The sequence below is a fragment of the Arenibacter sp. F26102 genome, from assembly GCF_023015865.1.
In the GTDB taxonomy this organism is placed as follows: Bacteria; Bacteroidota; Bacteroidia; order Flavobacteriales; family Flavobacteriaceae; genus Arenibacter.
Genome location: NZ_JALKBC010000022.1, coordinates 1 through 43,094 on the forward strand (window position 1 = coordinate 1; position 43,094 = coordinate 43,094).

Consider the following 43,094-nt stretch of genomic DNA (forward strand, 5'->3'; position numbering starts at 1 on the left):
TCATAGTACACCGATTCATTGTAATTGTGGGTACATTCGTTGCCTTTCCAGAATTGGAAACCCTGTCTCCTCTGGCCAGGGGCCACATTCTGTAACCGTCCATGTCCGTCCAAATGCCATTTGCCTATGTAGCCAGTATCATATCCTTCCTTGTTGAACACCTTGGCAATAGTCACCGCATTGGTGTCCAGCTGTACATCGTTCATAAAGACCCCATGTGTCAATGGGCGTTGCCCGGTCAAGAGCGATGCCCTAAACGGAGAACATACGGGCATCCCGGAAACGGCATTTTTAAAATTGACGCTTTTTGCCGCCAAACTATCCAAATTAGGGGTGCTTACGTTGGGATTACCAGCATAGCCAGTTGCTTGGGCACGCCACTGGTCCGTTAAAAGAATCAAAACATTGGGCGGCACTTCTTTTACAGCTACCGTAACTCTTTCCTTTTTAGAATTACAGGCTAGAGCAAGTATCAACAATTGGATTAATACGAACAATTTTTTATATCTCATTGTATCTTATTCTTTGGTTTGTCTTGTTTTAATCTCCAAGGGATCATCTGCCAAATCGCCAGTTTCAACTCTCCATTTTTCTAAGGCTTTTTTAAGCTTCCTCTTCACTTCAGAGTATTGTTTTTTGCCAGCCAAGTTGACCAATTGTCCAGGATCATTTTCGATATCATAAAGCTCTTCGAATGGCCGACCAGATTCTAACTGTTTTAAAAGTTTGTATTGTGTAGAATGTGACTCTTTGGCGTCTAAAGTGGCCTGATAGCTACCATTACCCCAACCATCTTCCACCATTAAATCGGCTGGTAATTCATAAGTCTTATCGTGCATCAAGTTTTGAATGTAATAAAAACGGCCATCAAAAATTACTCGACTTGGGTAATGCTCGGCACGGTTAGGACCATGTGAATTATGTTCTCCGAAAACATAATTCCTGTTAGAAACCTTATCAGTGGTCCCTGAAAAAATCGGTATTAAGGAGTTGCCTTGTACCGTTTCAGGAATATCAATATTCAAATAATCTAAAACGGTTGGCATAATATCAATATGGGATATCAAAGCATTTGAAACTTTGTTTTTTTCAACTCCAGGACCACTTGCGATATAGGGAACATGTAAACCCGCATAATAAGGTGAAGCCTTTGCTCTTTGATAAGGTTCTCCCTGATCACTGGTGAATATAATCAAGGTATTTTCCAATAATCCTTTTTCTCTTAGAATTTCAATGATACTTCCAGTACAGGCATCCGCCAATTGTACGGATCCATAGTATTTTGCCAGATCTTCACGCATAGCGGCTGTGTCTGGTAAATATTCGGGAACTACAATACTATCTTTATTTGGAAGGAATTCAGGAAACTCTTCCATATGCGTATCTAAGTTACGATGCGGTGGAGCAATATTGGCCTGGAAAAAGAAAGGTTGGTCACCTGCTTCATCAATAAAGCTAGAAATTACATTTTTAAATTCTTTTGGATTATTTTGGATTGCATTTCGAGAGCTATACGGAAACTTCCATGGCGGACTCATATGAAACTTTTGAGTAATTGCGGTGAAATAACCATTTTCATGGAGCAATTCGGGTAGTGTTTGAATGTATTCATGTACACCAACCTTATCGATAGTTGAAGATTCACGTGTAAATTCTTTGTCCCCTTCCGAAAGCTTCGGTGTAAAAGTATTCCGCCAATGGCCGTTGGCATGAGGGTACATACCGGTCATTATGGACCCTCTACTTGGAGAGCAGGATGGCACTACCGCAAATGCATTGGTGAACATTACACCGTTTTTAGCTAATGAGTCGGCATTTGGTGTGTTAATTCCCTTGGTGCCCAAAGCTGATAGATGACCACCTTGGTCGTCAGTCAAAACAAGCACTACATTTAGCGGTTTCTTGACATCTGTGTTTTTAACTACCTTTTCTTTACATGAAAAGGAAACAAAAACAAAAAGTATCATGAGCATTTTTAAAAATCTATGTATCATTTTTCAAGGCAAGTAAAAAACATTTATTAAGTCTACCGAAACTGGGCTTTCATCTGCATTTGTTTCCATTAAGGGAGCCATATGTGCCCACCACTTTTTACAAATTTTCGTTTCAGAAATAGCATTCCATTTTTCTTCGGATTCTATTTCTACATAGCCGAATAAAGAATGAGTTTCGCTATCTAAAAAAATGCTGTAATTGTGAACCCCATGACCTTTTAACACTTCTTCAAGTTCTGGCCAAATGGCATTATGTTTCTGGGTATATTCATCAATTTTCTGGTGATATACCTTCATTTTAAATGCTTTTCTAATCATAGTATTCATTTTCTATTCTGTAACAACATCCCAAACCTTAGACCTAATGGATTTCCCTTCCGAGCCTTCTATGGTTAAAACCACTGTCCATTCTCCAGCTTTTTGATAATTATGCGAAGGATTTCTTTCTTTAGAGGTATTCCCATCTCCAAAATCCCAATGCCAGCTTTTTACCGTTCCTGTGGACTCATCTTTAAACTGTATCCATCTCGTTGCCCTATCCATTTCTACAAAAGACCAATTGGCGTCAATCGGTTTTGTATGTTCTTTTTCTAATGGCATTAATCGAAAAGTGTTTAAATAAGAAGCATCATAAATCATTTTAGTATCATGTGCTAAGTTCATGAAACCTTCAAATTTTGGACTCTTATCGTAATCAATAATACACCATGATAAGCCTATAACATTATTTTCCTTTAATTGAGTTACTGTTGACCTATCAATTCCTTCTACAGCAGCATGGTCAAATGGAGTAATCCAAAATTCCATTATTAACTTACCTGCTTCGCCATGTTCAAAATCAAAATCGTAAGCGGCGTTGTAATACGGAAATTCTTTAATCCAAGGAGTGTTTCCCCAAACCATTACTTCATCTTTATTTTGAACAGGGGTGAAAATATGATAGTTCTGCGCATGCGCGCCATGACCTTTAAAATGAAGCTTCTCATACGGAAATCGTTTAACATTCCCGTTGTGTTTTTTAATGAATGGACCACCTGATAAATCACCATCCACTACCAATTCAAATATATCTTGGCTTAATGCTTTATCATTAAAACTCCAATAATCATCATCAGCCTCTAGGTAAAAATACAGTCGATTTAAATCTTTTACCCAGCCGACCTTCACCTCAATGTTATAGTCCTTGGGGTCTAAATTTGTGCCTAAACCACGCTCCGTGTCCATTAATTGGTCAAGACCTATGGAGTACGTTTCAGAGACCATATTCCAATCATCAAATGCACCATCAATGCGGGGAATTTGGTCTTTCGGGAATTGATAAATCTTATATTCTTTGTCAGGTATTGAGGTAGCATATATACAACTGGCAAAACAATGGATTAAACCAAATAATATAAAAGTTTTTAGATTCGTTATCTTCATTTAAATTCAGTTCTTTTCTAATTAAGACCTTGATGGCCTACTTGTTCTTAATTATACTATATGGCAACCATACATTTTTCATGAAATAAGTTGATAGCAATTAGATACTAGAAAAATTTTCATTTGATAATTCCTGTTTCCTTACTAATTCTATCTCTTAAAACCTCCAAATCTCCTTCCATAAGATATACTTTGCCCCTCACGTGATATCTTTTGTGCAATTCAAAATTGACTGGAGTTAGCGATACACCAATTTCTTTTCCGTCACCCGAAACACCATTTGAATTATTCCAGACCATGCAAAGAAATTTACCGCCATCATCAGATTCTACTGCAATTACACCCAAACTATCCTTGTCGATTAGTTTTGAAGCATTAAGTCTCTGCCAACCTTTAGAAGTTAAGACCCAAGTTCGTTCTTTACTTAAATCTTCAAATGTAGTACCACTTAAGTCAATGAAAAATGTTGGGGAACGATGTTGTAATTTCTTTTCATTATTTTGCCACCAATATTCCAAATCTAAATCTTCCTGATTAGGACTTATACGACCACCACGGGTCCAGCCGTTTTCTTCTGACTCAAACCATAAAGAATTTCCTTCACTAGATTTCCAATCTACTTTCTCTACCAATTCAGATTTAAGGGTATCTGCTTTTGGAAAGTTAAGGGATAGAACACCCTTATTTTCACGAGAATTTCCAAAAGTTATAGGAGCAAGTGATTTATCAATTCCTGGCTTCAAATCATCAACATTCAACACAATTTTGTCCGCTTCTAAAACGGGTTCCCCCACAGTCACCTTCAAAATTTGATCATTTTCATCTGATGCAATTAAGAAAACCGCGCCAAAAGTACCTTGTGCTTCGCTAAAAACTTGATACCCATCATGTGCTGTGTTTCTTGAATGTGATAGTAAATGCCATTTATCTTTTTCTTTTTTCCAGATTCTTGGGTATTTCCAATCTGTAAGACCGGTGATAATAACTGGGAGCAGGTCTTTCCCGCCTTTTATGGTAAACTCAGCCTTGTTGTCTATTGCTTTTATTTTTACAGGTAAATCTGATTCTACAATACCTGTTTTACATGATACTACTTTGGGCCCATTGACTCCATAAAATAGGGTTTCATTTTGCGATGTTTTGGCATTGTCACGCTCACCATAAGGTAGCCAGTATCCATCAATCTCAAAAACATCTCCGGGCTTCAACTTCAGTTGGTCTACATCAGGCACTAGTAATAGTCGTGTATCCTCATTTTTATCTCCCTTAAATCTATTTTTATACGCACCTATTTGAAGGGTGACTGCTGGGCCTATATTCTGGGGACCTTTAAATTCGCGTAGCACAACAGCATTTGAACCTCTATTTCTAGTCGAGTCACCATATTCTGCCATGTACGAATTTTTAGAAGGTATTTTATGACCCTTTATAGGAAAAGGAAATTTTGAAAAATCTATTTTGGAAGCATCCAAACCACTTGCTGCAAAATTCTGGAATCGAAGTTCTTGAATAACTGAAGTAATACCAAGAAGCCGAAAATTAGCCTGTGCATCGGCTATATTCAAGGGTTTCAAAACTTCATATTTAAGCTTAAAGAAGCTTCGTAACTCGTCAGCTTGAGGGGTCTCCCAAATATCTGCCGTGATTTTGATACTACCGTCCGCACTGATATAGTTCAATTGAACATCATACCAATTAGGGCCGGTACTACGATAAACAGTACTCTCATATTTAGCATGCTGCCATTTTTCTCCATCATAAAAACTAAGAAAACTATGCCCAGCGAGATTATCATGTTGCGGTTGGCCTATCCAAAAAGTCTCTTGGCTCATAGCTCGAAAATCTGCTATTGAAACACCACCTAGACCAGCGTATTTAAAAGGAACATAACATGTTGTTTCAGTAACCCCTGTAGACGAATGAAAATAATCCATCCAAGCCCCTAGTGAAGACCAATGCTTGGTCATATGCCTGCCCCAGTTTTGGTACAAGTGTAAGGATGTCAAGGTCATTTCTTCTTCTGGTTCCAAATAGAGTGGAAAAAAAGTTTCACTAAATGGCGTGTCTTCAGGGTTATAGAATTCTTCTTCTTTTTCACCTGGAAAATTTTTAGACACTTGAATCACAATGGGCATATTGTGACCATCCTTATCCAAAAGTGCACCACCTTCAACAATGGCACCACCAACCACAGATTCGTGACATACATATATTTTCCTAGCGATAGAATCATTCTTAAAACTGAAAGTCGCTGTTTCGTATCGATTAGGAATTTCGTAGAATTGCTCTTGAAAGCTATCAGTGGTCTCTGTCCCTATAGAATAATAACCCTTGGTAGCATTGTAACGGACGGGAACTTTCCCTTCTAACAAAGTAAAAGCATTGTCAGGTAAGGAAGCCTTTTCCCCAAATAAAGGAAAAGCGTACGACTGCTTTGATTCTTTCTCAAAGACAGCAAGTTCGAAATCTTTTGGAGAAGTCCCTTTAATATTTAAAGTTTTTGCTTTAAAATCATCCGTGGCATGCCACGTAATTTCGGCAAGAATCTTTTCAGGATAACAATAAAGTGCCAAATCCCCTTTAAGCGGTGCAACAATACCATCTTCTGAAACAAGCTGAATATCGAACCAATGAATTTCATTAAAATATGGACCCCTTCGATATAGGTTGATGCGCGACGGTTCTTCCGAAAATTGGGTAGAGAAAATATTCCCATCATTATCGGCCATTTCCATCCATAACCAATCTTGATTATTACTATCCTTAAGCAAATGCGGTTTTTCTAACTGCCCAATCAATTTGTAATCTTGAGCCATTATTTCAAACGCCGTTCGGGTAGAATCAATAAAACTTACTTCAAGAGCTGGTCTTTCTGTTGTTGGTTGGTATTTAAAATCTTCAAGCCATTGTGAATTTGGCTTGTCTTTGCAAGAAACAATAAAAAACAGAAGTAATGTGGTTACTATGTATTTAAAAATACTAATTTTCATACAACTGAATTTTATTGTTTTTTATTGAATATCACTTGTCAAAGCATGGCTTGGTTTTATTGTAACGAAAGCCATTTTCCACTACTCTTTTTATCTAATTTGAACATAATCTGTTTGGCATCAATACTATATTTGATTCGCCTTCCATTTTCATCTTCTAGTTTTAATTTACTTGTGTTTGAAAAATTATTCAATGGAATTGAAACGCTACCATCACCTTCAACAAAAATCATTAGTTTATTTTTATCTAAAGACGGTGCAAAAGCAATCTTTTTTAAAGAATTATCCGAAAACCGATGTTCTATTCCATCAATGGTAACGGCCTTACAGTTTTGACCATCAAAGGCGATAAGTTCTTTATCTTTATTAAGCCTGAAGGCCATTGTCAATCTTCCTTTATAATTGACACTATGACCATTGACCTTAAAATCGGTTAGTTCAATTTCATCCGTCGGTAAAGGATTTGCCTCTAATGCCTTCGCATCTTCTACAGCGTTGCGTGAAAATCCGCCCACCCATGTTTCTCTATGATTCTTATAATGACGAACAATTGCTGTAGCTCCATTAGGAAATCGGGTAGCCAAGTAATCAGTTGTTCTTGAAATATGCTCTGTATTGTCATTTACGTTCGCAAAAGAACCCGTAGCTTCATAGGCACCCAACCCGTCTAAGATTTCAAATAATGTTCGTGTTTCATAACCCAAACTAGCCGATTGATCATCACGTGGACGAAAACCAAAGTAAAAAGCGTTGTCATTTCCAGTTCCAGTCAACAATGTATTGTCACAATAAGCCAATTTTGAAGTTCCTTCTTTAGCTTTGACAGGATAAATACGGTCAACCAAAAAGTCGGTTAAAATGTATTGGGGGCTAATATTTTCTAATTGATTGGCAAAGTCGATACGTTTACCAACTGCTAGCTGTCCCTGCATCTTTTCAGAAGTATATTCGACCCCAAAAATAGTCTCCCATTGTTCCAAGCAAGAATTTCCATCTCCATCCAAAATTGGTGGTGGGCCGAACCAGAATACTTTTCCACCTTTATTTTTAAGATCATTCATTAAACCAAGAACTCCCGTCTGCGGTAATGGCTCAAACAAAGTAACTAATGTGGTGTATTCCTTGTTTTTAATTTGCAATTTACCATTGGCATTAATCTTACCGAGTTCCAACAGTTTTTCAGAAGTAATGAAATTGGCATAACCGTACTGCGTCATCCAGCTTCCAAAACGCTCTTCTGCTGCGACAAGGTTCATAGGATACAAAATCAAGACATCTACATCGCGGTGTACTTTTTCAGTTATTAAATCCATTGCCTTCGACCTGGTCATTCCTCCAAAGGCATCGTTAATAGCACCTTTACGTTCTTTGACCTTATCTGGCATGCCCCAAAATGCAGGATAAGCAGCTGGAATTCGATTTAAAACCCCTAAAGAAGTTGACATAGCGGCTCCATAATAATTTCGGTCGTTCCACCCCAATTCGGCAAAGTCATTGCGTGTAGGTTCTAAATATTCGCCCCATTTAAAATAATCATAGCAGGCTGCCGCCGCTTGCTGTACCGTATTACCCCAGATAAAGTTAGAGGTGTATTCATATTTGTAGGCGTGGCGCTCTAAGTCTTCTGTATTCCAGAGATCAACAGTAGGGCTTTCAGCCCAAGAAGAATGACCACTGGTGCCAAAATCTTCTACGCCAAACAAACTGCTTGCATAATTTTTAGCGTCTTTGAATAAATCTACTACGTGGGTATTGAGTAATTTATAATATCTGTCTCTGAACAATAAAGTGCGTTGAATATCTTCATCTGATTCACCAAATACGTACTGTACATTTTGTGATGCTGTTGCGTTATTACTCTCAATATCGGGGCCATATGCAAAGAAGAGTATATCCTTTTCTTCAAAGGGAACACCATGCTTTTTCTCATATAAATCGCCCATAGTAGGGGCGTAATAACGTACCGCTAATTGTCCGTTATCATGATGAGAAAAGTACTTCCAGTCTCCTTGAATGTGCATCTCATCAGAATAGAAGTGTTGAATATGGATACCTTTGTCGTCATATTTCTTGAGCAATTCCTTTAAAAAAGGCAATGCTTCTGGGCTAAAATATTCCATTTCAGGAACTTCGTATTCCAACAACACTAAAACTCGGTCATATCCCTTAAGTTCATCAGTTTCATCAGAATACACACTTACTCTTCTGGCACGGTCGGGATCAGGGGTAGACGAGTTACTCCAAAGATCCGTATCCATATCTCTATCATTATCGTCATCTAAATCTTGGCGCTCCCAAACATCTAATTTTGTGTTTTTTAGAGGTAGTATATCATCCCGATTAACCATTTTGTATGGGCTATCAGACAACTGCTTTTCCTTAAAAGCATAGGCCTTATGCGCTTTTAACTTAATAGCGAAATTACCCTTATTGTTAGACCAAATCGTTTGTTGCCATAACGACACATTGAATTTACCAGATTGAGGATCTCGTAAACCCACTTTATAGTGTAGCCATGTACCCGTATCGCCTGTCTTATTTTTAAATGCAGGTCCGAGTTCTAATGGACTCAATAGACTTAGTCCCATACCTAGACCGTATTTTGCTGCAAAATCGGAGATTATCTTGATTTTGTCTATATATTCATCCATATCAGGAGTAAGTTTACGCTCTGTAGCTTCCTGATTTCGGTATTGTCTGAAAAATTCATCAAAAGCAATGGTCAAAGTATGGCTTCCATTCTTTTTTGCTTCTTCGCAAATATCTCGTAAACTAGCAAACCGCTTGGTAAAACCAGTAGATATATCTATTTTTTTGTCTGGATCTGTAAGGTCGGTCAATTGTTGGTCGCTGGTCAAAATAATAGTTTTGGCAAGCATATTATCATTGCCCAGTATAAAAGCAATGAGTAGTAAGAGTATTATTTTTAAATTGTTTTTTGTTTTTTTCATTTGGATGATTTTATTTATTTAGATGGTTTTATATACTTAATAACTTGGATATTTATCAATAGGAAATTCGTGCGTCTTGCCCAATTTAGAAGGAACTTTGGGATCATAAACAGGATTCTTTATAGGTAAAAGACCTCCAATTTCGGAAACATGGTCTTCCAACATTTTGGAGAGTTTCGCAACCAATTCAGAATGTTCTGAACTGATATCAGTAGTCTCCCCAATATCGTTCTTCAAATCAAATAATTTCAAGGCATCCGAGCGATTTTCACCTTCGCCGTACTCTTTTATCAATTTGTAATCATTATACCAAACAGCAGTTGACGGCACGTTATGGGTCACTGGCATATAATGGGGGAAATGGCTAAATATCGCTTCGCGCTCTAACGGTTTGTTATTTTTAAGTGTTTCCACGAGACTAACACCATCTAACAATTGATTAGGGTTTGCCTCAGTTTGAGTAACTTCTAAAAATGTTGGATAAAAGTCAATACTTTGAATCATTTCATCAGAAACGCTATTGGCTTCGATTTCGTCATTCCAAACTACGATACAAGGCACTCGAATTCCCCCTTCATGAATGTTTCCTTTTCCATAACTCAAAGGGTAATTATTGGTCGGAAATTCACCATTGACCACATCGTACATATTTCCTCCATTATCTGAGAAAAAAACAATGATGGTATTTTCCATAAGTTTAAGTTCTTCCAATTTATCAAGCATTCTACCCAAGCTTTGATCCATGCTTTCAATCATTCCACCCATGATTGCATTATCTTGTTTACCTCTAGGGTCTGACTTTGCTTCATATTTAGCAATCAAATCTAATGGGGCCTGATAAGGCGCATGAACTGCAAATTGCCAAAAATTCAAAAAGAAAGACTCATTTTGATGGTTCTCTAAAAACGCTAAGGCTTCATCAGTAATTCGGTCAGTTATGTATTCCTTATCTTTTTTATCGGGAAGGGTACTGATATCGTACGGCGAAAAGAAATTCGGTGGCCCAGGATGATGCCCACCACCTATATTGATATCAAATCCTTGTTTTTCAGGCCAATACTCCTCGTGGCCTAAATGCCACTTGCCGATGTGCGTCGTAGTGTATCCATTTGTTTTTAGGGCTTCTGCAATAGTAAATTCTTCAAGAGGCATAAATGTCCGCGAACCAGGACAGGCCATTTTCATCCATGGCGCTCCTTTTTTAGCTGCCAACGAAACATTTGGATTAGGAGGTAAATGCCCCGCAGGGGTAGTCAACGAAAATCGACCTGGATGTTTCCCAGAAAGTATACTCGCACGAGTAGGAGAGCATAGGGCATTTGCGGCATAGGCACGTGTGAACCGTTTTCCCATTTTTGCCAACCTATTAATGTTTGGGGTTTCATAATACGTACTACCGTAAATCTCAGAATCTACCCAACCCATATCATCAACCATGAAGAAAATGATATTGGGCTTTTTAAATTCTGTTACCGTCACCTTTTCCTTACAAGATTGAATTAGAAAAAGTCCTGAAACAACGAAAACAAATATGCTTTTTTTTAGTAATGATTTCATTTTTTACTTGATTATAATTAATCCCTCAGGTGAATCAAACTCTGTATTTATGGTGCCATCCTCATTCTTGGTATGACTCACACGTAATACTCCGTATTTGGTAGGAAAACTTCCTCTTGCCCATTCGAGGTCACCTAGATTTGGTGCAATTTTTACCGCGTTTCCTGCATCCATTATATGAATACCCAACACATGCTGACTTAACCAAGAAGTAGGTCCACTGGCCCAACCATGACACAGACTATGACGATAACCGACATAGCAGTATTCCCCAAAGTCACCATGAATATCAAAATTGGTAGTTGGTATCAATTCGTCTATGCGACCACTATTGGCCACATCGAGCACATCAAAATCTTCCCAAAAAGTGGTAGCACCTAAATCTAACATGCCGCCCCAATAATCACGAATCACTCTTAATGCGCCATCATAGTCTTTTGCTTTAGCCATTGCCTCTAAAATGTAGTAACCATAAAAAGTTGACATGCGCTCAACACCATCCTTAGTCAAAACCTCTTTATTGGTTTTTTCGGCGTCTAGCAGGTTGGCTAACACCATTAATGCTGCCGCTTGTTTTGTAGTATTTCCTTTAGGTTGATGCTTTTTAAGTCGCTGAGCTACGCTGGTATATTTGGCACTAAGGTCATTTCGCTTCATTGTTTTCATCATATCTGCACCTGCTTCAAAACTCATAATCATCATAGCTTGAAGACCAGAATGGACCGCATTAGGTTTTTCACTGGTCGGCCAGTCCAAAAACCTTGTCCCATCCAATACCTCTTTATTATCTTTATCAATAAAGGTGCTTAGCTGATCCAGAAGATTAATCATATAAATTTCTTGTTCTTTTAAATAGGTTAGATCTCCATGGTAATCATATATATTCTTATGTATGAGCAACCACCACATAGAATACGAGCTGATTCCGTTCATCCATTCCGGCAAAGGGTGCTGATCACGAGCCAAATCCAAACTTTTACGAACGATATCATGATTACCAAATACAGTATTAATTGTCATTACTTCGGGGTGCATATCACCCACCCATACTAAACGATCACGTTTTATACCATCCCAAAGAAAATTTTGCATGTTCAGATGTACCGTGTAAGCCCCAACAGCCCAAATCTCATTTAAACGCTTGTCATTACTTTCAAATGAACCCAGATAAGGAATATCGCGATAGATAAAAGCGGCATCAATCGATTTTATGGGAGCATCTTCGTCTGCCTCAACCACATCGATACGTAGAAAACGAAAACCTGTCTCACCAACTTCAATACTACCTAACCAGGGCACTTCAATAATAAAATCACGCAAGGAATGTTCATTGGTCGCGTTTTGCGTACCCCCAATATCAGACATTGCCTCGCCGACCGATTCTCCAAAACGCAGCCTTAATTTTAATGGAGTTTTGCTTTCGCGAATGCCCATTGAAATTTTAACGCCACCATGTATCTCTTTACCATAGTCTAATAAGATGCTAGGTTTTATATCTGCTGTGCTTTTAAAACGGAAAAGGTTTTTATCATTTACCGCTACTTGACCATTTCCCTTTTTCAATAAGGCTTCGATATTTTGTATGGATTCCCCGGAATCATCGGATTGCCAAACTATCCTTTGGGGGGTCAAATAGGTTTTCACCATATCAGAATGCTGCACTTTACCCATATATGCTTCACCAAATACAGGCGGTAACTGGCCATATATAGATTGGACAATAAATAATAGTACAATAGGAATAACTTTTTTCATGATTAAAGTAATTAGGTTTACTCCTTATTGGGGTATTTCGATAAAAATAGAATATGAGTTATGTAAATCCATCCTGTACTATACTGGTAAATATAAATTTAAGGGGAAATACTATTTATGTATAATTGAATTAATTTATGTAGGGCTTTGAATTATATGTAAAATATAAGGAAAGCATAGAAGAGTTTGATCTCCTAAAACCGTATTTAAAAATAGCTGTTTTAATCAAAGCCTCCGTTATAATTGGTGCTATATATGACGTTGACTATCCATACTTACCTAACCTGGACCCCCAACTATTCTCGCAAGAAAGTTTAATCCAATAGGTATAAAAACCCGAATGCCCAAAGCGGCATCATTAACTAAAGCAATCTAATGTTCGTCAACCTTTAATTATAACCACACCAAAAACCACCTTCTAAAAGCTTTACTTCTGGACTTATTAATGGGGTCGGGGTTGGCGAATAGTACTTCGCCAAAAAATGTATAAATTCTAAATTATTGATATGAGAAACACTCAGACAGTTCTTAATCTGACGAAATATTATCACCACTTACAAATGATAACGAACAAGAAAGTTCATTATTCATATGTGCTAAAATTGTCAAGACAATGCTTTTGTTTGAATAATAACTATTACCTCCTTCAAATACATCTAACATCTGCTTTTTTGAAATCGTTTATTCATATCTCAACCAAAAATAAACTCAGATAGAATTGGCGAATTCAACACCATACTTAAAACCAAATGGTTAAATAAATGAAATGTGATTTATAATATTTTTTCGAAGTAGAATGTCCAATTCACGATTTCTTCATAAAGTAGGATGTTTATGTGCTAACAGTCCACAATTCACCAATATATTGGCACCTACAACACACAATTTACGCAGCAATTTATCGATTCCTAATTTTTTAGGTGTAACCTTAAAGAAGTAAAAATATCACACTAACTCTATATTTTTACAGAACTCGCAAGGATAGCGTTATATAACTTGTTTATACGAAAAAGAAACATCTTTTAGCTTAATCTCAAACCGATCATTGGTCTATTGGTACCTGATTTCATTATCACAGAAAAATGAAAGTAATAAATCTGATGTTTTAGACAGATTAAAATTTCTTTAACAAAAAGTATGTCATACCTTTTTATTCAAGTAAGCTTATTAAAACAAGCAGATTTAAAGCTTCTCAACTCATTCTTGAAAATGGAAAATTGTGTTTTTTTCAATGCATTAGACACCTATTTATCAAGAAACCTCAGCTCCTTTAACTAATCGCATATAAAGATACTGGCCACCAGCTGGGAATCACTATAATTCTCTAGGATAATGAATACATATGTTCGTATGATACGATAGTACCGTTTTTTCTTAATCTCATTCTATGAGACTTAATCATTTCCCTTATTTTACAGGATAAAAATTATCAAAAAGTAGGTTTTATTGACTCTGTTTCTATAGGCCAGTTATCTGTTCTAAATGATGAAGCAGGCAAACCCTCGATATTGAATAAATTAGGCTCATCGGTATTGTAAAAAGCATACCTCACGGCTGCCGGTTTCTTTACTTTATCAGAAGTAACTGACACTGTTTCACCTTGAATAACAGCATTGGCTTTGTAGAAAACCTTGTCTTCACCAGCCATTTCAAAATGTGTAAGTTCGCCACCTTTTGACATTAATCCACTACCTGTATGGGAAAAGGAGATTATAGCTCTTTTACCTTTCAATTCTATCGATTTGAATAAAGGACCAGAATATGTTATATCTTTCTTACCGTAGTCTTTAGCCAAAGCCCACAGAGCCAAGCGTTTCCCTACATCTTTTTTATTTCTTGGGTGGATATCATACGGATTGCCAATGTCCATTGTTACTGCCATTCCGGTATTTTTCACATACAATGATTTTCTTTGCGCATCACGAACCATCGCTCCTACTCTACTGACTCCCCATTGAAAAGGTGCTATTTGCACGTAATAAAAAGGGAAATCTCCCTGATTCCACTCCTCACGCCAGCTTTTTATTAAGGTTGGAAATAGTTTTTCATAACGTTCGGGGTCACCCGGACATACACTTGCATTAGATTCTCCCTGATACCATATCACACCTTGAATAGCATAAGGAATAAAGGGATGAATCATAGCATTGTATAAACGAGAGGGGCTTATTTGGTTTATACTCAAGACTCCTTGAGCTGCATTGGCTTCATTTTTCTTTTCACGTTCATAATAACAATCATAAAGTGGGTCATCTCGCAATATTTCATCCTTTACCCAAGCTTGGGCACTCGACCCTCCCCAGCTAGTATGTATTAAACCGATAGGCGTATCCCCAAGTTCTTTATTTAATTCTTTCCCAAAAAAATAGGCAACAGCACTAAAATCTATTACTGACTGCGGACTACTTTCTTCCCATTTGCCATAAGAATCCAACTGAGGAGCATCACCCAATTGCCTTGCAGCATAGAAGAGACGAATGTTTGGATTATTAGCAGAAGCGGCCTCGCGAAAACCATTATCGGTATTACGCATTGCCCACTGCATATTTGATTGGCCTGAACAAAGCCAGACCTCCCCAATCAATACATTTTCAATTTTTTGCTCATTTATGGTTATGGTGTAAGGACCGCCGGCTTTTGGTGTTTTCACGCTCTGTTTCCATCTACCTTCGGCACTTGCTTTAGTTTCGTATTTATTATTGTCCCAACTACATGAAAGCGTAACAATTGCCCCTGGTTTAGCCTTGCCCCACAAAGGAGCGACTGTTTGCTGCTGCAAGACCATATTATCAGATATAAATGTTGGTAACACTACCTGTGCAAATACTGATGAGACACTACCAAGTATAAGAGAAATTATAAAAATTAAACTTTTCATTTTCATTATTATACGAATTTAAAAATTAACTGTTTTTTAATTATTCTACTATCCAAAGCAATCCTTTAACTTCTAGAGTACTTACCCCCTTTTGAAAGAAATTGGGCATTTATACCTTACCAGCATCAACCTTCTTTCGGAAGCTTTTTGTCGCCAATTAATCGGCTTATCTAGATTCTCTACTTTAATATAGATGGTTTTCACCTCGTTTTATTTCTATGCGATACGGGCCCAACCATACAATACCATGAATTTCATTTCGCCTAGCTAATAAAAGACACCGTTCTTTATCTGGTTTGCTGATAAAAAGGAAAAGGTTCTCTCCGTTTACTCCAGCTTCACCGTTTCCTTTTTTTTGGAGTGTTTTTATATTTTATATGCACGTTTCAAATTCAGATGCTATTAAACAATTACTTGCGGTGTTAGCTAAGTCTTAACACCATAAGAAGAACTTATCATACCGTTATTTTAGTCACCTAAACTAGAGATAATTGCCCATAAATAACATTGACTAATAAAAATAAGATTTGAAATAAGTTTATCTATCCTGTACAATACTGCTATCTAATAAATAGTTCAAAAAGCTATTCATTAAGCTTGTAAATTTCTGAACGTATTTCATCTAGGTCTCCAACAACCAAATAATAGTCATATTCGTAAACAGCTGTTTTACTTAAGGCCGCCGTTTTTATAGGTGCAATGTAAGACGTATGACTATCCATACTTTCATAACCTGGATCCCCCGCCATTCCCGCAAGAAAATTTGATGCAATAGGTGTATATACCCCCATACCCCACTTGGCATCATCAACGAAAGCCATCCAATGTTCTGTGACCTTATCTTTATCGTACCTACCCCAAAAACCATCTTCTAAATGTTCTACTTCTGGGTTTGACATTGGTGCATTGGTGAATGGTTCATCGCCAAAATAAGCGTATAAATTTTTAAGTGCTGATATAGGATAAACTGCCGGAAGTTCTTGATCCGACGGAACATTTTCGCCGTAAATATTGTCCGTACGGTTACAGGTCAATTTGTTTCTCACTTTAATAACATTACACGTTACAGTGGTCCATTGCTCCATAATAGCCTCAGCTGGGCTGTTGTTCATATCCCATAGCATGGGTATGCATTTTACATAAAGGGTATTCTCATTTTTGCTACATTCTAGAATCTCTGCTCTATTTTCATATGAATCACCAACCTGAATAGGATTCCATGCCCAAGGGGACCAGTTCGGATTTTGTCCATCCTTGACTCTATCAACTGTTTTACCCGCATAATACGATTGTTGTATATAGCGACCTTCATCATGAATATTAACAATATTCCTTGTAGTTCCTGATTTAGATATGTAGTTTATGGCACCTCCTCTTGTCAAATCTAATTTCACCTTTAGGATTCCGTTATCCGCTTCCATTTGCTCTTTATCCGAAATGCAAGTTGCTATGGTTTCCGTTTCTTTGTTTTGTGGATTATTCTGTTTACATCCTAGAAAGAATACAAAAAATAAAGCTATAAAAGTATTTTTAATCATTGTTAGTGTTCTTTTATTAATGAATTGTTTGAATAGTTACTGGCCCCAATAATCCAGAAGGTATTAGTTCTTCCTCGGGTGTAACATTATCAATAAGTAACCATGTCGTTCTTTCCGTTTCAGGTATGGTTTTATCACCGGTAATCCGGTTTCGCCAAACATTTACCACCTCCACTTCTATAGTGTTTTCTCCTTCTTCTAGAATATCTTTTGTAGAAAGCTTGAAAGGTGCAATCCATGTTGTTCCTATTTCCTTTCCATTTATTTTTACCGAAGCCATTACGCCAACTTTACCAAGATCTATAAAGACCTCTTTAGGCTGTTGCTTTTTTGAATATGCAAAAGTTGAGGTATAAACTGCGGTTCCAGAATAGTATTTTATTTTGTCATCATCATGCTCAACCCAATTCGTTAACGTTTTAAAATCGACCGTTTCCTTAGGACCTATAGATTTGTTCTTGAAATCTACTTTCCACGGATTATTGAGTGTCTGCACCATTTTTAATTCTGGAAAATTTGCGGTATACCCTTCGTTTAAACCTTCTTTATCTCCATTTGAAAAAACAACGAACCAACTTTGATTCGCCTTCATTTTGATAGGAACTGTAGTACGCCCTTCTACATCTTTATAATCATTTAACGGTCTTACTTCACCTGTAATAGCATCCCATAACTGTGGTTTCATATCACTCACCCTGAAAGAAGGGGAGAAATTGATTTCTTCATCACTTTGATTGGTTAAGAAATAAATTTCCATTCCCGGCATCGTTCTATGTGTCCATAACACCGGAACATCACTATTCAGTTTTACATCTTCAATGATGTTCAACTCATCCAATGCTTCCTTTAATTCTAGACCTTCTACAATGTAACCCTGACCGTATTTCTTTACTTTTTCGTTTGTGCTGCCCCACATTTTTTCGGCCAAATCTTTTACTTGCGAATCACTGTTTGGATAGTTTTTAAGACTTGGTGATTTTTCAGGTGCTTGACCATAAATTTTTCCGCCTTGACTCACCAAAGTTTCTATTTTTTCTAAAAGTTCAGGACGCATTGTTTCAAATGGAGGTAGCACCATCAAACTATAAGTCATCCCATCTGGCAAGACAAATTTTCCGTCTTCTACAGATAATCTATCCAGTATCACCTCCGCGTTTATATAGTCGTAAGAGTAACCATCAGGCAATTCAGGATTGCGAACCCCAGTCATAATAGGAGTATCCTCACCTATAAAATAACAGACATCGGCGGCATACTTACCCTGTTGCAGCATATGCTGGCACCTTCTTAGATAGTCGAAGTATGCTTTTGATTTTTTGAACCAGGTATTATGCCTATTGAATTCAGTACTGAACCATGCATTAACTCCTGGAACCCTAGTATCATCCGGTTGATGAATATATAGATGAAGTACAAAATGATTAATACCCTCAGTAAAGGACCAATCGCCTCGTTTTTTCAACATTGCAGGGTGTCGGACAAAACTTCTGTTCGCAGCGGTAAAAGCCTCGGCTGAAACAATAGGTTTACCATAAATATGTGCTGCAGAGGAAGCAGACTTACATTCAATATCTCCTAATGTTCCTTCGTTCCAAAACTCTCCACTCACAAGATCTGATTGCCCTCCATACATTAAGAATTCAGATGGAAAACCCCAATGGCCGTAGTTCTCTAACCATAGTTGTAAATTATCTTCATTACTAGATTCACGAAGTCCTCCGGTATATTCATAAGCAACGGCATCGGCGACAGAACGGCGCAAGTCCCAAAGAAAACGTTCCGATTCTTCTACACTTCCTACTACCCTTCCCGAGAAAACAGGTAAGTATTTTTTTGGATTGTAACCGAATTGAGCTTCAAATTTTTCTTCATAACCATCAGTCCAATTTTGTGAACCCATTTCATAACTATCGGCGATAACATATTTAAAGGCACTCTTACTTTCTTCAGGGATGCGTTTTAGCAATTCTCCAATATATTGTTCATAGTGAAATTGCACTAATTGTTTATTAGCCTTATCAACTTCATATCCTTTTCCCTGAGGGGCTGAAGGGGCATTTTCAGTACCTGTAGGAGTCATTCCGTAGCGCTGAATGGTCCAGTTTCCATCGGGTACATCCCAAGAAAGAAGGCCTGTCGCATCCATTTTATCACTAATATCTAAAACCTCTGAAGAAGCTACCTTGAAAGCATCATCTACAATTTCTGATTGCGGGGCCCATTGATAACTGTCCCAGGCAGGAAAAGGGGTAGGATGCATCTTCGCCAAGGTTTTATTGGCATAGTTATCCAAACCTACTGCTTCAGAAAACTCTACTTCGGATATTCCAAATGTACCATGTTTTTCACCCCGAGATAAATTGGCTTGAAAAAAGCCATCAAGAAGTTTAAACTCTAGCCGATAATCAGTTGCCTGGGTTTCTGGCAAGACCATTAAAATAGGTGCGTACTTATCAGGACCTACATTGGGCGTAAGTTTGCGGCGATCGATGGTAAACGATTTTACCAATTCATAAGTGTTATTTTTATTAACATAGACTTTGCATTCAGTCAGTATAACATCTTTAGACGGAACTATTCGTAAACTCCTAGCTGCGAACATTTTATCCAACTTTAAATCTACTTGAAATTGTTCTACACCTCTTGAAAAAGTTGCAATTGTTGTTGTGTCACCATCAATTAACCGGTGCACATTATTTATATTTGGGGTTACAGTGATTTTCGCATTTCCATGGTGTATTGTATTTTGCTCGGATGCTGGGGTAGGAAAAGCTAACACATAAACATCTTGAAATTCTTTGGCTGGTTTGGACAAAGTCTGATGAAATTTATCGCCTCCTTTCACTTTTATTTCGGAATAATTCATATATCGCATAGCCATATCAGGCTTTACCCAAGGCCCTCCAGACTGGCTCCATCCCGGGCAATTAAAGGCGCCAATATCGACCCCAATACGTTTACCTTCATTAACGGCATGTACCATATGATCCCACCAATCTTCACTCAACATAGGTACTTTCCCGTCTTTTTCTTCTGGGTTAATGTTTCCTATCAAGGCTCCCCCAATTCCTGCTTCCTTCATGGCTTCGAGGTCTTTTGTAATACCTTCTTTTGAAATGTCATCCCCGATCCAATACCAATAACACCAAAGGGTGTTATCAGCCGAAGGGTTAACGAACCCTGCTTGTATTTTGGCGATATCCACCTGCTCTTCTTTTATCGGCGAAGTACACTGAACAAGAATAAAAGTAGACATAAGTAATAGGGCAAAATTTGTAAAAGGGACATTTTTTTTCATAGAAATAGTTCTTTTGGTGAGGAAAAATAAAGAAAGTAAACCAGTACTCTATCCTGTGCTATGCTGCTTAAGTGAAAATGTAATAAGCGGATAAAAAGTAAGTTGAAAAAAGAAAGTGGCCGAGAGTTGTGCTAGGTAAATTTCAACCCACGTAGATTACCTTTGAAAATGTCGCTAAACGAATGGTCAAATCTGTACGCCACCTTATCAAAATTGATGTACGATCATTAATAATCTATAGCAAACTAATCCCATTGGTTAGCTATAGTAATTTTCTGTATGTTCAATAAGTATATTAAGGAACAATATTCAGCTATCATTTTTTTAGGTCTCCATTTGGGTATATAAAATATGCTTATAAAGCGGAGATTGGTTCTGTGTTAAAATATAGATATAAAAGTAATCAACCATTCTAAAATACATTTTGTTGAGCTGAATAACTAATTCCAATATTATTGCTTTAAGCTTTGTCTTATTAAGAAAATTAAACCCATGCGTATAAAATCCTATTAATCTTGAGTCCAATAGGATCTAATAAATAAAATTTTTAAATGTTAGCAGCATAGTACAGGATGCCTTTAGAAAATATCCTTGCTAATATTGTCTTGTCGATTACTAAATCAAAAAATAACGTTCAACCTAAACCAATTACATTAAATTATGAAACACAATTATGAAAAAACACTTAAAAAAGCACTAGTCTTGTGCTGCTTCCTTATGTCATTGGGGCTATTTTCTCAAGACAAAGTGGTAATAGGAGCTGTAACTGATCAAGATGGAGCACCATTGCCTGGTGTAAATATCGTTCAAAAAGGAACTGGGAATGGTGTAGTAGCCGATTTTGATGGTAACTACGAAATAAAATTGCGCTCGGGCGCTCAAACACTTATTTTCACTTACGTAGGATTTAGTTCAAAAGAGATTTCAACATCAGGTAAATCAGTTGTGAATGTTACACTTGAAGAAGATGCACAATTCTTAGAGGAAGTTGTTGTCGTTGGTTATGGAACACAAACAAGATCTGATTTAGTAGGTTCTGTTGGCTCGGTTAAAGGAGAAGATATAGCCAAAATGCCAGTGCCTACTTTTGATATGGCACTTCAGGGCAGGACAGCTGGATTAAATATTGTTAATACATCCAGTGAACCAGGAGGAGAAGTTACTATAAGAATTAGAGGTAACAACTCCATTTTGGGTGATAATTCCCCTCTTGTTGTAGTTGATGGTTACCCTATGTCAACAGGGTCCGAGGCCTCAAATTCCGGAATAGGTCAAGGCAATCAGACATCAACTAATGTTTTAAGCTTCTTAAACCCAGCAGAAATTGAATCTGTAGAAGTATTAAAAGATGCGGCATCAACAGCTATATATGGTTCTCGTGGTGCAAATGGGGTAATTATGGTAACAACTAAAAAAGGAAATTACAAACAAGCAACTAATATAAATTTTACCACTGAAACTGGATTTAGTAATATCCAAGATTTTCCAGAAGTTTTGGATGGCCCCACCTATGCATCCTGGAGAAATGAAATAGCCTTAAGCAACGGTGCTACGGAATTGCCATTTGATGGAGACCCTCTTCCATTGCCTGAAAATGTGACAACTACAGATTGGTTGGACAGAATTTTAAGAACAGGTCTAACCACAAGATATCAACTTGCCGTATCAGGTGGTGGTGATAAGTCTAGATATTTCTTATCAGCTAACTACTTAAAAAATGGAGGTATTGTAAAATACACCGATTTCTCTAGAGGTAATATAAGATTGAATATAGACAACAACCTTACTGACCGTTTAAGCATGAGTACATCTGTAAATTATGTTCGTACAAAGAATAATAGATCAGGAGAAGGCTCAGGCGCTATAATAAATGCTGGTGCGGTTTTTTCGGCATACAAAAATTCTCCAACTTCCTCCCCTGGTGACGCAATCGATGAAGGTGACGGAACAACTGCTTTTTTTACAGATCCACTTGTAGAATTATCAGATACTCGTAACGAAACCTATAACGAAAACTTAATACTAAGTATTCAATCAAAATATAAAATTTCAGAAGGTTTAATTTTCAACCTTACTACAGGTACTACAAGCTCCAACAGTAGAAGAGAAGGTTTTTATCCAAAAACAACAAGATTGGGTAAATTGTATGACTCTAGAGCCGTTTATAACATAAGTAGTGCTGGGAATTATTTAGTTGAATCTTATTTAACATATAATAAAGCCATGGATTTGCATAATATTGATATAGCTGGAGGGTATTCGTATCAAATAGATAATACACGTCGGTTAAACACTACTGTAGTCGGTTTTCCTGTTGATGTTTTAGAAACAGATAATATTGGTTTAGGACTAACACCTTCAATACCTTCAAGTTCGAGAATTGAAAGAATATTATCTTCATATTATGCAAGGTTAAATTACAATTATGACAAAAGATACTATCTCTCATTAACAGGTCGTGCTGATGGTTCAAGTGTTTTTGCAGAAAACCAAAAATGGGGTTATTTCCCTTCAGTAGGTATAGGTTGGACCATATCAAATGAATCCTTTTTGAAAGATTCAGCGACCTTATCTAATTTAAAATTTAGAGCGAGTTATGGAATCACAGGCTCACAATCAATACAACCACTACAGTCATTAACCCTTTTGGGTACAGCAAATGCAGTATACGGAGATGTCTTATATTCAGGTTTGGCTCCAACAAGATTAGGAAATCCAAATTTAGAATGGGAAAAAACAAAACAATTTAATACCGGATTGGATATAGGATTCTTAAAAGATAGGTTTTCAGCCTCTATAGATTATTATAAAAAAACAACAGAAGATTTATTATTAAACTTTCCACTCCCAAAATCTGCTGGACTAGGATCTATTACTGCCAATGCAGGTAGTGTTGAGAACAAAGGAATTGAAGTTGTGGTGGGAGGTTACCTTATTGATAAAAAGGATTTCAAATGGAATTCTAATTTTAACTGGAGTAACAATAAGGCAACCGTATTAAGTTTAGGTGATACGGATGCAGATATTTTTGGTCCTGGACCCGCTACAAATATTGTAAATGAACCGTCTAACATTATGCGTGTTGGTGAGGCTTTTGGATCACTATATGGTTATAAGGTAATAGGTTTGCTTCAAGAGAGTGATTTTGATGGCAGTGGTGCAGCAACAGTTCCCGTATTTGGAACTACACCAAAACCAGGTCAATGGAAATATGCAGATTTGTCTGGACCAGATGGAATTCCTGATGGTGTAATCAATGGGGCCGATAGGGATATAATTGGTGATTCCAATCCTGATTATATTTTTGGTTGGAACAACGATTTTACATACAAAAATTTCACTTTAAGCGTCTTTATTCAAGGTTCTCAAGGAAATGATTTGATGAACATTGATAGACTTTTTCTTTCTTCTGGTCATACTGCTAATAATATTTTTCTAGATTATTATGAAAACAGATGGACTCCAACTAATCCTACTAATGATCCTAGATATCCTAAAGTTGATCAGCCATTTTTACAACCAAACTCCGCGATTGTAGAAGACGGGTCATACATTAGATTAAAAAATGTTAGTCTTGGATATAATATTCCTGTACAAAAAATGAAGGTACTAACCTCTGCAAGGCTTTACGTTACAGCAACCAACCTATTAACTATTACAGATTATTCTGGATTTGACCCAGAAGTCAATATACGAGGTGGTAATAATCTAGCTCAAGGTGTAGATTTTGCGTCTTACCCTAGAGCCCAAACGATTACTCTTGGCATAAATATTGGCCTGTAACAATTGTTTAATTTAAAATAAAATAATAATGAAAAAGTTAAAATATATAATCCTACTTGCTTGTCTTGTAGCTTGTTCTGATTTGGAAGAACAAGTATATTCGGAAATTAGTCCATCAAATTTTTATCGTAACGCCGATGAGGCGGAAGTGGCAACAACAGCCATTTATAATTCATACAACAGAGCTGTAAGCCTCTTCGATTTTGGACTAGCATCAATGGCTGTTATGCCTTCGCCTAAAATGATTGCTAGGGTCCCGTGGAGAAGAATTTGGGGTAACTATACCACATCAGCCAGTGATGCCACCTCCTTACCTAGGGTATGGGATCCATTATACCAAGGTATTTTTAGGGCTAATGTTCTTATTGCAGAATTAGAACCTAGAGAATTCGAAGACGAAGCAGAAGAAACAAAGCGCAAAGAATTAATAGTTGAAGCTAAATTTTTGAGGGCGTGGTCTTTTTTTAATTTGGTACAACTTTTTGGCGATGTTCCATTACCATTAGCACCCACAACTAACGTTGAAGAAGCCCAGCTACCAAGAACACCAATACCTGATGTGTACAAGCAAATTATCTTAGACTTGCAAGATGCAGAAAATGGTCTTCCAAGTGATAAGAGAGGTCAAACTGAAATAGGGCGACCTATACAAGCTACTGCTAAGTTTCTATTAGCAAAGGTATATTTAACAATGGCTGGTTTCCCTTTACAAGATCCGACGACCATGGCTTTAGCACAAACCAAATTGCAAGAGGTAATTAATTTAGAAGGTACTTCTAAAGGATATTCACTTTTATCAAGTTATGAAGATGCTATACGAATTGATAATAATGATGAGCGTATATTTGCTATCCAACAAACACAGTCTGTTGAAGGTCAAGGCACTGCCTTTGGTCATGTATGGGGTGCGCGTAATAGATTTGATCCTGCTTTAGGAATCGGTCAATTTCATGGTGGATATAGCCAAGCGTTTTATGACTCTTTTGATGAAACCGATGAACGAAGAGATGTTACCATGATATACTCTTATGAAGATAACACGGGAAATATACTAACATATAACACCCCACAATATTTAGAACGTTGGGGGATTTTCCCTAATAAATATGTAGATTTAGACCAGAGCTGTTGTGATGGAGATCCAGATATGATTGTTTATAGATATTCTGATGCGCTATTAATGGCAGCAGAAATAGAAAACAGCTTAAACGGTCCTACAGAAACGGCGTATGGCTATTTAAATAGAGTACGCACTAGAGCATTTGCCAATCCAGCTCCAGCCGGAATGACGCAAGCACAGTTTTCTGAATATATTTATGAAGAACGGTTTAAAGAACTTTCTTTTGAATTTCAAGAGGTTTATGACATTAGAAGGTTGGGTAAAGTTGAAGAAGCTTTATCACAACATCCTGAAAATATTACATTTGAACCTACCAATACGACATATAGTCCAAACTTTAATTTATGGCCCATGCCAACAAGTGAAGTTCAATCGAATCCAAACATAACATCGAATAACCCTGGTTGGTAACCAAATTAATACGCAATATTTTAAATCAAAAAAAAGAGGCTAGCTTCAAAGGTGTAGCCTCTTTTTAGTATTTATAGAAAGAACACCTATGAAAAACAAATTTATTATTCACATATTATTGATATTTATATTCGGAAAAGTTGATTCTCAAAATGTAGAATTATTGCCATTGAGTATCCATGAAAAAAGAGTAGAATATCTTGAGAATCCTCAAGGTATTGATGTCGAAAAACCAAGATTTAGTTGGGTTTTGACCGGGGAAGGCAGAAACAGGGTGCAATCGGCATACCAGATATTAGTCTCCACCTCCAAAAAAAACTTAGGTGAGAATAATGGTGATAAATGGGACAGTGGAAAAGTTGTATCCAATAACACCAACCAAATTGAATATAATGGCGAGGATTTGCAATCTGGCACAACCTATTATTGGAAAGTAAAGGTGTGGGATGAATCCGGTACTGAATCTGATTGGAGCGAATCAGCACATTGGTCAATGGGGCTATTAAAATTTTCAAATTGGAAAGGGCTATTTATCAGTCATGATGTTGGTTATGATAAAACTGATAAATATGACAATTTATACTTGCCGCCTGCAAGATATCTCCGTAAATCGTTCATAACTTCAAAGAAAATAACAAAGGCGACAGCCTATACTACTGCTTTAGGTCTCTATGAACTTCGGTTAAATGGAAATAAAGTTGGAGACGATTATTTTTCACCTGGATGGACAGATTACAACAAGAGGTTGTATTATCAATCCTATGATATAACTGAAAATATAAGACAAGGAGAGAACGTCATTGGTGCTATTATTGCAGACGGATGGTATGCAGGGTATATTGGATATGGCTTATTGGTGCGCTTAGATAAAGTTCGCGAATATTATGGTGTAAACCCAGCCTTTATGGGTCAAATACATTTAGAATATGAAGACGGGACAACTGAAGTTATTGCAACCGATACTTCTTGGAAGTCTAGCGAAGGGGCAACACGCGAGGCTGATATTTTGATGGGTGAAACATACGACGCTAGAATGGAAAATTCAGGTTGGGATGTACCTGGTTACAATGACAATGCTTGGAAAACATCCAAAATATACACCTACCCAAATGGAAAACTAGAGGTACATCCTGGGAATTTAGTTAAAAATACTGAGCGTATCCGTCCTCTTAGAATTACAGAACCTAAGCCTGGAACTTATGTTTTTGATATGGGGAAGAATATTGCAGGTATTGCAGAATTAAAGGTTAAAGGCCCAGCTGGTACCAGCGTACAACTACGTTTTGGGGAAATCTTAAAAGCAGATGGAAATATACAAACAGAAAATCTTAGGCTGGCCAGAGCAACCGACACCTATATTTTAAAAGGAGAAGGGATAGAGGTGTGGCAACCTAAATTTACTTACCACGGTTTTCAATTTGTTGAAGTAACTGGCTTTCCTGGCACACCAACACTTGATGCAGTAACAGGTTTAGTCTTAAGTTCTATTGAGTTAGATGCCAGTACATTTAGTTCATCGAATTCTATGAATAATAAACTTTATGAAAATATAAAAACAACACAAAGTGCCAATTTTTTTGACATACCTACCGATTGCCCTCAAAGAGATGAGCGCCTTGGTTGGTTAGGAGATGCACAGACCTATATGCGTTCTGCAACCTATAACGCTGATGTTTCTTCTTTTATGACAAAATTTTTGGTTGACCTTGACGATGCCCAACGATGGTATGGTGCTTATCCGAATTTTGCGCCATTTCCGTATTCACGTCCAGACCAGTACTCTCCAGCCTGGATGGATGCGGGTATTATTATTCCTTATAATATGTATAAAGTTTATAATGATACCCGTATTTTGGAGTACATGTACGAGGGCATGGAAAAGTTTATGCAGTTTCAGGCCGATGCAAGTACTGATTATATTCGCCCAGGTGGGGGCAACAACTGGGGCGACTGGCTTTCCGTGAATGAAAAGACGAGTAATGATTTCGTTGGAGCATCCTATTATGGCTATGACGCCAAGTTAATGGCTGAAATGGCCGAGGCCTTGGGGAAAACTGAGGGTGCAGCTAGGTATAGAGCACTTTTCGAAAATATTAAAAAAGCCTATGTACAAAAGTATATTTTGGACACCGGTTATACTACAGAAGATACGCAGACAACCTATGCACTGGCCCTATACTTTGATTTATATCCTGAAAATCTTGCTCAAAATGGAGCTGCCAGATTAGCTGAAAAGATAGAAAATAATGGGTATAAATTTTCTACAGGTTTCTTAGGTACTAAACACGTCATGTTGGCCTTGTCAAAATATGGCTATCATGACATTGCCTATAAGATTTTCCAACAAACCGAATACCCTAGTTGGGGTTATTCTGTGGAAAACGGCAGTACTTCTATATGGGAACGTTGGAACAGTTATACTAAGGACGATGCGGAGAATTCCGATTTGAATGCAAAAATGAATTCCTTTAGTCATTATGCTTTTGGCTCGGTAGCGGAATGGATGTTTCAACATGCTGTGGGAATTGATACTGAGGATACCGGTTATAGAAACATTGTCATAAAACCTGCAATCAATAAGGATATGGGCTTCATGAAGGGAAGTTATAAAAGTATCAACGGCACCATATCTTCGGCATGGAACTGGAAAGGAAACAAACTTATAATGAATGTAGAAATACCTGTAAACACTTTAGCAAAGGTCCATATTCCAACAGAAAATGTCTCCGATATCAAAGAAGGAAACCAAAAACTTTCCAAAATATCAGCTATCAAAATATTAGAATCGAATGAAAAGGAAACAGTTCTCGAGATTGGTTCGGGAACCTATTCTTTTACTGTGAAAATGTAATTTCAAATAAATTGTAATATAGTTTTATAATAAACTATAAAAGCCCTGAACAACTAAACTAATATATCAAGTGGTTGTTTGGGGTTTATGTATATCTGGTTGAGCTTATTCAGATGTGTCCAAAGGAGCTATACTTTGATTTAAAGATTGATAGTAAAAGTAGTTTTTCGTTAAACCTGTATTTGAGAAAAAGGAAATTGTCGACCGTCCAATTGCATGATGAAATATTACAATGATTTTAACGATATATTCAAGCCTTCCCGTAGATGTATTTATGAGAATAAATTTATTGCCCTTTCCCCATTTTCGGGTAGAATCTAACTGCGCAAAAGGAATAGATGTAAATAACGTGAACTCGATATAAGGGTTCCCTAATTCTTTGCAGGTAATCTATATTGATGTTGGGTTTTGTGGGGCAAACGTAGGCAATAAGTCCCGAGATCATGTTGGTTATTAAGTTCCCAAAGCTTCTGTGATTGGTACGCTCAATTTGGGATTGGTTTTTTAGGATATCGTTGACGCTCTCCACAACGGTCCTTTTTCCGAGAATGTTTAGTCATATCGGTGCCTCAGGATATTCTTCATGTTCTTTTTTATTTTGGTCACCCACGAACAGCAATTCGAGCAGTTCTTTTCCGATGTAGCCCCTATCGGGGAATATCTTCCTGAACACTTTGTTTTGCAAGGTCCTTTACTTGAAGGGCTGGCCGTCGACCATATTGCCCTTTGTAATGAGGAAATTGATGAATCTGCCCCCTTTCCTTGATGATGATATGGAGCTTGAACCCAAAGAACCCCGTCCGCACGGCACGGGCGGGCATCCCGTGTTGCCCCCTGCCTTTTTCCGCTATTCCTTTGAATATCCTGTTCTGTTTTCCCTTTTTGCTATGGCATCCCTTAATCAATGTGAAATCCATAAAGGATATTCCAGAAAATTGGCTAAGGCAGCACATTTGCAGGAACTTCACCATCGGAACTATAGCCTTTGTAGAAGTTCCACAAAACGATTGTAGTATACCGTATTGGGAAAGTTGTCTCCCATATGTTTACAAAGGTGCTCAAGGTAGAAGTGTTTAAGGCAACGGTATCTCTTTCAATGGAAAAGCACCATAATGGTGATCATCCCGCTTTGGGACACATTAGAGGGCCTGTTGCCTCCTTATTTTTCTGGAACCATCATCAATGCCGTTTTTGCCAAGAACTTGTTCCAATTCAACACAAAAATAGTCGTTAAGACACAAAAACTCCGTAATTTTATAGCGAAAAACCATAAGCAGATAACTAGTTACTATAGTACTCCCCATTTGTAAGACAGTTTAAAGGTATTCCTTAGTTAATTACGACGCCAATTTTTTAGTATTATAAATTTGATCTGGCGGCACTTTCCCTATTTCGGTATGCCTTCTTTTGGTATTGTAGAATTCGACATACTCCCTTACCATTTGATAGAGGTCCAGACCTCCATTGGGCGGGTTAAGGTAGATCTTTTCGTATTTGATGGATTTCCAGAAACGTTCGATATAGATGTTGTCCAATGCCCTCCCCTTACCATCCATGGATATCTGGATGTCGTGCCCTTTGAGCACCTCTATGTACGGGATACTGGTATATTGGGATCCTTGGTCGGAATTATGTATCTCCGGCGCTCCATATTTGGCAATGGTGTCCTCCAAGAGTTCTATGCACCATTCTTTGTCCATCGAGTTCGAAACGCTCCAGTTCAGTATCTTTCTACTGTGTACATCGATTATGGCGTTCATGTACATGAACCCACGTAACATGGGGATATAGGTGATATCGGTCTGCCATAGCTGATCGGGCCGTTCTATTTTAAGGTCCCTGAGCAAGTAGGGGTACTTATAACTCTCGGGATCCCTGATAGTGGTCCTAGGTTTTCTATATATGGTCTGTAGCCCCATGAGCCTGTACAACCGTCTTGCCCTTTTTATATTGACTCGGTACCCTAGGTCAAGGTTTAGGTAATCCGTCATTCGCTCCACCCCATAATAGGGGTGTTCCAAGAAATGGGCATCGATCTCTTTCATGAGCTTTAGGTTCAGCACACCCTCACTTCTGGGCCTGTAATAAAGACCTGAACGTTGTATGGAAAGGATTTTACATTGCTGCACAAGACCTAGTCTTGGATGGGACTTTACGACCTTTTGCCTTCTTTCGGTCGTACTCATTTGCCCAAGACTTTCTTTAAAAAATCATTCGCTATCTGTAGTTGGCCGATCTTGTTATAAAGAGGTCCGGTCTGTAGATCGGGATCTTCTTTTTCAGGTTTCGACCCGAAGGCTAAAGCGGCGTTCTCCAAAAATTCACGTTTCCAACTTGATATCTGCGTCGGGTGAAGTTCGAATTTGGCCGCAATCTCTTGGACGGTATTCTGTTCCTTTATCGCCTCAATAGCAACCTTGGCCTTGAACGATGCACTGAATTTTCTTCTTGATTTCTTAATATTTGACAGGGTTAAATTACAACTTAACTTGCTGTCCTAAATTTGGGGAGTATTATAATATTTGAATGTTAAACACCTAAATATATCAATTTTTTGCTTTACCTACAATTTACAAATCCTATTTCTTAAGTCGAACTCACACTAATTAACCTTGAAAATATAAAAGTGCTTGAAGGTTCTGAAACCACTTAACTGAAATATAAAGGCAATTGTTTCACTTTGAGACCCAATTGAAGGGTGTTTTGCTTTGTTTCCGATAAACGACTTATCTATTATTTAGGCATATTCCTTAAAAAAACTAATCGCCCAAACAAAAAAATTCTGTAACATTAGAGTAAGTTATCATGGTTATAAATTTGCATTAACGAATTGAAATTCAATATTTTAATTTGCTAAAAATCTATCTTTTATGTTTCGTAAATGGTAAATATTATGAATCGAACTCAGGTTAATAAAATAAGTAGTTTACCTATTTCTCTTATGATATTGTCAATCTCATTTAGTTACATCGGAGGCATTTGGTATAAACAACCTTTTAATTTCCATTTTTCAACTCCTGAATCAGCCATTTGGCAAACCCTAGGTAGGAATATGGGTCTGATTCGGGACCCACCGGCCTTGTATTTCCACAACCATGTGGAAATGCATTCAAATAGTAATACATGTTCTTATGATGCTTAGGCAAGCCTCTTTCCCAGAAAGCACCCAACCAATCCCTTTCAAGAAAATCGGTGTAGGTATCACAACTCTTATACTGATAGGGTCCGTAATAGAAAATATAATCCATTCCTTGTTCCAGCACCCATTTCGCCCCCCTTGCTATTTCTTCAGGGTTTGAAATTTCATTACCTAATGGCCAATAACGGTTAAACTGATGTGATTCAATACAGATTCCATCCATCGTACTAACGATTTCTCTTGCCTTAGGATTGTCGAGAAAAACCGCAGGGTGAACAACCATTTGTATGAGCTTGTAATTGTCGTGTTTTGTCAATCCAAGGGCGTGAGCATCTTTAAATACCTTTCGCGTATCGTTCACATCTCGTTGATGAAGTATTCTAGGGTCACCATCAATTGGTCCGGTATCACCATTAACTTTGTCATACAGCCAACCCTCGCGGCAAATAATTATATGCTTAACCTCATTCCCCTTCTTTTCGTAATCACGAATTATTTTAATCAGGCTATTTGTTTCTGGATTGGTATCTACCCAATCGCCTCCCTGTTGGTGTATATAATGTTCAAAAAAACGTTGATTGGTACTAAAGACGCCATTATAACCTTTAACTACGTCTATATTCAAAGCCGTATAATCATCTGCTTTCAGCACATCATCATAATTCCCGATGCCTGGTTTCCAGTTGGCAACCCTATCACCACCTGTCATTTCATGAACACTGTCGCGTGGGTATGGCCTGATGCCAACTTTAGATCTGTCTTGCTGAGCAAAAAATGCGGTGGGTGTTAAAAGGAAGACTAAGATTAACGATATGCAATTAATTATTCTTTTCATAGTTAAGTTTTTATTAGGTTCTTATTAGGTCAATTTTTTTACATTTTTAATCTCATTATTAAGCTCGATATTAACGGGAATTCCGTCGACAACTATTCATTTCCTTTTTTAGATAAAATCTTTGCGACATAAGAATCTCCACGGTTTCAATTATTAAATCACCATAGAATTAATTCGTACTGCCGTATCTATTCTTTTCTGAAGCGTCATATGATTCATGTCCAGTAGATCCCTGTCCTAGAATTTTATAACGCTTTTGAGGTACCTGCAACCGGTGCTTGGCAATAATATTAGTATATTCCTCATTGCCGATGGCATTGTGCCATTCCTCGGGATCTGTTTTATGGTCATAGAATTCTTCGGACCCGTCACTATATTGTATAAAACGATAACGTTCCGATGTTATAGCGTAGTTACCAGGCCCAAAACAGGTTCTGGCGTAATGAGGCCAGTTTACTTCCATATTTTTTAATAAAGGAACTAAAGAATTTCCTTCGTGTTTTGGGTCTGGTTTAAGATTGGTCAATTCAAGCAATGTAGGGTAGATATCCAATAATTGAACAGGCTGATTAATAATTTTTCCTTTAGGAATACCTGGTCCCATGATTATCATGGGTACTCGTGCGCCGTCTTCCCATAAGCTCCGTTTGGCAAAGCGTTCTTTTTCGCCCAAATGAAATCCGTGGTCGCTGAACAATACAACATAGGTGTTCTCTCCGTAATCACCATTGTCCAATGCGGTGAGAAGCCGGCCGACCTGTTCATCTACAAAACTGACACAGGCCAAATACGATTGTACAATGGGTTTCCATTGGTCATTTTCCTTTACCCATTCATGGGTCGGGGACACGTGTTTTAATCTTGTGATATCTGCTCCGTAGGATGATATGTCATTTAGGTCATATGCAATGGTCCTAGGCAGCTGTAAAGTTTCCATAGGATACATGTCAAACCATTTTTGAGGTACAAATTGTGGAACATGTGGACGATAAAAACCGACCCCCATCCAGAAGGGTTGTGCTTGCTTTTCAGCCAACCTTTCCTCTGCCCAATTGGCAATTTGATAATCTGGCATCTGGTCGTCACGTTCTGGATAAACGCCCCAATCCCATAATGGGTGACCGGGGTAAGGACTTATTTTTTTTTCAGGCATGGGACCAAATCCTCCAAATTGTCCTGCATAATTTGGAATATGTCTTTCGTTGATACCTTTACCATTATGGAAGATCTTACCTGCGGCAAACACATTATAACCTTCTTGTTGAAACCGTTTTGGCATCACTGAATTTTTACTGGCAACTGGAGATTCTTGAATATCTGGATCTAAAAAGTATATACCAGACGTACTTGGATATAAAGAAGTCATAATGCTTGCCCTACTGGGATTGCAAACCGGAGCCTGGCAATGCGCATTACTAAAAAGAACGCCACGTTGGGCCATTTGGTCCATATGAGGAGTTTTAACTTGGGGATGTCCGCCCAGAACCCCGATCCAATCGTTAAGGTCGTCTACCGCAATAAGTAAAACATTTGGTTTAGCTGTTTCAAGGATGGCATCCTTTTTATTGTTGGAATTACAAGAAATATGAATAGTTAAAATAGTTATGGCTGATAGAAATATTATGTTTTTTCTCATTCGGGCATTTTATTTATTTAAGCATTACAAAATTTCGAATTAATAAATTCTTAATCTGCATTGCGTTACATATTAAGTTCCCTAAGCTAAAAAAAATAAAGACAAAAGGTATCCTGTAGTGTGCTGTGTTTATTTAAAACATTAGGAAAGCTCGAACCTGATTTTCTATAATAGAGTAGCTAGAGATGATAAATCAAGGATTTGAATATTAGAAATACTGAATAATGGAATAGCGCAGAATACTTTGCAACTTAAACCTATTAATGTTAGGGGTAAGGGCTTTAAATAAAATTAATAATGCACTACAGATTTAATATAGGGACTATAATGAAAAAAAATAGTCATTTAGTTGAATTAGTTTATTAATTGGAATTTTTGCTGAATAGTTAAATTCTATTTTTTGATTTATGCTATGGTAAGTTTGAATTTTATATCCTTCTTATGGTCATTTATCTGCAGTAATTATGTGAAAGTATCAAAATATTCGCAATCGAAATTCGTATTTAAGTTTAAATAGGTGGAAACAAAAAATTACAGCCAGGGACATCTTTATGTTGAATTCTAATTTCACCTTTTTATTCAATTTCATTGATCAGTAATGTAGAACAAAAAACCTGCCGACATTTAGTATGTTGGCAGGCTTCAGATGATTACAAATCTGTTGTTGCGAATTAGCTCTGACTTATAAATAATTATAGGTTACTAAAATTAAGATATTTACCAGCCAGGATTTTGGTTTGAATTAAAATCAGGAACAATGGAAGTTTCGGTTATAGGTATTGGGAAAATAAGAAATTTTTCCTGCCAAGCATTTCTCCTTTCAGTTACGAATCTTTTATAGTCAAATTCAGTGCCATTTTGTGTAATTTCCATTCCGGTAACCAACTTATCTGTTTGATCCAATATCTTCCATCTCCTTACATCCCAGAATCTATGTTCTTCTATTGCCAATTCTATTCTCCTCTCATTTCGGATATACTGCCTTAATTCGTCTTTGGATAATCCCGCAGAAATGTCGGGCATACCAGCTCTTTTCCTGACTTCATTGAGCGCATTATAAGCGTCTATCGTAGGTCCATTGGCCTCATTTTCTGCTTCTGCATAGTTTAAATAAATTTCTGCGAGACGATATTTTTTCCACCTTGCCGGGGAACCTTGTCCTGCCTGTATTTTTGGATTATAGAATTTTCTTAAATAATATCCTGTATGAGTGTTTTTTCTATTGGGAGGGGTTTTAATCAATTGATCGGCACCACCCACAAAAGTTTCTACTGTATGAATATTTCCTTTGATATTGTCAAAAATGGCACCGTTGTACCATACCGTTGCGTAAAACCTTGGATCTCGACCCTCATACGGTTTAGTGGGGTCGTAACCTGAATCAGTATTTATTATTGGATTCAAATGATCAGCGTCGTTATATCCTAAAATAGCAGGTTCTCCAGTTATTTGCATTCCATAGCTATCTACCAATTCTTGTGTTGGTGTTGATCCTACTTTAAATTGGCCGGGCTGGCTGGGCAATGCATTGATAATTGTGAAAGTCCCTGGAGAACCATCCTTGATCTCGAAAATAGTTTCCCTGTCCCTAGGGGAAGGGTTCATATCGGATTGTGTAAAGAAATATTCTCCATAGTCGGGAAATAGCTCATATTCACCCCCTTGGGTTAAGGCCATAACAGCTGTTTTAGAGGCAGCGGCAGAGGCCTGCCACTTGGAGTCATCATTTTCCGGATTCCACAAGGGACTTGCATTATAAAGCAATATTTGTGATTTTATGGCATGTGCCACGGCTTTTGTAAAACGCCCTCTTTCCCCCTCTTCCGTAATTCGAATAGGTAGGTCCGCTGTAGCAAGAGCATCATCACAATCTTTGGCTATAAAATCTGTACATTCCTGAAAAGTTGGTCTTGTTAAAACAGAATAATCAAATGCAGGGTCAAAAGGCTCAGTAACTATGGGCATTGGTCCATATTGTTTTATCAATTCCAAATAATAAAACGCCCTAAGCAGTTGGGCTTCCGCCTTAAATCGTTTCCTGTTCTTTTCATTTGGAATATTGGCTGTGGCCAAGTTTTTCAAAAAAACGTTGGCATGGCCTATTCCGGACCAAAATGTATTATAGTGTTTTACTCCTTTACCTTGCCCAGCCAATTCTAAAGGGTTGTTTGATGCGTTCAATGATCCCGTAATCCAATTGGCAGCAATATTAGAACCCTCATTGCCCACATCTGCATCTTGACACTCATCTGTGCATCCCGCCAAATATGCCCAAAATTGGTATTTATAAAAATAACTGGGAATATTGGAGTAAACAGTATTCAAATATGACTCTGTTTGTTTTTCGTCCTGGAAAACGTCTTCTATGGTTATCCGACCATCAGGGGTTATATCTAGGGCATTCTGTTCACAACTAAGCGTGAACAGAAGAATCATAAGTATGTAGAGTATTGTTTTTTTCATTTCTTTATATTTTAGATTTTTAAAATTTTACGTTTACGCCAAAACTGTACACTTTCATTATCGGATAAGAAAGTTCCCCGGTCAATTCAGGATCAAATTCTTTTGTGGGCAAATTATCCCAGGTAGCAACATTCAAACCATTCAAATAAAGTCTTATGTGTGTGTCTCCTAGTTTTGGAAGTGTGTAACCAACTTCTATATTTTTCAGTCTTATGTAACTGGCATCTTCTGTAAAAAATGAATTTCGGATTTCGTTGGGTGATGGTTGTGTAGTAAGTCGAGGGTAATTGATAGGTTCCCCACTGGCAACACGTTCAGGAGTCCAACTTTCAAGATGCCGGCTAAAATAGTTGGAACCGGGAAAGGTACCCCTACTTTTGTAGTAGTTGCTGACATTGGCCACTCCTTGAAAAAGAACGCTGAAGTCGAAACCTTTAATAGTGGAACTTAGTGCTAGTCCGTAAGTATATTCGGGTACATTGGAAAATCCAATCGGCGAAATGTCCTTTTCATTAATGACTCCATCGTCGTTAAGATCATAATATTTAAAATCACCCGGTCTTGATTCGTGTCCCCCAATACTCTGTATTGGTGAATTGTCAATTTCTTCCTGATTGTCGAAATATTTATCCACTATAAACCCGAAGTTCTGACCAATTCTATAGCCTGTTTGCCTGTACTGGTAGGCATAATCCTCTGGTAGTAAAGGCTCATCCGCAAATTTCTGTTCATTTCTAGCGTAACTTACAAATGCCCTACCTAAGAAGGAGAAGTTCTGATTAAAGGCCTTTCTATAGTTTAATTCGGCTTCAAAACCTTTGTTTTCAACTACGCCGATATTTACGGGTGGCAGTGAACTGTTGGGTAGTCCGTTCAATATTGGTATAGTACCCCTGTTTCTTAAAATATTATCGCGCCTTTCATTGAATACATCTACGGTTAAATTAAAGGAATTGAATAGTCCTATCTCTAGACCAATATTGGACTTTTTTGCCACCTCCCACTGCAAATCGCCATTCTTAAGTCTATTGATGACGACTTGTGAACCTAGGCCTAAGCTCGGTGTATACCCTCCTCCTTGTACAGCAATATCATCCAAGTACAAAAATCTATCGTTTCCAATTCGGTCGTTCCCGACTTCTCCATAGGACCCCCTTATCTTTAAAAGGTTTATTCCCTTTACGCCCTTCCAAAAGTTTTCCTTGGATAAGACCCAGCCTCCTGAAAGTGCGGGGAATAAACCAAATCTTCTTTCTTTAGCGAACTGTTCCGAACCATTGTAGCCCGCATTGAGTTCAAGTAGGTACTTCTCATTGTAGGCATAGGTTAAGCGGGTGGCTAATCCTACAAGGTTATAGGGCAATTCGGAATTTATAATTTCTTTTTGTTGCTGATACAATAACAATGCAGTTAGATCATGCTTGCCAAACCTCTTATTGTAATTCAAATAGGCCTGAAAATTGGAAAGACTCCTAAACCCTCTAGATCCGGATATTGAAAGTGGAGTTTCGCGATCATCGGCAAAATTCCTATAATAAATTGTATCCCTCCCAGATGCTGTAGGCTCAATAACCTGTACTTCACGGATATACTGTTTTGAAGCAACTAAATCATTGGTGGCCCTCGAATCAAAGGACATTACCGCTTTAGCACTAAGACCTTTGGCAATAAAATCCAATTGCTGTTCCATTCCAAATGTTGCAGTTATGTTGCTTCGGGTTTGTTGCCGATACCCTGTTCTGTTAAGCATTCCAAAGGCTGGATTGGCCTGGTTGGGAATGGTCACAACCGCATCGTTCGGGGAAAGAGGGCCGGGAACGTTGGACGGCATATCAAAGATATTGGCTAAAATAAATAAAGATGGTGAATTCCCCCCTTGCCCAGTAGAAGCTGATGCCACTCCAAATGGAGAATTTTGTTTTTCTATGTAGCCCGCTAGATTTAAGAATGTTTTTAAACCTGGATTGATATTTAAATCTATGTTAGATCTGAAGTTGTAACGGTCCAATTTAAAACTGGGGTCATAATCCAGATCCTGTTCATTATTGAATTGGCCCCCTTGATTAAGATAACCAGCGTTTACAAAGTATTTGGCTGCTTTTCCGGCGCCGGAAATGTTAAGGTTATATCTTTGTTGTAGTGAAAAATCCTGCACCAAAAGACCTACCCAATCCGTGTCCGGATATCTTTCTGGGTCGGATTGGGTTCTGTAACCATCCAATGCCTCTTCCGAATATGCTGGTTCCATTCCATCGTTGGTTTGCGCCAAGTTTCTTAAAGTTGCAAATTCATAGGAATTTACGGGTTGAGTTTGCCTTGTAAAGGATTGAGCACCTGTTTCCATTGACAGGCTTATTTCTGGGATTTCTGATGAACCTCTTTTGGTTGTAATCAAAATCACCCCGTTGGCGCCCCGCACCCCAAAAAGTGCTGTTGACGATGCGTCTTTTAAAATTGTGACCGACTCCACCTCGTTGGGGTCGATATAGGTTAAATCACGCTCTACCCCATCTACTAATACGATTGGGGATTGAGCATTAATTGTGCCTTGACCCCTAATAAAAATCTGGGTAAAGTCCCTACCAGGCTCTCCACTTCTTTGAACCGCAGTTAAACCGGGCAACCTACCTGCCAAGGTTACCGCAAGGTTGGCAGCGGGGCTCTGTTTAATCTCTGTAGTCTGTATGGAGGATACTGCTCCAGTTATGGTTGCCTTTTTTTGTACCCCATAGGCCACGATAACCACTTCATCCAAACCCGCCGCACTTTCTTCCAAGGTGACATTTATTGTGTTTTGACCGTTAACTGCAATTTCAGAGGTTGCAAATCCGATATAAGAAACCACCAAAGTGGCATTTTCATTGGATACCGCTATGGAGTAGTTACCATCAAAATTCGCAGTTACTCCATTGGTGGTGCCCTTTTCTACAATATTGGCCCCGGGCAAAGGATTGCCATTATTGTCCGTTACCGTTCCACTAATGGTTTGTTGCATTTTTTTGGACTCAACCACTTTCGGATTTTTCTTCAAGAAAATGGCTCCGTTATCCGAAAACTGAAAATCAATGTCGGTAAGCATGGCGCATTTGTTAAGCAAGACACCCACCTTTATCGTACCCTTCCTTATTTCTACAAGGGGACTTCCAACAAAAAGATCGGATCTATAGATAAAGTTGTAATCGGTCTGTTTTTTAACAACTTCCAACACCTCTTCCATAGAAAGTTGGGCATCCTCCGTAAATGTTATTTTTTTGTCTTGAGAAAATCCATTTTCCACGCTAAATCCGAACGATAGAATCGAAAAGAAAAAAATGAAGATTTTCATAGTGATAATTAGGGACGTCTTGACATAGGCAAGACTACCCCTGTTTGGTTTAGTTTTCATAAATTTGAATGTTAGTTAATTTTTGGTTAATTAATGTACTAGGGGATGGAGATTTCAATTGTCTAGATTTAGACTCCATTCCCCTTTTTTTTTAATGCTTTACTTCATAATTATTGTTTTACCGTTTATTTCATATTTAACAAGGTTGGTGTTCTGTATTATGTCCAAAATTTCTTTGAGGCTTAGCGTTTTTCTAAAAACACCATTGAAAGTCAATTCCTCCACGGCTTTCTCCTGAAAAACAACATCAACATCGTACCAACGCACAAGTACTTGCATAATGTCTTCCAAGGATCTATTTTTAAAGCTGAAAAGTCCGTTTTTCCAGGATACCTCATTATAAACATCTACTTTGGAAATGCCTATTTTTTTAGAATCCCGATCCATGGTAGATTGGTGTCCAAGGCGAAGATTTTTAGATTCACTTCCATTTTCAACAATGACCTTACCTTCCACCAAAGTTGTAGAGACGTATTTATCCTCGTTATATGCTTTTATGTTGAATTCCGTACCCAACACTACTACTCGCTGCCCTGCCGTATGTAACACAAATTGGGAACCGTTATGCTCAGTACTCGGGGATACGTCAAAATAAGCTTCCCCATATACCAGTTCCACTTCACGAGTTTTATTGACCGCAAATGCTACGGGATACCTCAACCGTGTTTCGGAATTAACCCACACTTTGGTCCCGTCGGCAAGAACCAAAACAAATTGCCCTCCCCGTGGTATGGTAAGAATATTTTTTGCTATAATTTTTTCAGGTGATTTCTGACCATTGGCATACACCAATTGCTCCCCATTACTAGAGGCTTTATCCGTTTCAATACTTTCTCCTTTCTCCAGAACAATTTCCGAACCATCGTCCAAGGTAAGCGTTGCCTTATCGGTACCGATCTGAATGGAATCCTTCTGGATCACTACGGCATCCATTGGAGGATTTGCCCGGATATTTTCTTTATTCCCAAACCAGATAGTGCCTGCAGTAATAAGAAGGACGATTGCTGCTGCATATTTATAAATATAATACCGTTTTTCCTTTTTATTTATTTTGGACGAAACCCCGGCCCAGCCTTTCTTGAAGTCTACAAGATCAATTCCTTTTTGATAGTTATTCTCAACCTTATGGAAATAGCTACGGTGATCTTTGGATTCCTTGTACCAAGAATCGAAAATATGCCCCTCCTCTTCGGTTAAGGTATTGTTGATTTTCTTTATAATAAGTCTGAAATCCATTGGGATTTTGTTTGTCTATATTAATAAGACAATCAAATTCCTAAAATGGGTGACAAAAAAATGTAGAAATAGAAAAATAATGGAGAATAAATAAGAAAATAATATTTAAAAGGAGGTTCTAATGTACTATTGAAAATAGAATTGCAATATAAATAACTAGTTTTCCCAACTTCAATTTGGCTCTTCTAAGTTGGGTTTTTACCGTATTTACGGAAACATCCAATTCATCCGCTATTTCATTAAAACGATAGTTATCCACAAAGCGTAACTTGGCGATGTTGCGCATTTTTAAAGGAAAATTGTTTATCACCTTTAAAACTTGTTCATAGAGCAGAGGCTTTTCGTCTTCTGGAAACCAGTCAGGACTGCAACTAGCCTCAATAGTAGTTTCTACTTCCGTAATTTTTGAAACATAAGTGATCTTTATAGCTTTTAAAATATTAAAGCATCTGTTGCGCACCATGGCGTACAGGTAGGACTTCAAGTTTGTTTCAATAGCGATTTTATTGGATTTATCCCAAAGGCAGGCAAATACTTCCTGTACCACATCTTCGCTTGAGTCTTGGTCGAAAAGATATCCATTGGCGTATAAGACCAATTCATGGTACAAACCCACATATAGTCTTCTAAATTCAAAATGATTTTTCTTTTGTATTTCCCCTAGGATTTCTTTTGAATTGAATATCATCTATTATTATTACTATGTTTAATTATATTATTATTTTGCTCAGGCTAAAATATATATTAAGATTAAGTGACATATATCGGGCATTAACGACATGACAAGTTTATAATGAATCATTAATAATTGTATCCTGTACTGTACTGCTATGGCTATAACAAAAAGGGTGTCAGCCTAATAAAAAACTAAAAATCTGGTTTCCAGTATAGTACAGGACACTCCACATAACGATATTTCTTGAACTTGTAGTTCTATTTAGAAAAATATTGGCTATTAACTGTTAAAACCGCATTGGTCCTGATAAAATATAGACTTATATTTATAGATTAATGCCAGTACCTTAATCTAATACATTAGATATTATAAAATATGAAATAAATGAAAAATAAAGTTCAAATGCTCTTTCGTCAATATCTAATCTTGGTCTGCACCCTTGTTTTAGTAGCCTCTTGCAATGAAAACAAAAAAGAAAAGACCGAAGAAGGGCAAAAGACAACAAAGCCTAACGTTTTGGTACTTTTAACCGACCAATGGCGGGCTCAAGCTACTGGGTATGCCGGTGACCCTAATGTAAGCACTCCACATTTGGATAGCTTGGCAGCAGTTAGCGTTAATTTTATTAATGCCGTGTCCGGTATGCCTGTATGTTCTCCATTTAGGGCATCGCTCTTGACCGGGCAGCGCCCATTGACACATGGGGTGTTTATGAACGATGTGCAGCTGGATACCAATGCGGTAACCATTGCAAAAGTGTTCAACAAGGAAGGATTCGATACTGGCTACATAGGCAAATGGCATTTGGACGGACATGGACGGTTACAGAATGTGGCCCCTGGCCAGAGGAGACAGGGTTTCCAATTCTGGAAAGGCAACGAATGTACCCACAATTACAATGAATCGGTGTACTATGACAATGATGACCCCAATAGAAAAATTTGGGACGGCTATGACACCTTTGAACAGACCGATGCTGCCATAGACTATATCAAGGAAAGGAAGTCGGCCGAGAATCCATTTATGATGATTCTTTCCTATGGTACACCCCACGCGCCATACCACACTGCCCCGTTGGAATATAGGAACCGATTTGATCCGGAAAAGATCCAACTCCGAAGAAATGTACCCGATAGTCTTAAGGAACGGGCAAAAAAGGATCTGGCAGGTTATTAT

22 protein-coding genes and 1 pseudogene are annotated in these 43,094 nt (G+C 37.8%); 5 read left to right on the forward strand and 18 right to left on the reverse strand.

Annotation, left to right across the window (positions count from 1 at the left end; genetic code table 11):
- The 11 genes from MWU78_RS20720 to MWU78_RS20770 form a co-directional block, all read right to left on the reverse strand.
- A partial coding sequence (locus MWU78_RS20720) for a sulfatase-like hydrolase/transferase (RefSeq protein WP_247001419.1) occupies nucleotides 1-512 on the reverse strand: 512 nt, incomplete at its 3' end.
- A gap of 6 nt (nucleotides 513-518) precedes the next feature.
- Nucleotides 519-1,994 (reverse strand): sulfatase, encoded by a 1,476-nt coding sequence (locus MWU78_RS20725; protein WP_247001421.1) that lies wholly within the window; start codon nucleotides 1,992-1,994, stop codon nucleotides 519-521.
- A 3-nt stretch (nucleotides 1,995-1,997) separates the two neighbouring features.
- Nucleotides 1,998-2,312 carry an L-rhamnose mutarotase gene (rhaM, locus tag MWU78_RS20730; RefSeq protein ID WP_247001423.1) on the reverse strand — a complete coding sequence of 105 codons (315 nt, stop codon included), beginning with the start codon at nucleotides 2,310-2,312 and terminating at the stop codon, nucleotides 1,998-2,000.
- A 12-nt stretch (nucleotides 2,313-2,324) separates the two neighbouring features.
- A complete protein-coding gene (locus tag MWU78_RS20735; protein ID WP_247001425.1) occupies nucleotides 2,325-3,416 on the reverse strand; it encodes a PKD domain-containing protein in 1,092 nt (363 codons plus the stop codon).
- Nucleotides 3,417-3,535: 119 nt separating this feature from the next.
- The gene (locus MWU78_RS20740; protein WP_247001427.1) at nucleotides 3,536-6,406 is read right to left on the reverse strand and encodes a hypothetical protein; all 2,871 of its coding nucleotides are present in this window, start codon (nucleotides 6,404-6,406) and stop codon (nucleotides 3,536-3,538) included.
- Between the two features lie 56 nt (nucleotides 6,407-6,462).
- Nucleotides 6,463-9,357, reverse strand: a complete 2,895-nt coding sequence (locus MWU78_RS20745; protein WP_247001429.1) for a hypothetical protein — start codon at nucleotides 9,355-9,357, stop codon at nucleotides 6,463-6,465.
- Between the two features lie 36 nt (nucleotides 9,358-9,393).
- Nucleotides 9,394-10,914, reverse strand: a complete 1,521-nt coding sequence (locus MWU78_RS20750) for a sulfatase (protein WP_247001431.1) — start codon at nucleotides 10,912-10,914, stop codon at nucleotides 9,394-9,396.
- Between the two features lie 3 nt (nucleotides 10,915-10,917).
- The gene (locus MWU78_RS20755; protein ID WP_247001433.1) at nucleotides 10,918-12,669 is read right to left on the reverse strand and encodes a hypothetical protein; all 1,752 of its coding nucleotides are present in this window, start codon (nucleotides 12,667-12,669) and stop codon (nucleotides 10,918-10,920) included.
- Nucleotides 12,670-14,098: 1,429 nt separating this feature from the next.
- A complete protein-coding gene (locus MWU78_RS20760) occupies nucleotides 14,099-15,553 on the reverse strand; it encodes a sialate O-acetylesterase (RefSeq protein ID WP_247001435.1) in 1,455 nt (484 codons plus the stop codon).
- 578 nt (nucleotides 15,554-16,131) lie between these two features.
- Nucleotides 16,132-17,085: a hypothetical protein gene (locus MWU78_RS20765; RefSeq protein WP_247001437.1), complete on the reverse strand. Its 954-nt coding sequence runs from the start codon at nucleotides 17,083-17,085 to the stop codon at nucleotides 16,132-16,134.
- Nucleotides 17,086-17,101: 16 nt separating this feature from the next.
- Entirely contained in the window at nucleotides 17,102-20,383 is a 3,282-nt protein-coding gene (locus tag MWU78_RS20770) for a glycosyl hydrolase (protein ID WP_247001439.1), read from the reverse strand.
- Between the two features lie 660 nt (nucleotides 20,384-21,043).
- Between MWU78_RS20770 and MWU78_RS20775 the strand changes: the two genes are divergently transcribed.
- The 4 genes from MWU78_RS20775 to MWU78_RS20790 all read left to right on the forward strand — a co-directional run bounded on the left by MWU78_RS20775 (nucleotide 21,044) and on the right by MWU78_RS20790 (nucleotide 29,561).
- Nucleotides 21,044-24,166, forward strand: coding sequence for a TonB-dependent receptor (locus tag MWU78_RS20775; RefSeq protein WP_247001441.1), 3,123 nt, complete (start codon nucleotides 21,044-21,046; stop codon nucleotides 24,164-24,166).
- A 28-nt stretch (nucleotides 24,167-24,194) separates the two neighbouring features.
- A complete protein-coding gene (locus tag MWU78_RS20780) occupies nucleotides 24,195-25,697 on the forward strand; it encodes a RagB/SusD family nutrient uptake outer membrane protein (RefSeq protein WP_247001443.1) in 1,503 nt (500 codons plus the stop codon).
- An 88-nt stretch (nucleotides 25,698-25,785) separates the two neighbouring features.
- Entirely contained in the window at nucleotides 25,786-28,548 is a 2,763-nt protein-coding gene (locus tag MWU78_RS20785; protein WP_247001445.1) for an alpha-L-rhamnosidase, read from the forward strand.
- Between the two features lie 731 nt (nucleotides 28,549-29,279).
- The gene (locus MWU78_RS20790) at nucleotides 29,280-29,561 is read left to right on the forward strand and encodes a hypothetical protein (RefSeq protein WP_247001447.1); all 282 of its coding nucleotides are present in this window, start codon (nucleotides 29,280-29,282) and stop codon (nucleotides 29,559-29,561) included.
- 324 nt (nucleotides 29,562-29,885) lie between these two features.
- Here MWU78_RS20790 and MWU78_RS20795 read toward each other — a convergent pair.
- The 7 genes and pseudogenes from MWU78_RS20795 to MWU78_RS20825 all read right to left on the reverse strand — a co-directional run.
- Nucleotides 29,886-30,740: pseudogene (locus tag MWU78_RS20795) on the reverse strand (IS3 family transposase); the annotation flags it as partial.
- Nucleotides 30,741-31,544: 804 nt separating this feature from the next.
- Nucleotides 31,545-32,522 carry a hypothetical protein gene (locus tag MWU78_RS20800; protein WP_247001451.1) on the reverse strand — a complete coding sequence of 326 codons (978 nt, stop codon included), beginning with the start codon at nucleotides 32,520-32,522 and terminating at the stop codon, nucleotides 31,545-31,547.
- Between the two features lie 169 nt (nucleotides 32,523-32,691).
- On the reverse strand, nucleotides 32,692-34,158 hold the full coding sequence (locus MWU78_RS20805) for a sulfatase (protein WP_247001453.1): 1,467 nt from the start codon (nucleotides 34,156-34,158) through the stop codon (nucleotides 32,692-32,694).
- 717 nt (nucleotides 34,159-34,875) lie between these two features.
- Nucleotides 34,876-36,621: a RagB/SusD family nutrient uptake outer membrane protein gene (locus tag MWU78_RS20810; RefSeq protein ID WP_247001455.1), complete on the reverse strand. Its 1,746-nt coding sequence runs from the start codon at nucleotides 36,619-36,621 to the stop codon at nucleotides 34,876-34,878.
- A gap of 19 nt (nucleotides 36,622-36,640) precedes the next feature.
- The gene (locus tag MWU78_RS20815) at nucleotides 36,641-40,006 is read right to left on the reverse strand and encodes a TonB-dependent receptor (protein ID WP_247001457.1); all 3,366 of its coding nucleotides are present in this window, start codon (nucleotides 40,004-40,006) and stop codon (nucleotides 36,641-36,643) included.
- Between the two features lie 99 nt (nucleotides 40,007-40,105).
- The gene (locus tag MWU78_RS20820) at nucleotides 40,106-41,242 is read right to left on the reverse strand and encodes a FecR family protein (protein ID WP_247001459.1); all 1,137 of its coding nucleotides are present in this window, start codon (nucleotides 41,240-41,242) and stop codon (nucleotides 40,106-40,108) included.
- A 118-nt stretch (nucleotides 41,243-41,360) separates the two neighbouring features.
- The gene (locus MWU78_RS20825; RefSeq protein WP_247001461.1) at nucleotides 41,361-41,930 is read right to left on the reverse strand and encodes a sigma-70 family RNA polymerase sigma factor; all 570 of its coding nucleotides are present in this window, start codon (nucleotides 41,928-41,930) and stop codon (nucleotides 41,361-41,363) included.
- A 372-nt stretch (nucleotides 41,931-42,302) separates the two neighbouring features.
- On the opposite strand from MWU78_RS20825, the gene MWU78_RS20830 reads away from it, so the two are divergent.
- Nucleotides 42,303-43,094, forward strand: a 792-nt coding sequence (locus tag MWU78_RS20830) for a sulfatase-like hydrolase/transferase (protein WP_247001463.1), incomplete at its 3' end; no start/stop codon positions are given.

Coding starts and splice junctions, on each gene's coding strand:
- MWU78_RS20725 (WP_247001421.1), bottom strand. CDS start 1,994: ATGATACATAGATTTTTAAAAATGCTCATGATACTTTTTGTTTTTGTT.
- rhaM (WP_247001423.1), bottom strand. CDS start 2,312: ATGATTAGAAAAGCATTTAAAATGAAGGTATATCACCAGAAAATTGAT.
- MWU78_RS20735 (WP_247001425.1), bottom strand. CDS start 3,416: ATGAAGATAACGAATCTAAAAACTTTTATATTATTTGGTTTAATCCAT.
- MWU78_RS20740 (WP_247001427.1), bottom strand. CDS start 6,406: ATGAAAATTAGTATTTTTAAATACATAGTAACCACATTACTTCTGTTT.
- MWU78_RS20745 (WP_247001429.1), bottom strand. CDS start 9,357: ATGAAAAAAACAAAAAACAATTTAAAAATAATACTCTTACTACTCATT.
- MWU78_RS20750 (WP_247001431.1), bottom strand. CDS start 10,914: ATGAAATCATTACTAAAAAAAAGCATATTTGTTTTCGTTGTTTCAGGA.
- MWU78_RS20755 (WP_247001433.1), bottom strand. CDS start 12,669: ATGAAAAAAGTTATTCCTATTGTACTATTATTTATTGTCCAATCTATA.
- MWU78_RS20760 (WP_247001435.1), bottom strand. CDS start 15,553: ATGAAAATGAAAAGTTTAATTTTTATAATTTCTCTTATACTTGGTAGT.
- MWU78_RS20765 (WP_247001437.1), bottom strand. CDS start 17,085: ATGATTAAAAATACTTTTATAGCTTTATTTTTTGTATTCTTTCTAGGA.
- MWU78_RS20770 (WP_247001439.1), bottom strand. CDS start 20,383: ATGAAAAAAAATGTCCCTTTTACAAATTTTGCCCTATTACTTATGTCT.
- MWU78_RS20775 (WP_247001441.1), top strand. CDS start 21,044: ATGAAACACAATTATGAAAAAACACTTAAAAAAGCACTAGTCTTGTGC.
- MWU78_RS20780 (WP_247001443.1), top strand. CDS start 24,195: ATGAAAAAGTTAAAATATATAATCCTACTTGCTTGTCTTGTAGCTTGT.
- MWU78_RS20785 (WP_247001445.1), top strand. CDS start 25,786: ATGAAAAACAAATTTATTATTCACATATTATTGATATTTATATTCGGA.
- MWU78_RS20790 (WP_247001447.1), top strand. CDS start 29,280: ATGAGGAAATTGATGAATCTGCCCCCTTTCCTTGATGATGATATGGAG.
- MWU78_RS20800 (WP_247001451.1), bottom strand. CDS start 32,522: ATGAAAAGAATAATTAATTGCATATCGTTAATCTTAGTCTTCCTTTTA.
- MWU78_RS20805 (WP_247001453.1), bottom strand. CDS start 34,158: ATGAGAAAAAACATAATATTTCTATCAGCCATAACTATTTTAACTATT.
- MWU78_RS20810 (WP_247001455.1), bottom strand. CDS start 36,621: ATGAAAAAAACAATACTCTACATACTTATGATTCTTCTGTTCACGCTT.
- MWU78_RS20815 (WP_247001457.1), bottom strand. CDS start 40,006: ATGAAAACTAAACCAAACAGGGGTAGTCTTGCCTATGTCAAGACGTCC.
- MWU78_RS20820 (WP_247001459.1), bottom strand. CDS start 41,242: ATGGATTTCAGACTTATTATAAAGAAAATCAACAATACCTTAACCGAA.
- MWU78_RS20825 (WP_247001461.1), bottom strand. CDS start 41,930: ATGATATTCAATTCAAAAGAAATCCTAGGGGAAATACAAAAGAAAAAT.